This is a genomic window from Brevundimonas sp., assembly GCF_030704825.1.
Classification (GTDB): domain Bacteria; phylum Pseudomonadota; class Alphaproteobacteria; order Caulobacterales; family Caulobacteraceae; genus Brevundimonas.
The window spans coordinates 1-54907 of the sequence record NZ_JAUYNX010000035.1 but is presented as its reverse complement, the minus strand read 5'-3'; the positions used below and the strand labels follow the sequence as shown (position 1 = coordinate 54907).

The 54907-nt window shown below is 69.4% G+C and carries 55 protein-coding genes, 1 tRNA gene and 1 pseudogene (1 of these 57 cut by a window edge); 23 read left to right on the top strand and 34 right to left on the bottom strand.

Translation table 11 applies throughout. The features are described from left to right. Both Q8Q71_RS15450 and Q8Q71_RS15445 read left to right on the top strand, forming a co-directional pair. Window positions 1–59 carry the end of a response regulator gene (locus Q8Q71_RS15450; protein WP_305760489.1) on the top strand. It extends 331 nt beyond the left edge of the window, so 59 of the gene's 390 nt are visible here — the last part of the coding sequence; its start codon lies off the left edge, out of view; it ends in the stop codon at window positions 57–59. Next, a complete protein-coding gene (locus Q8Q71_RS15445) occupies window positions 52–318 on the top strand; it encodes an Hpt domain-containing protein (protein ID WP_305760488.1) in 267 nt (88 codons plus the stop codon). Before Q8Q71_RS15450 ends, Q8Q71_RS15445 begins: the two co-directional genes overlap by 8 nt. A 46-nt stretch (window positions 319–364) precedes the next feature. On the opposite strand, the gene Q8Q71_RS15440 is transcribed toward Q8Q71_RS15445, so the two are convergent. Further along, a complete protein-coding gene (locus Q8Q71_RS15440) occupies window positions 365–2149 on the bottom strand; it encodes an alpha/beta hydrolase (protein ID WP_305760487.1) in 1785 nt (594 codons plus the stop codon). A gap of 13 nt (window positions 2150–2162) precedes the next feature. Next, on the bottom strand, window positions 2163–2351 hold the full coding sequence (locus tag Q8Q71_RS15435; protein WP_305760486.1) for a hypothetical protein: 189 nt from the start codon (window positions 2349–2351) through the stop codon (window positions 2163–2165). Window positions 2352–2464: 113 nt separating this feature from the next. Here Q8Q71_RS15435 and Q8Q71_RS15430 point away from each other — a divergent pair, with 113 nt between their 5' ends. Then, window positions 2465–3364: a LysR family transcriptional regulator gene (locus tag Q8Q71_RS15430; RefSeq protein ID WP_305760485.1), complete on the top strand. Its 900-nt coding sequence runs from the start codon at window positions 2465–2467 to the stop codon at window positions 3362–3364. 1 nt (window position 3365) lies between these two features. Here the strand turns inward: Q8Q71_RS15430 and Q8Q71_RS15425 are convergent, their stop codons facing one another. Next, window positions 3366–4274: an ROK family protein gene (locus Q8Q71_RS15425; protein WP_305760484.1), complete on the bottom strand. Its 909-nt coding sequence runs from the start codon at window positions 4272–4274 to the stop codon at window positions 3366–3368. 86 nt (window positions 4275–4360) lie between these two features. Between Q8Q71_RS15425 and Q8Q71_RS15420 the strand changes: the two genes are divergently transcribed. Genes Q8Q71_RS15420 through cysC form a run of 10 tightly spaced genes read left to right on the top strand, consistent with a single transcriptional unit; the run spans window position 4361 to window position 15113 of the window. Continuing rightward, window positions 4361–6658, top strand: a complete 2298-nt coding sequence (locus Q8Q71_RS15420; protein WP_305760483.1) for a bifunctional salicylyl-CoA 5-hydroxylase/oxidoreductase — start codon at window positions 4361–4363, stop codon at window positions 6656–6658. Then, window positions 6655–7416: an SDR family NAD(P)-dependent oxidoreductase gene (locus Q8Q71_RS15415; protein ID WP_305760482.1), complete on the top strand. Its 762-nt coding sequence runs from the start codon at window positions 6655–6657 to the stop codon at window positions 7414–7416. Before Q8Q71_RS15420 ends, Q8Q71_RS15415 begins: the two co-directional genes overlap by 4 nt. After that, window positions 7413–7931 carry a MarR family winged helix-turn-helix transcriptional regulator gene (locus Q8Q71_RS15410; RefSeq protein WP_305760481.1) on the top strand — a complete coding sequence of 173 codons (519 nt, stop codon included), beginning with the start codon at window positions 7413–7415 and terminating at the stop codon, window positions 7929–7931. The genes Q8Q71_RS15415 and Q8Q71_RS15410 overlap by 4 nt, the downstream gene beginning before the upstream one ends. Next, complete coding sequence (locus Q8Q71_RS15405) at window positions 7928–8740, top strand: enoyl-CoA hydratase family protein (RefSeq protein ID WP_305760480.1); 813 nt, start codon at window positions 7928–7930, stop codon at window positions 8738–8740. The genes Q8Q71_RS15410 and Q8Q71_RS15405 overlap by 4 nt, the downstream gene beginning before the upstream one ends. A 3-nt stretch (window positions 8741–8743) precedes the next feature. Next, complete coding sequence (locus Q8Q71_RS15400) at window positions 8744–9925, top strand: acyl-CoA dehydrogenase family protein (protein WP_305760479.1); 1182 nt, start codon at window positions 8744–8746, stop codon at window positions 9923–9925. Next, window positions 9925–11529, top strand: coding sequence for an AMP-binding protein (locus tag Q8Q71_RS15395; protein WP_305760478.1), 1605 nt, complete (start codon window positions 9925–9927; stop codon window positions 11527–11529). The genes Q8Q71_RS15400 and Q8Q71_RS15395 overlap by 1 nt, the downstream gene beginning before the upstream one ends. Further along, on the top strand, window positions 11526–11948 hold the full coding sequence (locus tag Q8Q71_RS15390; RefSeq protein ID WP_305760477.1) for a thioesterase family protein: 423 nt from the start codon (window positions 11526–11528) through the stop codon (window positions 11946–11948). The genes Q8Q71_RS15395 and Q8Q71_RS15390 overlap by 4 nt, the downstream gene beginning before the upstream one ends. Beyond that, window positions 11945–12340 carry a RidA family protein gene (locus tag Q8Q71_RS15385; protein ID WP_305760476.1) on the top strand — a complete coding sequence of 132 codons (396 nt, stop codon included), beginning with the start codon at window positions 11945–11947 and terminating at the stop codon, window positions 12338–12340. The genes Q8Q71_RS15390 and Q8Q71_RS15385 overlap by 4 nt, the downstream gene beginning before the upstream one ends. Before the next feature lie 38 nt (window positions 12341–12378). Further along, window positions 12379–13284 carry a sulfate adenylyltransferase subunit CysD gene (gene cysD, locus Q8Q71_RS15380; RefSeq protein ID WP_305760475.1) on the top strand — a complete coding sequence of 302 codons (906 nt, stop codon included), beginning with the start codon at window positions 12379–12381 and terminating at the stop codon, window positions 13282–13284. After that, window positions 13284–15113, top strand: a complete 1830-nt coding sequence (cysC, locus tag Q8Q71_RS15375; RefSeq protein WP_305760474.1) for an adenylyl-sulfate kinase — start codon at window positions 13284–13286, stop codon at window positions 15111–15113. Before cysD ends, cysC begins: the two co-directional genes overlap by 1 nt. Window positions 15114–15150: 37 nt before the next feature. On the opposite strand, the gene Q8Q71_RS15370 is transcribed toward cysC, so the two are convergent. The 4 genes from Q8Q71_RS15370 to Q8Q71_RS15355 all read right to left on the bottom strand — a co-directional run bounded on the left by Q8Q71_RS15370 (window position 15151) and on the right by Q8Q71_RS15355 (window position 19939). Further along, window positions 15151–15426, bottom strand: a complete 276-nt coding sequence (locus tag Q8Q71_RS15370; RefSeq protein ID WP_305760473.1) for a SemiSWEET family sugar transporter — start codon at window positions 15424–15426, stop codon at window positions 15151–15153. Then, window positions 15423–15926 carry a low affinity iron permease family protein gene (locus Q8Q71_RS15365; protein ID WP_305760472.1) on the bottom strand — a complete coding sequence of 168 codons (504 nt, stop codon included), beginning with the start codon at window positions 15924–15926 and terminating at the stop codon, window positions 15423–15425. The genes Q8Q71_RS15370 and Q8Q71_RS15365 overlap by 4 nt, the downstream gene beginning before the upstream one ends. 6 nt (window positions 15927–15932) lie before the next feature. Then, entirely contained in the window at window positions 15933–17309 is a 1377-nt protein-coding gene (locus tag Q8Q71_RS15360) for an amidase (RefSeq protein WP_305760519.1), read from the bottom strand. A 266-nt stretch (window positions 17310–17575) separates the two neighbouring features. Beyond that, a complete protein-coding gene (locus tag Q8Q71_RS15355; protein WP_305760471.1) occupies window positions 17576–19939 on the bottom strand; it encodes a S9 family peptidase in 2364 nt (787 codons plus the stop codon). A 104-nt stretch (window positions 19940–20043) separates the two neighbouring features. Between Q8Q71_RS15355 and Q8Q71_RS15350 the strand changes: the two genes are divergently transcribed. Together Q8Q71_RS15350 and Q8Q71_RS15345 are read left to right on the top strand one after the other, a co-directional pair. Beyond that, window positions 20044–20859, top strand: coding sequence for a ferredoxin--NADP reductase (locus tag Q8Q71_RS15350; RefSeq protein ID WP_305760470.1), 816 nt, complete (start codon window positions 20044–20046; stop codon window positions 20857–20859). Beyond that, window positions 20831–21175 (top strand): chorismate mutase, encoded by a 345-nt coding sequence (locus Q8Q71_RS15345; RefSeq protein ID WP_305760469.1) that lies wholly within the window; start codon window positions 20831–20833, stop codon window positions 21173–21175. Before Q8Q71_RS15350 ends, Q8Q71_RS15345 begins: the two co-directional genes overlap by 29 nt. On the opposite strand, the gene Q8Q71_RS15340 is transcribed toward Q8Q71_RS15345, so the two are convergent. After that, entirely contained in the window at window positions 21172–21525 is a 354-nt protein-coding gene (locus tag Q8Q71_RS15340) for an Hpt domain-containing protein (protein ID WP_305760468.1), read from the bottom strand. The two genes, Q8Q71_RS15345 and Q8Q71_RS15340, sit on opposite strands and share 4 nt — an antisense overlap. After that, entirely contained in the window at window positions 21525–22976 is a 1452-nt protein-coding gene (locus Q8Q71_RS15335) for an amino acid permease (protein ID WP_305760467.1), read from the bottom strand. The genes Q8Q71_RS15340 and Q8Q71_RS15335 overlap by 1 nt, the downstream gene beginning before the upstream one ends. Before the next feature lie 140 nt (window positions 22977–23116). On the opposite strand from Q8Q71_RS15335, the gene Q8Q71_RS15330 reads away from it, so the two are divergent. Next, a complete protein-coding gene (locus Q8Q71_RS15330; protein ID WP_305760466.1) occupies window positions 23117–24745 on the top strand; it encodes a pectate lyase in 1629 nt (542 codons plus the stop codon). Between the two features lie 149 nt (window positions 24746–24894). Further along, window positions 24895–24970, top strand: a tRNA-Lys gene (locus tag Q8Q71_RS15325). Here Q8Q71_RS15325 and Q8Q71_RS15320 read toward each other — a convergent pair. From Q8Q71_RS15320 to ccoN, 9 genes are all read right to left on the bottom strand, one after another. Beyond that, window positions 24961–25116, bottom strand: coding sequence for a hypothetical protein (locus Q8Q71_RS15320; RefSeq protein WP_305760465.1), 156 nt, complete (start codon window positions 25114–25116; stop codon window positions 24961–24963). The two genes, Q8Q71_RS15325 and Q8Q71_RS15320, sit on opposite strands and share 10 nt — an antisense overlap. Before the next feature lie 77 nt (window positions 25117–25193). Continuing rightward, a complete protein-coding gene (ccoS, locus tag Q8Q71_RS15315) occupies window positions 25194–25358 on the bottom strand; it encodes a cbb3-type cytochrome oxidase assembly protein CcoS (RefSeq protein WP_305760464.1) in 165 nt (54 codons plus the stop codon). Beyond that, on the bottom strand, window positions 25355–27493 hold the full coding sequence (locus Q8Q71_RS15310; RefSeq protein ID WP_305760518.1) for a heavy metal translocating P-type ATPase: 2139 nt from the start codon (window positions 27491–27493) through the stop codon (window positions 25355–25357). Before Q8Q71_RS15310 ends, ccoS begins: the two co-directional genes overlap by 4 nt. Window positions 27494–27519: 26 nt before the next feature. Further along, window positions 27520–28008, bottom strand: coding sequence for a FixH family protein (locus Q8Q71_RS15305; protein ID WP_305760463.1), 489 nt, complete (start codon window positions 28006–28008; stop codon window positions 27520–27522). Continuing rightward, the gene (gene ccoG / locus Q8Q71_RS15300) at window positions 28005–29495 is read right to left on the bottom strand and encodes a cytochrome c oxidase accessory protein CcoG (RefSeq protein WP_305760462.1); all 1491 of its coding nucleotides are present in this window, start codon (window positions 29493–29495) and stop codon (window positions 28005–28007) included. Before ccoG ends, Q8Q71_RS15305 begins: the two co-directional genes overlap by 4 nt. Next, on the bottom strand, window positions 29492–30457 hold the full coding sequence (gene ccoP, locus Q8Q71_RS15295) for a cytochrome-c oxidase, cbb3-type subunit III (protein WP_305760461.1): 966 nt from the start codon (window positions 30455–30457) through the stop codon (window positions 29492–29494). The genes ccoG and ccoP overlap by 4 nt, the downstream gene beginning before the upstream one ends. Further along, window positions 30450–30623 (bottom strand): cbb3-type cytochrome c oxidase subunit 3, encoded by a 174-nt coding sequence (locus tag Q8Q71_RS15290; RefSeq protein ID WP_305760460.1) that lies wholly within the window; start codon window positions 30621–30623, stop codon window positions 30450–30452. Before Q8Q71_RS15290 ends, ccoP begins: the two co-directional genes overlap by 8 nt. Further along, the gene (gene ccoO / locus Q8Q71_RS15285) at window positions 30620–31357 is read right to left on the bottom strand and encodes a cytochrome-c oxidase, cbb3-type subunit II (protein ID WP_305760459.1); all 738 of its coding nucleotides are present in this window, start codon (window positions 31355–31357) and stop codon (window positions 30620–30622) included. Before ccoO ends, Q8Q71_RS15290 begins: the two co-directional genes overlap by 4 nt. An 11-nt stretch (window positions 31358–31368) precedes the next feature. Further along, the gene (ccoN, locus tag Q8Q71_RS15280; RefSeq protein ID WP_371315975.1) at window positions 31369–32856 is read right to left on the bottom strand and encodes a cytochrome-c oxidase, cbb3-type subunit I; all 1488 of its coding nucleotides are present in this window, start codon (window positions 32854–32856) and stop codon (window positions 31369–31371) included. Between the two features lie 289 nt (window positions 32857–33145). On the opposite strand from ccoN, the gene Q8Q71_RS15275 reads away from it, so the two are divergent. After that, window positions 33146–33415 (top strand): hypothetical protein, encoded by a 270-nt coding sequence (locus Q8Q71_RS15275; RefSeq protein ID WP_305760458.1) that lies wholly within the window; start codon window positions 33146–33148, stop codon window positions 33413–33415. 19 nt (window positions 33416–33434) lie between these two features. Here Q8Q71_RS15275 and Q8Q71_RS15270 read toward each other — a convergent pair whose 3' ends face one another. Together Q8Q71_RS15270 and Q8Q71_RS15265 are read right to left on the bottom strand one after the other, a co-directional pair. Further along, window positions 33435–33824, bottom strand: coding sequence for a response regulator transcription factor (locus Q8Q71_RS15270; protein WP_305760457.1), 390 nt, complete (start codon window positions 33822–33824; stop codon window positions 33435–33437). Continuing rightward, window positions 33821–34507: a helix-turn-helix domain-containing protein gene (locus Q8Q71_RS15265; RefSeq protein WP_305760456.1), complete on the bottom strand. Its 687-nt coding sequence runs from the start codon at window positions 34505–34507 to the stop codon at window positions 33821–33823. The genes Q8Q71_RS15270 and Q8Q71_RS15265 overlap by 4 nt, the downstream gene beginning before the upstream one ends. Window positions 34508–34629: 122 nt before the next feature. On the opposite strand from Q8Q71_RS15265, the gene Q8Q71_RS15260 reads away from it, so the two are divergent. Next, on the top strand, window positions 34630–35367 hold the full coding sequence (locus Q8Q71_RS15260) for a Crp/Fnr family transcriptional regulator (RefSeq protein ID WP_305760455.1): 738 nt from the start codon (window positions 34630–34632) through the stop codon (window positions 35365–35367). Window positions 35368–35441: 74 nt separating this feature from the next. Here the strand turns inward: Q8Q71_RS15260 and Q8Q71_RS15255 are convergent, their stop codons facing one another. Next, complete coding sequence (locus tag Q8Q71_RS15255; RefSeq protein ID WP_305760454.1) at window positions 35442–35867, bottom strand: pseudoazurin; 426 nt, start codon at window positions 35865–35867, stop codon at window positions 35442–35444. 84 nt (window positions 35868–35951) lie between these two features. Next, entirely contained in the window at window positions 35952–36590 is a 639-nt protein-coding gene (locus Q8Q71_RS15250) for a hemerythrin domain-containing protein (protein WP_305760453.1), read from the bottom strand. Between the two features lie 113 nt (window positions 36591–36703). Between Q8Q71_RS15250 and Q8Q71_RS15245 the strand changes: the two genes are divergently transcribed. Further along, window positions 36704–38935, top strand: coding sequence for an adenosylcobalamin-dependent ribonucleoside-diphosphate reductase (locus tag Q8Q71_RS15245; protein ID WP_305760452.1), 2232 nt, complete (start codon window positions 36704–36706; stop codon window positions 38933–38935). Window positions 38936–38971: 36 nt separating this feature from the next. Here Q8Q71_RS15245 and Q8Q71_RS15240 read toward each other — a convergent pair whose 3' ends face one another. The 12 genes from Q8Q71_RS15240 to Q8Q71_RS15185 form a co-directional block, all read right to left on the bottom strand. Beyond that, window positions 38972–40174 carry a hypothetical protein gene (locus Q8Q71_RS15240; protein WP_305760451.1) on the bottom strand — a complete coding sequence of 401 codons (1203 nt, stop codon included), beginning with the start codon at window positions 40172–40174 and terminating at the stop codon, window positions 38972–38974. 73 nt (window positions 40175–40247) lie between these two features. Next, on the bottom strand, window positions 40248–41288 hold the full coding sequence (gene nirK / locus Q8Q71_RS15235) for a copper-containing nitrite reductase (RefSeq protein WP_305760450.1): 1041 nt from the start codon (window positions 41286–41288) through the stop codon (window positions 40248–40250). A gap of 257 nt (window positions 41289–41545) precedes the next feature. Next, the gene (locus Q8Q71_RS15230) at window positions 41546–41896 is read right to left on the bottom strand and encodes a chorismate mutase (protein ID WP_305760449.1); all 351 of its coding nucleotides are present in this window, start codon (window positions 41894–41896) and stop codon (window positions 41546–41548) included. Next, on the bottom strand, window positions 41893–42798 hold the full coding sequence (locus tag Q8Q71_RS15225) for a U32 family peptidase (RefSeq protein ID WP_305760448.1): 906 nt from the start codon (window positions 42796–42798) through the stop codon (window positions 41893–41895). The genes Q8Q71_RS15230 and Q8Q71_RS15225 overlap by 4 nt, the downstream gene beginning before the upstream one ends. After that, complete coding sequence (locus tag Q8Q71_RS15220) at window positions 42795–43787, bottom strand: peptidase U32 family protein (RefSeq protein ID WP_305760447.1); 993 nt, start codon at window positions 43785–43787, stop codon at window positions 42795–42797. Before Q8Q71_RS15220 ends, Q8Q71_RS15225 begins: the two co-directional genes overlap by 4 nt. A 1-nt stretch (window position 43788) precedes the next feature. Then, a complete protein-coding gene (locus Q8Q71_RS15215; RefSeq protein WP_305760446.1) occupies window positions 43789–44256 on the bottom strand; it encodes an SCP2 domain-containing protein in 468 nt (155 codons plus the stop codon). A gap of 80 nt (window positions 44257–44336) precedes the next feature. After that, window positions 44337–46109, bottom strand: a complete 1773-nt coding sequence (locus Q8Q71_RS15210) for a pyridoxal-dependent decarboxylase (protein WP_305760445.1) — start codon at window positions 46107–46109, stop codon at window positions 44337–44339. Window positions 46110–46174: 65 nt separating this feature from the next. Next, window positions 46175–46624 carry a YbaN family protein gene (locus Q8Q71_RS15205; RefSeq protein WP_305760444.1) on the bottom strand — a complete coding sequence of 150 codons (450 nt, stop codon included), beginning with the start codon at window positions 46622–46624 and terminating at the stop codon, window positions 46175–46177. Between the two features lie 50 nt (window positions 46625–46674). Continuing rightward, window positions 46675–47856: an NnrS family protein gene (locus tag Q8Q71_RS15200; RefSeq protein WP_305760443.1), complete on the bottom strand. Its 1182-nt coding sequence runs from the start codon at window positions 47854–47856 to the stop codon at window positions 46675–46677. 73 nt (window positions 47857–47929) lie between these two features. Next, entirely contained in the window at window positions 47930–50212 is a 2283-nt protein-coding gene (locus Q8Q71_RS15195; RefSeq protein WP_305760442.1) for a nitric-oxide reductase large subunit, read from the bottom strand. Between the two features lie 133 nt (window positions 50213–50345). Then, window positions 50346–51710 carry an oxygen-independent coproporphyrinogen III oxidase gene (gene hemN / locus Q8Q71_RS15190; protein ID WP_305760441.1) on the bottom strand — a complete coding sequence of 455 codons (1365 nt, stop codon included), beginning with the start codon at window positions 51708–51710 and terminating at the stop codon, window positions 50346–50348. Window positions 51711–51736: 26 nt separating this feature from the next. After that, window positions 51737–52426: an alternative oxidase gene (locus Q8Q71_RS15185; protein ID WP_305760440.1), complete on the bottom strand. Its 690-nt coding sequence runs from the start codon at window positions 52424–52426 to the stop codon at window positions 51737–51739. Window positions 52427–52541: 115 nt separating this feature from the next. Between Q8Q71_RS15185 and Q8Q71_RS15180 the strand changes: the two genes are divergently transcribed. The 3 genes and pseudogenes from Q8Q71_RS15180 to Q8Q71_RS15170 form a co-directional block, all read left to right on the top strand. Then, entirely contained in the window at window positions 52542–54062 is a 1521-nt protein-coding gene (locus Q8Q71_RS15180) for a sensor histidine kinase (protein WP_305760439.1), read from the top strand. Further along, window positions 54052–54657, top strand: a complete 606-nt coding sequence (gene fixJ / locus Q8Q71_RS15175) for a response regulator FixJ (RefSeq protein ID WP_305760438.1) — start codon at window positions 54052–54054, stop codon at window positions 54655–54657. The genes Q8Q71_RS15180 and fixJ overlap by 11 nt, the downstream gene beginning before the upstream one ends. A 108-nt stretch (window positions 54658–54765) precedes the next feature. Further along, window positions 54766–54907, top strand: a pseudogene (locus tag Q8Q71_RS15170) (5-aminolevulinate synthase); the annotation flags it as partial.

Sequence of the window (54907 nt, the reverse complement as noted above, 5' to 3'; positions counted from 1 at the left end):
ATCCCATGACGCTGGGCCAGCAGGTGCTCGCCCTCCTGGGAAACCAGGCCCGTGACTGATCCGCTCGAGCGCCTGCGCACCATGTTCATCGAGCGGTGTCGGACCGATCTTGAACAGCTCAGGGCCCTGGAGCCCGGCCACCCGGATGTCGGGGCGATCGCCCATCGTCTGGCCGGGGCCGCCGGATCGTTCGGCTATCCCGAGATCAGCGAAGCCGCCTCCCTGGTCGACGACCGGGCGCGGTACGGTCCCCCGCCCTCGACGGAGGAGGTCCGGAACATGACACAGGCCATGGAGAGGGCCATCGTATCCGGGTGATGTTGCAGATCGCGAAACGGCCCGCGCTGCCCGCCGCTGCTCCGCCCTAGTGTCGCACCCTGACATAGGTCCCCGGGGCCGCGGCGCCGGCCTTGAGTTTGCCCGAACCGACCTTGCGGGCCTTGACCTTGTCGTCGGCCGCGGCGGCGTCGAGCCAGCCCTGCCATTCGGGCCACCACGAGCCGGTCTTCTGCTCGGCGCGGGCCAGCCAGGCATCGGCGTCGACAGGCGCCTCGTCATTGGTCCAGTAGCCGTGCTTGTTGGCCGCCGGCGGATTGATCATGCCGGCGTTGTGGCCCGAGCCGCCCAACAGGAAGCGGGTCGGCCCGCCGAAGAAGCGCCGGCCGGCATAGGTGTTCTTCCAGGCCGAGACGTGGTCGTCCTTCAAGGCCACGATCATGACCGGGGTCTCGATGGTCTTCAGGTCCAGCGCCACACCGTCGATCTCGACCCCGCCGTCTTTGAGCCGGTTGCCGCGCAGGATCTGGCGGCCGTATTCCTTGAGCATCCGGGCCGGAATGCGCGAGCCGTCGTCGAACCACCACAGCAGGTCCGAGGCGCGGGCGTCGTCGCCCAGCAGATAGTGGTTCACCACCGAGGACCAGATCAGATCGTTGGCCCGCACCGCCGAGAAAAGTTTGGTCAGGTCGTGGGCCTCGACATAGCCCTTCTCGTCCAGATAGCGGTCGAAGGCCCTGAGGTCGTCCTCGCCCGTGAACACCGACCATTCGCCCATGTCCCCGAAGTCGACGAGGGTGGCGATCAGCGTCGCCGAGGCGATCCGGTCGGCGCCGCCGGTCTTCGCCAGATACGCCAGCGTCATGGCCGAGAGCGTGCCGCCGAGGCAATAGGAGACCAGGTCCGCGTCGGGCTCGCCCGTCGCCAGCTCAACCGCGTCCAGGGCCGCGATCACGCCGTCCTTCACATAGGCGTCCATGCCGTTGTCGGCGTGGCTCTCGTCCGGATTGGCCCAGGAGATGACGAAGACGGTGTGGCCCTGGTCGACCAGCCATTTCAGATAACTGGCCTTAGGGGTCAGGTCGAAGAGGTAGTATTTGTTGACCAGCGGCGGCACGAACAGCAGTGGGCGGCGATAGACCTTGTCGGTCGTCGGCGCATACTGGATCAGCTCCATCAGGTCGTTCCTGAACACAACCGCGCCCGGCGTGGCGGCGACGTTGACGCCGAGTTCGAAGTCATTGGGCGCGCGACGGCCGACCAGCCCCTGCCCCTTGCCGATGTCTTCCAGCAGGTTGGACAGGCCGGTCATCAGGTTCAGGCCTCCGCTCTCGATGGTGCGGCGGGCCACCTGCGGATTGGTGTGCGGGAAGTTGGTCGGCGCCAGGGCGTTCATCATCTGGCGGCTGGCGAAGTCGACCTGGGCGCGGGTCGCGTCATCGACCGGGGCCGAGGCGACGAAATCCTGCAGCTGGCGCGCGGCCAGCAGATAGGCTTGTTTCAGATAGTCGTAGACGGGCTCGTCGCTCCACGCCGGATCGGCGAAGCGGCGGTCACCCCTGGCCGGGGCGGCGGCGGGAGCGGCTTCCTGGCCCAGGGCCCGTTCGCCCATGGTGCGCCACAGGGCGGTCCAGTCGTTCCAATTCCTGGTCTGGGCCTCGAACAGGGCGGCCGGCCGCATCATCACCGCGGTGTTGAAGTCGATCATCGCCCGCGTCAGCGTGGTCGGGTCGTAGGGCAGCGCCTGCGGCGTGGTCGCCTGGACCATGGTGGTGCGCACCGCGGCGGCGGCGTTGTGCATCAGGGCCGTCAGCGTCTCGGCCACGACGGTCGGATCGGGCAGCTGGGGAACCGGCGGCGGGGAAACGGTCATGCAGGCTTTCCGATCAGAGGGAAACGAGGATGTCCACGGCCACGCAGTCGCGCGGGGCCACGAACAGCAACGCCAGCGCCCTGTCGGGGTTCTCGGCCGTCCAGATCGGGCAGGGATCGCCGATTGCGTCGATCAGCGCGGCTGCCGAACGGGCCGGAAAGGTCGAGGTGGCGAGCGAATAGGCCGCGGCGTCGAAAGCCATGACGGGTGTCCTGAGAACGGAGACGTTCGGATGGCGGCGGTATGTCATGGCTTTTATGTTCTGACGATGCCAAGGTTTGCGTAATCGTTGTGCGTTTTTGCACAGGAGCGGATGTGGCGGATTTCAACTGGAATGACCTGCGCGCCTTCCTCGCCGTGGCTCGTACCGGTCGGCTGACGGCCGCGGCGACGCGGACGGCGATGGACCACACCACCGTGGCCCGGCGCATCGCGGCGCTGGAGGACGGGCTCGGCGCCCGTCTGTTCGACCGCAGCCCTCAAGGCTACGCCCTGACCCCGCACGGCGAGCGGCTGATGCCGACGGCCGAACGGATCGAGAGCCTGACCCTGCTGGCCGCCAGCGAACTGGGCGAGGCCGACCAGGCCCTGACCGGCACCGTGCGGATCGGCGCGCCCGAAGGGTTCGGCAGCTATGTCCTGGCGCCGCTGATGGCGAAGCTCGCCGATCGGCACCCGGAACTGGACATCCAGCTGGTGGCCATTTCCGGCGTGCTCAGCCTGTCCAAGCGCGAGGCCGACATCGCCGTGACCCTCAGCGCGCCGCGCGAGGGCCGGCTGATCTCGCGCAAGCTGACCGACTACGGCCTCAGCCTGTACGCCGCGCCGGCCTATCTGGACGCCCGACCGCCGATCCGGACCCGCGCCGACATGGCCGGCCATCGGTTCATCGGCTACATCGGCGACCTGCTCTATGCGCCCGAGCTCGACTATATGCAGGCTCCCGACGTCGACATCCACGTCGCCCTGCAGAGCTCCAACCTGATCGCCCAGCTGCAGGCGGCCCTGGCGGGCGCGGGCCTGTGCGTGCTGCCCGACTTCATCGCCACGCGTGAGGCCGGCCTGCGGCGGGTGCTGCCGGACGCCGTGCATCTGGACCGCAGCCTGTGGCTGGTCACCCACGCCGACCTCAAGCCCCTCGCCCGTATCCGCGCGGTGACGGCGATGATCGTCGAGGCGGTCAAGGCTGACCGGGCCATGTTCACCGGCGGCTGAGCTACCCGGGCAAGGCGTTGCGAGCCAGGGCGATGGCCCCCAGCGGCCCGGCCCGGGCGCCCAGCCCGGGCGGCTGAACGAATGCGTCGAGGCCGGCCGCGATCCGGTCGGCGGTCGCGTAGCCCGCGAGACTGTCGATCAGGGCGGCGCGCAGGCGCGGGAACAGCCAGGCCTGCCCATCCGCCACGCCGCCGCCGATCAGGATGCGCTCGGGCGCGGTGGTCAGGACCAGATTGTGCAAGAGGCCGCCCAGGGCGTGGACGACCATGGTCCAGGCGGGATCGTCGGATTCGAGCGCGCCGCCCGGCCGTCCGGCCCGCGCTGCCACCGCCGGGCCGGAAGCCAGCCCCTCCACGCAGTCGCCGTGGTAGGGGCAGACGCCCGGCCAGTCGTCTCCTTTCAGGCGTCCGACCCGCAGATGCCCCGCCTCGGAATGGCCCAACCCCCGCACCGGACGACCGTCGATGACGGAACCCACCCCGATCCCGGTCCCGACGGTGACATAGGCGTAGCTCCGCAGCCCTCGCGCCGCCCCCCAGCGGCCCTCCGCGAAAGCCGCGCCATTGACGTCGGTGTCGATGACGACCGGCACGCCCATGTTCTCGCCCAGCGCGGTCAGCGCCCACCCGCCCCAGCCCGGCTTCGGGGTGGCGACGATCTGACCGAAACGGGGCGAGCGGTCGTCCAGATCCAGCGGGCCGAAGCTGGCCACGCCGAGGGCCTCGAACCCCGACCCGGCGCGCCACTTTTCCAGCACCGCGGCGATGGCCGGCAGGGTCTCTTCCGGCGTCGTCGTCGGTATCCGCACCTCGTCGCGGACGTCTTCCGGGCCGGCCGCCAGCAGGCAGACGATCTTGGTGCCGCCCAGTTCCACCCCCGCCATCAGCGGTTCGTCAGTCCGATAGGTCATGATCCCACCCTGCCCGGTCGGACAGGTTTCGGCTACCCGTGCAACCAATTGTGGACTATCGCCGGAATATGTTTCAAGCTTAAAACATGTCGTCGGATCACGCCATCAGAAGCATCGCCGTCGTGGGCGCCGGGCCGGGCGGCCTGTACCTCGCGATTTCCCTGAAGCTGCGCGATCCCTCGCTCGATGTCGTCGTGCACGAGCGCAACCAGGCCGATGACACCTTCGGCTGGGGCGTGGTCTTCTCGGACCAGACGCTGGCCAATTTGAAAGCCAATGACCCCGAAACCGCCGCGATCATAGAGGCCGCCTTCGTCCACTGGGACGACATCGACGTGCACATCCACGGCCGAACCATCCGCTCCGGCGGACACGGCTTCGCCGGCATTGGCCGGCAGCGCCTTCTGACGATCCTGCAGGAACGCGCCCGGTCGCTGGGCGTCGACCTGCGGTTCCAGAGCGAGGTCGCCGACATCCTGGCTCTGGACGCCGACGTCGTCGTGGCCGCTGACGGCCTGAACAGCCGCACCCGCAACGACAGCCCCGAGGTGTTCGGCGTCGACATCGACATCCGGACCAACAAATACATCTGGCTGGGCACGAGACAGTCGTTCGACGCCTTCACCTTCGCTTTTGTCGACACTCCGCACGGCTGGATCTGGGCCCACGCCTACCAGTTTGAACCCGGAGCCTCGACCTTCATCGTCGAATGCACCGAGGCGACCTGGCGCGGGCTCGGCTTCGACGGGATGGATCAGGACCAGACCTGCCGCGCGGCGGAGGCCCTGTTCGCCGACTGGCTGGGCGGCCATGCCCTGATGAGCAATGCGAGGCACCTGCGCGGCTCGGCCTGGCTGAATTTCCCGCGCGTGGCCTGTTCCAATTGGCGCGACGGCAAGGTGGTGCTGCTGGGCGACGCCGCCCACACGGCGCATTTCTCCATCGGCTCGGGCACCAAGCTGGCGTTCGAAGACGCGATCCGGTTGGCCGGGGCCCTGACCGGGGGCGGCGATCTGGACGACGCCCTGGCCGCCTACGAGATCGAGCGCCGTGTCGAGGTGCTGAAGCTGCAGAGCGCGGCCCGCAACTCCACGGAATGGTTCGAGACGGTCGACCGTTACGTCGGTCTCGACCCGCTGCAGTTCGCCTACAGTCTGCTGACCCGCAGCCAGCGCGTCAGCCACGAGAACCTGCGACTGCGCGACCGCGACTTCCTCACAGGCGTCGAGCGCTGGTTCGCCGACAACGCAGGCGCTCCCCCTACGGACAATCCCCCCGCGCCGATGTTCGCGCCGCTGCGCCTGCGCGGCCTGACCCTGCCCAACCGCGTCGTCGTCTCGCCCATGTGCATGTACTCGGCCGAGGAGGGGATGGTCGGAGACTTCCATCTGGTCCATCTGGGTGCCCGCGCCCTGGGCGGCGCGGGACTGGTCTTCACCGAGATGACCGACGTCTCGGCCGATGGCCGCATCACCCCCGGCTGCGCCGGTATGTACCGACCGGAACACCGCGACGCCTGGAAACGGATCGTCGACTTCGTTCACGCCCAAGGGTCCCGCATCGCCATCCAGCTGGCCCACGCGGGCCGCAAGGGTTCGGTCGAACGGCCCTGGGGACCGCGCGCCGACCAGCCGCTGGAGAACGGCTGGCCCCTGATCGCTGCCTCCGCCATTCCGTGGTCGGACGAAGACCAGCTTCCGCGGGAGATGACCCGCGCCGACATGGACCGCGTCCGCGACGACTTCGTCCGCGCCACGGTCTGGGCCCACGAGGCCGGATTCGACATGGTCGAGTTGCACGGCGCCCACGGCTACCTGCTGTCATCCTTCCTCACGCCGGTCTCGAACCACCGCACCGACGAGTACGGCGGCTCCGTCGAGAACCGGCTGCGCTTCCCGCTGGAGGTCTTCGCCGCCATGCGCGCCGTCTGGCCGGACGACAAGCCGATGTCGGTGCGCCTGTCCGCCACCGACTGGGTCGACGACGGCCTGACGTCCGCGGACTCAGTCGCCATCGCCCGCGCCTTCGCCGAAGCCGGCTGCGACCTGATCGACGTCTCGGCCGGCCAGACCTCGGAGGAGGCGCGGCCCGTCTACGGCCGCATGTTCCAGACCCCGTTCAGCGATCGCATCCGCAACGAGGCGGGCGTGTCCACCATGGCTGTCGGCAACATCTTTGAGACCGACCACGTGAACAGCATTCTCGCCGCCGGCCGCGCCGACCTGTGCGCCCTCGCCCGCCCGCATCTGGCCGATCCGAACTGGAGCCTGCGCGCGGCCGCCGAGCTGGGCTGGCGCGGTCAGAAGCCGCCGGTCCAGTATCTCGCCGGCTTCGCCCAGCTGGCCCGAAACCTCGAGAAGCAGCAGCAGGCGGGACCGGTATGAGCCTGGCGGGACATCACGCGGTGGTCACAGGCGCCGGCTCCGGCATCGGCCGGGCCACGGCCGACCGCCTGGCCGAGGCCGGATGTCAGGTCACCCTGATCGGCCGCCACCTCGCCCGCCTCAACGAGACGGCCGACCGCATCGGCGACCTCGCCTTCGTCGCACCCGCCGACGTCACCGACCCGGACGCCCTTGCCGCCGCCATCGAGGCCGGCCGCGACCGGTTTGGCCCGATCGACATCCTGGTCAACAACGCGGGCGCCGCCACCTCGGCCCCCTTCCTCAGGACCGACGCCGATGCCTTCCGCGCCATGCTGGCCCTTAACCTCGAGGCCCCCGCCGAGGCCGCCCGGCTGGTCCTGCCCGGCATGCTGACCCGCCGCCGGGGCCGCATCGTCAACGTCGCCTCGACCGCGGGGCTGAAGGGCTACGCCTACGTCTCGGCCTATGTCGCGGCCAAGCACGGCCTCGTCGGCCTGACCCGGGCCCTGGCGCTGGAGGTCGCCAGCAAGGGCGTGACCGTCAACGCCGTCTGCCCCGGTTTTACCGACACGGACCTCGTCGCCCGCTCGGTCGAGGCCATCACCGGCAAGACCGGACGCAGCGAGGAAGAGGCCCGCGCCGCCCTGGCCGCCTCCAACCCGCAGGGCCGGCTGATCACGCCGGACGAGGTGGCCCAGACCATCGTCTGGCTGTGCGGCGACGGGGCCTCGGGCGTCAACGGCGCCGCCGTTCCGGTCGCGGGCGGCGAGCTGTGAGCCCGGCCGCCACCCACCTGCCTGATCGCCCCCTCCCCGACAGATTGGGCGGCGCGCCGGACGGCAAGCGGTCCCTGCGCCTGTGGCTGCGGCTGCTGACCTGCGCCACCACCATCGAACAGACCATCTCCCACCGCCTGCGCGACGAGTTCGGCTCGACCCTGCCCCGTTTCGACATGCTGTCGGCGCTGGACCGCGCCGGCGAGGCCGGCCTGACCATGGGCGAGGTCTCGCGCATGCTGATGGTCTCCAACGGCAACGTTACCGGACTGGCCGCGCGCCTCAAGGTCGACGGCCTGATCGAGGCCATGGCCGGGGCCGACCGCCGGGTTCAGCGCGTGCGCCTGACGCCCCTGGGCCAAACCCGGTTCACCGCCATGGCCCGGGCGCACGAACGCTGGATCGAGGCCCTGTTCGCCGACCTGACCGAGACCGAGGCCGACGAGCTGACCCGCCTGCTGGAGCGCGCCAAGCGATCGCTCCACGCCACCACTCACGAGGAGCTGAACGGATGAAGGCGCGCGACTACAAGGCGGCCCATTTCCTGTGGTCGGTCGACGACGACGGCGTCGCCACCCTGACCCTGAACCGGCCCGAGCGGAAGAACCCCCTGACGTTCGACTCCTACGCCGAGATGCGCGACCTGTTCCGCGCCCTGGTCCACGCCGACGACTGCAAGGTGGTGATCGTCACGGGCGCCGGCGGAAACTTCTCATCGGGCGGGGACGTGCACGAGATCATCGGCCCGCTGACCAGAATGGACATGCCGGCCCTGCTGAACTTCACCCGGATGACCGGCGATCTGGTCAAGGCCATGCGCGGCTGTCCGCAGCCCGTCATCGCCGCGCTGGACGGGGTCTGCGTCGGAGCCGGCGCCATCATGGCCATGGCCTCGGACCTGCGGATCGCCACGCCGCGCACGAAGACCGCCTTCCTGTTCACCCGCGTCGGCCTGGCCGGCTGCGACATGGGCGCGTGCGCCATCCTGCCCCGCCAGATCGGTCAGGGCCGCGCGTCGGAGCTGCTGTTCACCGGTCGGGTCATGACCGCCGACGAGGGCGAGCGCTGGGGCTTCCACAACCGCGTCGTCGAGGGCGAGGCCCTGATGGAGACGACGCTGGATCTGGCCCGCTCGCTGGCCCGGGGGCCGACCTTCGCCCACGGCATAACCAAGAACCAGCTCAACGTCGAATGGGACATGAGCCTGGACGCCGCCATCGAGTCCGAGGCCCAGGCCCAGGCCATCTGCATGAAGACCAACGACTTCCGCCGCGCCTACGAGGCCTTCGCGGCGAAACGCGAGCCGGTGTTCGAGGGGAACTGAGCGATGGCCGCCAAAACCGCCCGTGACACGACCTTCCTCGACTGGCCCTTCTTCGACGACCGCCACCGCGCCTTCGTCGCAGACATCGACGCTTGGGCCGAGGCCAACGGCGATGTGCTTCACCAGCACGGCGACCACGATCTGGACGGCGATTGCAGGACGATCCTGAAGGCGTTGGCCGACGGCGGCTGGCTCAACAACGCCGTCCCGGACGCGAACGGCAAGCTGGACGTGCGCACCCTGTGCCTGACGCGGGAGACCCTGGCCCGCCATTCCGGCTTGGCCGACTTCGTTTTCGCCATGCAGGGCCTGGGCTCCGGCCCCATCAGCCTGTTCGGCACGGACGAGCAGAAGGCGCGCTGGCTGCCCGGCGTGGCGGCGGGTGAAACCATCGCCGCCTTCGCCCTGTCCGAGCCCGACGCGGGCTCCGACGTCGCCGCCCTGTCAACTTCCGCGAGCCGCGAGGGCGACAGCTGGGTCCTCGACGGGACCAAGACCTTCATTTCCAACGGCGGCCTCGCCGATCGCTACACCGTCTTCGCCCGCACCGGCGAAGGGACCGGCGCCAAGGGCATCAGCGCCTTCGTCGTCGACGCCAATACGCCCGGCTTCGAGGTCGTCGAACGCATCCCCCTGATGGCCGCCCATCCGCTGGCCACGATCCGCTTCAACGGCTGCCGCATCGACGGGGACCGCATCCTCGGCGCGCCCGGCGAAGGTTTCCGCATCGCCATGGCCACGCTGGACGTGTTCCGCTCCACGGTCGCCGCCGCCGCCCTCGGCTTCTCGCGCCGCGCCTTCGACGAGGCCGCGTCGCGGACCGTGGCCCGCAAGCTGTTCGGCGCGCCGATGAGCGACCTGCAGCTGGTGCAGGCCTCGCTGGCCGACATGGCCCTGAAGATCGACGCCTCGGCCCTGCTGATCTACCGCGCCGCATGGCTGAAGGATCAGGGCGCGCCGCGCGTCACCCGCGAGGCCGCCATGGCCAAACTCTACGCCACCGACGAGGCCCAGGCCGTGATCGATCAGGCGGTCCAGCTGTTCGGCGGGCTCGGCGTCGTCTCGGGGCATCCGGTCGAGCGGCTGTATCGCGAGATCCGCGCGCTGCGCATCTACGAGGGCGCCTCGGAGGTGCAGAAGATCGTCATCGCCCGACAGGTGCTCGCGGGTCTGGGAGGCGCCTGATGGGGATCAGCGCCCATATCGACCGGTTCGTCCTCGATCATCTGCCGCCGGCGGATCAGCAGCCGGAACTGGTCTTCGACCTGCCGGAACTGGCCTGGCCCGAGCGACTGAACGCGGGGGTCGAACTGCTTCGCCGGGCCATCGAGGCCGGCGGCCCCGACGCCCGCGCCCTGATAGACGTCGATCACGAATTTTCGTGGAGCCGCGTCGACGCCATCTCGGGCCGGATGGCGCGGGTGCTGGTCGAGGAGATGGGGCTGGTCCCGGGCAACCGGGTGCTGCTGCACGGACCGAACTCGTCCTGGACGGTGATGGCGTGGTTCGCGATCCTGAAAGCGGGCGGCGTGGTCGTGGCGACCATGCCCATGCTGCGCGCCGCGGAACTGGCCACCGTCATCGACAAGGCGCAGATCAGCCACGCGCTCGTCTATGAGGCCTTCGCCGAGGTGGTCGCCGAAGCGCGCACGACGACGCCGTCCCTGACGCATGTCATGGGCTCCGCCGCCCTGCAGAGGGCGGCCCGGGCCCTGCCGATGGGTTTCCGCTTCGAGGCCGTCGGCACCGCGGCCGATGATCCGGCCCTGATCGCCTTTACCTCCGGCACCACCGGCAAGCCCAAGGGCTGCGTGCATTTTCATCGCGACATCCTGGCCATGGCCGACACCTTCGCAAAGCACATCGTCGGCCTGACGAAGGACGACATCGTCGTCGGCACCCCGCCGATCGCCTTCACCTTCGGCCTCGGAGGGCTGGTGGTCTTCCCGGCCGCCGCAGGCGCCGCCACCGCCTTCGCCAGCCGCCCCGGCTTCGACGCCCTGGCCGAGACCATCGCTCGTCAGCGCGCCACCGCCCTGTTCACCGCCCCTACCGGCTACCGCGCCCTGCTGAAGCTGGCCGGCGACCATGACCTGTCGAGCCTGCGAACCTGCGTCTCGGCCGGCGAGGCCCTGCCCGCCGCCACCTCTGACGCCTGGCACGAGGCGACCGGGATCCGCATCATCGACGGCATCGGCTCGACCGAGATGATCCACGTCTTCATCTCGGCGCGCGGCGACGACATCCGTCCCGGCTCCACGGGAAAGGCCGTGCCCGGCTATCAGGCCCGGATCGTCGACGACGCCGGCCGGCCCCTGCCCCCCGGCGAGACCGGCCGCCTGGCGGTTCGCGGGCCGACGGGCTGTCGCTATCTCGATGACGAGCGGCAGGCGGCCTATGTGAAGGACGGCTGGAACCTGACCGGCGACGTCTACCGGCTGGATGAGGACGGCTATTTCTGGTTCGTCGCCCGGTCCGACGACATGATTATCTCATCCGGCTACAATATCGGCGCCCCGGAAGTGGAACACGCGCTGCTGCGCCACCCCTCCGTCGCCGAGGCCGCCGTCATCGGCGCCCCCGACCCCGAACGCGGCCAGATCGTCCAGGCCTTCGTGGTGCTGAATGAGGGCCATACCCCGTCCGACGCCCTGCGCGCCGAGCTCCAGACCTTCGTGAAGGGCGTCATCGCCCCCTACAAATACCCGCGCGGCCTCGATTTCGTGGACGCCCTGCCCAGGACCCAGACCGGCAAGCTGCAACGCTTCCGGCTCAAGGAGTCGACATGACGGGCCAGGTCTTCACCGTCGAACGCCGCGTCCGCTTCGCCGACTGCGACGCGGCCGGCATCGTCTTCTTCCCGCGTTATTTCGAGATGCTGAACGGGGTGGTCGAGGACTGGTTCGCCGGCCCGCTCCAGGCCTCGTTCCGTGAACTGCACGTCAACCGACATGTCAGTGTGCCGACCGCCGCCGTCGAAGCCCGGTTCATCGCTCCCTCGCGGCTGGAGGACGAGCTGACCTTCGCCCTGACGGTGACGAAGCTGGGCGGCGCCTCCTGCGGCCTGCGCCACCGCATCAGCTCGGGCGGCGACCTCCGTTTCGAGGCGACCCAGACCATCGTCTACGTCGGCGCCTCGCTGAAGCCCGAACCCTGGCCCGAGCCCCTGCGCGCCCGCATCGCCCCTTTCGTGGAGACCGTCCCATGAACCGCGTCCTGCTGCCGGAAGGCTGGCCCAGGCCCAGGGGTTATTCCAACGGCGTCGAGGCCAGCGGCCGAATGGTCTTTGTCGCCGGCCAGATCGGCTGGACGCCCGAAGGCGTGTTCGCCGAGACGGGTTTCGCCGGTCAGTTCCGCCAGACGATCAACAACACCCTCGCCGTCCTGACGGAAGCGGGCGCCGGTCCCGAACATATCGTCCGCATGACCTGGTACGTGGTCGACAAGCGCGAATACCTGGCCGCCCTGCGCGAGATCGGCGCGATCTGGCGCGAGCTGATCGGGACTCACTACCCCGCCATGGCCGTGGTCGAGGTCAAGGGACTGATCGAGGATGCCGCCCGCATCGAGATCGAGACCACGGCCGTCGTCCCCGCGTGATGCTTGGCGCCGCGCGATTCCGGGGCCAAAGCTGAACCATGCGGCTGCACGACGACGTCCTTGGCGCCCTTGAAGCCGAGGCCATTCACATCTTCCGGGAGGTCGCCGCCGAATGCGAGCGGCCTGTGCTGCTGTTCTCGGGCGGCAAGGACTCGGCCGTCCTGCTGCATCTGGCGAGGAAGGCCTTCTATCCCGCCCCGCCGCCCTTCCCCCTGCTGCACGTCGATACCACCTGGAAATTCCGCGAGATGTACGCCTTCCGCGACCGGGCGGCGGCGGATGCGGGGATGCAGCTTTTCGTCCACCGCAATCCCGAAGCCGAGGCCGAGGAGGTCAATCCGTTCGATCACGGCGCCGGCGTCCACACCGATTTGTGGAAGACGCAGGGGCTGAAACAGGCGCTGGTCCTGCACCGGTTCGACGCGGCCTTCGGCGGCGCCCGCCGCGACGAGGAGAAGAGCCGGGCCAAGGAGCGGATCGTCTCGATCCGCAGCGCCGCCCACGGCTGGGACCCCAAACGCCAGCGGCCCGAGCTCTGGAGCCTTTACAATACCCGCCTGAACGCCGGGGAATCCCTGCGCGTCTTCCCCCTGTCTAACTGGACCGAGATCGACGTCTGGCGCTACGTCCAGCGCGAGGCCGTCGCCCTGCCCTCCCTCTACTTCGCCGCCGAACGGCTCGTCATCGAGCGCGACGGCGCCCTGCTGATGGTCGACGACAACCGTATGGCTCTTCGCCCCGGCGAACAGCCGTGCCTACGCCGCGTACGTTTCCGCACCCTCGGCTGCTGGCCCCTGACCGCCGCCGTCGAGAGCGACGCAGACACCCTGGACGCCGTCGTCCGCGAGGTGCGCCAGGCCTCGATGTCGGAACGTCAGGGCCGCGCCATCGACCATGACCCCGCCGCCTCCATGGAGCGGAAGAAGCGCGAGGGCTATTTTTGATGGCTCCCGACACCGGTCCCCGCGAAATCGTCCGCCTCATCACCTGCGGCTCCGTCGACGACGGCAAGTCGACCCTGATCGGCCGCCTGCTGCACGAGGCCGGCGCCGTGCCCTCGGACCAGACGGCGGCCCTGCCCCTGATCGACGGCGAGCCGGACCTGTCCTTCCTCGTCGACGGCCTGGCCGCCGAGCGCGAGCAGGGCATCACCATCGACGTCGCCTACCGCTTTTTCGACATCGGCGAGCGCCGCTTCATCCTCGCCGACACGCCGGGGCATGAGCAGTACACGCGCAACATGGTCACCGCCGCCTCGACGGCGGACATCGCCGTCGTCCTGATCGACGCGCGCAAGGGCATCCTGACCCAGACCCGGCGGCACAGCCGGCTGCTGGCCCTGCTGGGCGTCCGGCGCGTGGTGCTGGCGGTCAACAAGATGGATCTGGTCGACGGGTCGCGGGACCGGTTCGAGGCCATCGTCGACGACTACCGCGCCTTCGCCGCCTCGATCGGCCTGACCGACGTCACCGCCATTCCCCTCAGCGCGAGGCGAGGCGACAACGTCCTGACGGCCGGCGCGTCCATGCCTTGGTACGCGGGCCCGCCGCTGATGGCGCATCTCGAGACGGTGCGCGTTTCGGAAGTCGCATCCGGTCCGCTGCGCATGGCGGTCCAGGGCGTGACCCGGCACGCGGATTTCCGCGGCTTCACAGGCCGCATCGAGTCCGGCGCCGCCCGTCCCGGCGACGTCATTCGCATCCTGCCGTCGGGCGTCAGCGCGTCGATCGACCGGATCGTCGCTTTGGTCGGAGACCTCGACGAAGCCCGCGCGGGCCAGTCCGTCACCTTGACCCTGACCCCCGATGTCGACGTCTCGCGCGGCGACCTGATCGCATCCGCCGACGCTCCGCCCGAGGTCGCCGATCAATTCGACGCCCATGTCGTCTGGATGTCCGACCGGCCGCTGCTGCCGGGCCGGGCGTACTGGCTCAAACTCGGCGCCGCCACCGTGCCCGCCCGGGTCAGCGACATCCGGCACAAGGTCAATGTCGACACCGGCGAGGACCTGGCCGCCGCGACCCTGACGCTGAATGACATCGGCCGCTGCACCCTGGCGCTCGACGCCCCTGTCGCCTTCGAGCCCTACGCCGTCAACCGCGACCTCGGCGGCTTCATCCTGATCGACCGGATGACCAACGAAACCGCCGGCGCGGGCATGATCCGCTTCGCTCTGCGCCGCTCGGCCAATGTCCGGCCCCAGGCGCTGAGCGTCAGCCGCGCCGACCGCGCCGCCCTGAAGCGCCAGTCGCCGCTGGTGCTCTGGTTCACCGGCCTGTCAGGCGCCGGCAAGTCGACCATCGCCAACCGCGTCGAGCAGCGGTTGAACGCCGAGGGCCTCCACACCGTCCTGCTGGACGGCGACAACGTCCGCCATGGCCTGAACCGCGACCTGGGCTTCACCGACGCCGATCGGGTCGAGAACATCCGCCGCGTCGCCGAGGTTGCCCGGCTGATGACCGACGCGGGGCTGATCGTCCTGGTTTCCTTCATCTCCCCGTTCCGCGACGAACGCCGAATGGCGCGAGAGCGGATGGAGCCGGGCGAGTTCGTGGAAATCTTCGTCGACGCCCCGCTCGAGGTCGCCGAGGCGCGCGACGTCAAGGGCCTGTACGCCAAGGCCCGCGCCGGCCAGCTCGCTAATTTCACCGGCGTCGACAGCGCCTATGAGGCGCCCGAGGCGCCCGAACTCCGCATCGACGCCGCCGCCTGCTCGCCCGGCGAGGCCGCGGATCAGGTTCTGGCGCTCGTCAGGGCGCGCCAGACGGGCTGATCAGACGCCGGGCCGGCGCCCGGCGTCGCGGAACGGGTCAATCCCGACTGCCTTTGCCGAACCGCCACTTCATGACCAGGACTCCCGCCGCCATGACGAGAGCGCAGGCGTTGGCGACGACGATGGGCCAAGCCGTCGTCAGCACGCCATAGGCCGTCCACAGCACGAAACACGCGACCGTCAGGGAATAGGTCTTGAGAGACACCGCCGATGCGTCGCGCGTCTTCCAGATCTTGATCATCTGCGGCGCGAAACTGACGATCGAGCACAGGGCCGCGGCGGACCCGACGACATTGGCGATCAGGCCGCTCACGGCGTCGGCTTGCGGGAGGGTTTCTTGCGAGACCCCGTTCCGGCGGGCTTGGTCTTCGGCCGCGCCCGTTTCGGCTGTACCGCCCCGATCGCCTCGGCCCTGGCGCCCGGAGTGCCGCCGATGGCTCGTGCGGGCTTGCCGGCGTGCACCGCCAACCCCCGTTCCTCCACCTCCTCAAGGATGGCGTCCAGCTCCTTCTCCGTCAGATGCTCGATGCCGATGAAGCGCGCATCCGCCCGCTTCACCGCGAACACCAGCTCATCCAGCTTGGCTTGCATCGCCGCCCCGTCTCGATTCTGGGTGTTCTGGATCAGGAACACCATCAGGAAGGTGACGATGGTGGTGCCGGTGTTGATGACCAGTTGCCAGGACTCGCTGAACTTGAAGATCGGTCCGGATACGGCCCACAACAGAACGATGACGAGGCAGGCGATGAAGGTCCAGGGCTTGCCTGCCACCTTGGCCGTGGCTGTGGCGAATTTGACGAACTGCTTTTCCATTGCGCCTCAACCGCCGGTCGAGGACGAAGGTTGCGCGGGCGCCGGGGGCGGGCGCCGTTCGTGGGTCGCCTGCTCATAGGCGTGGCCCAGCGACAGGATGCGGGCGTCGTCCCACTTGCCGCCGATGAAGCTGAGGCCGACGGGCATGCCGCGGTCGAAGCCCATTGGCACGGTCAGGTGCGGATAGCCCGCCACCGCCGCCAGCCGGCTGGCCGATCCCTGGGCGTTGTCATCGTCCTCGCGGTCGTTGGTCCAGGCCCGCGAGGTAGTCGGGGCGGTCAGGGCCACGACCCCGTGCGTCGCCATCATCCGGTCGATGCCGTCGGGCCCGGCGGCGCGGAACGACCGCTCGCGCGCCTCGACATAGGCCGGATCGTCAAGCCCTCCGGTCGCCTCGGCCCGGTCGAACAGTTCCTGGCCGAACAGCACGGTCTCGCGCGGCTCGGCGGCGTTGAAGGCGATGACCTCGGCCAGGGTCCGCGTCCGCACCTGCTGTGGGTCGGTCGAGGCCAGGTAGAGGTTCAGGTCGTGCTTCAGTTCGGTCAGCAGCACCGTCAGCTCCCAGCCGCCGATCTGGCGGAAATTCTCCGGCGCCTCGGTGATCTCGACGATCTCGGCCCCGGCGGCGCGCAGGTTGGTCAGCGCGCGTTCGAACTCGGCCTGGGTCTCGGTGGAATAGTTGGAGACGAGGAAGCGCATGACCCCGAGGCGGGCGCCCTGCAGCGAATTCGCGTCCAGCGCCGCGCGATAGTCGACCTTGCGGGCATCGGCTTCGATGGTCGCCGGATCCAGCGGGTCCGAGCCGGCGATGGCGGTCAGGACGACGGCCGCGTCCTCGACCGTGGCCGCGATCGGCCCGGCGGTGTCCTGAGAATGCGCGATGGGCACGATATGGGTGCGGCTGACCAGTCCCACCGTGGGCTTGAACCCGACCACGCCGTTCACCGAGGCCGGGCAGGTGATCGAGCCGTCGGTTTCCGTTCCGATCGCCGCCGGCGCCAGGCCGATGGCCACCGCCACGGCGCTGCCGGAGGAAGAGCCGCACGGCGTACGCGCCGGGTCGTACGGATTGCGGGTCTGCCCGCCGACGCCGCTCCAGCCGCTGATGGAATTGTTCGACCGGATGTTGGCCCATTCGGAGAGATTGGTCTTGCCGAGGATGATGGCGCCGGCCTCGCGCAGGCGGGTGACCAGCGGCGCGTCGCGGCCGGGCGCGTTGTCGACCAGGGCCAAGGAGCCGGCCGTGGTCGGCATGTCGGCGGTCTCGATGTTGTCCTTGAGCAGGACCGGGAAGTTCCAGAGCAACGACGCCGGTGCTCCACCGGTCGTACCCAACGCTTCGGGCGCGCTCCATCGAAGGACGCTTTCGGACCGCCCATCCATCGAGTCCAAGGAAGCGAGAACCTCCATGACGCGTCTGACCCGGCGATCTGCTGTTCCCTCGGGAAGGCAGATGTCGGCCGCCCCTCTCGCGGCAGCGCTTCGCCATTCGGACTGAATCATCTGCGGCCAAGCCTGCAATGGTCGGCAGTCCTGCCCGACTTGATGAGGCACAAGCACCGGTTGATCGCCTTCCGGGAGGGTTGGGCGGATGACTACCTCCTGCGCAATGGCTGTTCCGGCCAGTAGTGCCGCGAACGCCCCCGCGATCAGTCCCGCGCGGCGGGCGCCCTTGCACCGATCGTCCGGTCCAGGAAGTCCAGATACGTCCGCCATTGCTGCAGCTGCCTTTCATTGCCCCGGACGCCGTGGCGCTGGCCGGGGTAGAGCATCAGTTCGAAGGGAATGGACGAAGCCTGCAGCGCGTCGATGACCCGCGTGGAGTTCTCCAGGATGACGTTGTCGTCGGCCATGCCGTGCATCAACAGCAGCCGTCCGGTCAGGTTCGGCAGGCGCGGAATGGCGTCCGAGGCCGCGTAGCCCTCGGCATTCGCTTCCGGCGTCGACATGTACCGCTCGGTGTAGTGAGTGTCGTACAGGCTCCACTCCGTCGGCGGCGCCCCCGCGATGGCCGAGGCCAGGCCCATCTCCGGCTCGGTCAGGGCCATCAGGCTCATGAATCCGCCGTAGGACCAGCCCATCATGGCGATGCGGTCGTCGTCAACATAGGGTAGCGAGCGCAGATGGTTCGCCGCCAGCACCTGATCCTCGATCTCGGGCTGGCCCATCTTCAGATACAGGGCCTGTTTGAAGGCCGCCGACCGGTCGCCCTCGCCGCGATTGTCGAGGCGGAAGACGATGTAGCCGGCCTCGGTCAGCAGTTGGCTGGTGGCCGGCTGCCACCCCTGCTTGACCCCGCCGCCCGACGGGCCGCCATAGACCTGCATGACCACCGGATACTGCTTCGACGGATCGAAGCCCGGCGGCGTGGTCATCTGCCAGACCAGCATCTCGCCATGGCTGTCCAGTGTGCCGAAGGTCGGCGTCTGACGGCGGGAAGCGTAAGGCCAGAAGGGATGGGTCTCGTCGAGCCGGTTCTCCTCGATCCAGCGCACGAAGGTCCCGTCGGCCCGATACAGCCCCGACTGCGGCGGCGTGCCGGGATCCGAATAGTTGCCGACGAAGGCCGTGCCGGTCTTGTTCATCGAGGCCGACCACCAGCCGCCGTCGCTCGTCACCGGCGTGGCCTGGCGCAGTTCGTTGAGCGACGCCCGCCACAGCCGCTGGATCGTCGGCCGCTCGCCCTGAACGTCGCACATCGCCACCCGTCCCCCCGGCAGCGGGCAGGCGCTGTGGCCGCCGGTGACGCCCTCGGGCCGTTCGGCATAGCCGAAGGAGGCGGTGAAGAAGACCTCGCCGGTCTGCTGGTTGACCCCGTTAAGGCTCTTCACCGGCCACGGACCGTGGGTGATCGGCCGGATCATCGTCCCGTCGCGGTCGTAGAGATACAGGTGTTTCCAGCCCGTCTCCTCCGACGACCAGATGAAGTTCCCGTCGTCCAGCGCCCGGAAATCGTGGTTCAGAGGCACCCATGCGTCCGAGGTCCGGGTCAGGATCACCCGCGACGCGCCCGTGGCGGGATCGACGCTCAACAGGTCCAGCGTCTTCTGGTCGCGCGACTGGCGCTGGACATACAGGGTGCGGCCATCGACCGACCAGTCGACCCGGGCCAGATAGATGTCGCGGTTCTCGCCCAGGTCGACCTGCGTCCGGCGTCCGCTTTCGCGGTCGTGGACGAACAGCTCGACCACCGCATTGGGCCGGCCGGCGCGCGGGTAGCGCTGCTCGATCACCCTGGCCCCGCCGCCGGTGATGTCCAGTCGCGGGATGACGTCGACGGTCGCCTCGTCGGTCCGCTGCAGGGCGATGTAGCGCTCGTCCGGGCTCCACCAGTAGCCGGTGTCGCGATCCATCTCCTCCTGGGCGATGAATTCGGCGGTGGCCCAGGTGATCAGGCCGTCGCCTTCGGTCGTGACCTCGGTCTCGCGGCCGGCGGCCAGATCCACAACCACCAGATCCTGGTCGCGCACGAAGGAGACGAAATTGCCCTTGGGCGAGACCTTGGCGTCGATCTCGTCGGCTTCGGTTTCGGTCAGACGGCGCACCGCCCCGCCCCCTCCCGCGTTATCCGGGCGCTCGGCCAGGAAGATGTCGCCTTCCAGCGGAGCCAGGATGTAGCGCCCCTGCTCGTCCCACGAATACTCGACCACCCCGCGCTGCGAGATCCGCATCCGCTCGCGCCGCGCCTTCTCGGCCTCGGACAGTTCGCCGGCGTCGGGGACCAGCGCCCGGGCGTCGATCAGCTTGAACGGCTCGCCCTCGCCCGTCGGCGCCGCCCACAGGTCCAGCACGTCGACGTCGTCGTCTCTCGAGCGCAGGAAAGCCACCAGTTCGCCGTCCGGCGACAGGCTGACGCCCCGCGCGACCGGCCCGGTGAGCGAAGGATCGGCGAAGACCCGTTCGGGCGTCAGGACGGCCGGGTCCGGCGCCCTGTCCGAACTTTGCGCCATCGCGGCGGTGAACGGCGAAAGCGCCGCGAGAAACAGGGTGGAGACGAGAAGTTTGTTGCGCATGGCGGCGACGCTAGAGGGAGATTCCGGCGTCGTCATCCCCCTTGCGGCAAGCGCGACATCCGCACGGCTTCCCCCCCGCCCCCTCACCCCCTAATAAGCCCGCAATGACCGACGTCGCCGCCTCTCCGTCACCCGCGAAAGCCTCCGCCTTCCATGAACTGGAAGTGCTGTGGGTGCGCCACTGGACCGACCAGCTGTTCAGCTTCGCCATCGCCCGACCCGACGATTTCCGCTTCCGCTCGGGCGAGTTCGTGATGATCGGCCTGCCCGGCGAAGACGGCGGCAAGCCCATCCTGCGGGCCTATTCCATCGCCAGCCCCGCGTGGGACGAGCAGCTGGAATTCCTGTCGATCAAGGTCCCGGACGGCCCCCTGACCTCGCGCCTCCAGAAGATCCAGCCGGGCGACACGGTCCTGATGGGGAAGAAGCCCACCGGCACCCTGGTGCTGGACGCCCTCACCGGCGGCGAGCGCCTCTGGCTGATCGGGACGGGCACCGGCCTGGCGCCCTGGCTCAGCGTGGTCCGCGATCCCGACACTTACAGCCGTTTCGACCATGTCGTGGTCTGCCACACGGTGCGCCATGTCGCCGACCTGACCTACCGCGAATTCCTGACCTCGGGGATTCACGACGATCCCCTGATCGGCGAGGAGGCGAAGGCCCGGCTGACCTACTATCCCACCGTCACCCGCGAGCCCTTCGAACACCCCGGCCGGATCACCGACCGGATCAGGTCCGGCGCCCTGTTTGACGACCTCGGCCTGCCGCGCGGCTTCTCGCCCGACCGCGACCGGGTCATGCTGTGCGGCTCCATGGCCATGATCAAGGAGACGGGCGAACTGCTCGAGGCCCTCGGCATGAAGGAAGGCTCGAACGCCGAGCCGGGCGACTATGTGCTGGAGCGCGCCTTTGTCGGATAGCGTCACGATCGATCCGCGCACCGCGCCGGAAGCCTGCGCCACCATGGCCGAGGTCCGTCAGGGCGTCGACGCCCTCGACCGCGCCCTCGTCCAGCTGCTGGCCGAGCGTCAGCGCTACATGGACGCCGCAGCCCGCATCAAGCCGGACCGTTCCGTGGTGCACGACGACGCCCGCATCGAGGACGTGGTGAGCAAGGTGCTGGCCGCCGCCGGCCCCGCCGGCCTGTCGCCCGCCATCGCCGAGCCGGTCTGGCGCACCCTGATCGACCGCTGCATCGCCTACGAGTTCGAGGCCTGGGACCGCAGACGCGCCTAGCCTCGGAGAGACCTCAGCATCAGCGCGTGCCGATAGGCCGCGACGTCGGCCAGGGCCGTCTCCAGCGCATCCCGAACCCGTTCCAGCAGCGGCGGAGCCTCGGCCTTCTCCGCCGCCTCGGCGGTCTGGCAGGCCTCCGCAAGTTCGCCCGCGCCGATGCCCGCCGCCGCGCCGCGGAGAGTGTGGACCCCGTCGCGCCAGCCATCCTCGCGCACGTCCAGCATCGGCGACCACATCGCCGCCTGCTGTGCGAACAGGCCCAGCACCTCCTCGGTGATGGCGTCGTCGCCCCCGGTCATCCGCTCCAGCACGGCGAAATCGACCGCCCCGGACAGGTCGCGCAGGGCCATCAGCCCTCGGCCTCCTCGCCCCTGGCCAGCCGCGAATTCCACGCCGACCAGGCGAAATAGACGATCAGGCCGACGCCGTTCCAGGCGAAGAACCACTGCTGCGTCGAGCCCCGCAGGCTGAAGAAGAAGATGATGCAGCCGACGATGGTGATCGTCCCCACCAGCCACCACAACGGCGCCTTGAACAGCCGCTTGCGGTTCGGTTCGCGGATGCGCAGCACCATCAGGCAAACCCCCACCGCCGCGAAGGCCGCCAGCGTCCCGGCGTTGGCCAGCGACGCCAGTTCGTCCAGCCGCATGACCCCGGCGAGGGCGGCCACCACAATGGCGGTGAAGATGGTCACCACCGCCGGCACGCCACGCACCGAGACCTTGGCGAGCTTGCGGGGCAACAGGCCGTCGCGCGCCATGCCGAGGAATATCCGGCTCTGGCCGAACAGGAAGGCCAGCAGCACGGTCGGCAGGGCGATCACGGCGCTGGCCGCGATCCACTGCGCCGCTGTGCCCTGCCCCATCTCGCGCAGGATCAGGGCCAGGGGCTCGGGGCTTTCGGCGAAGCTGGCCACTGGCCGGGCGCCGATCGCCGCGGCCGCCACGACCAGGTACAAGGCCGTGCAGACGACCATGGAGCCGACGATGCCGATGGCCAGATCGCGCTCGGGCCGCTTGGTCTCCTCGGCCGCCGTCGAGATGGCGTCGAAGCCGTAGAAGGCGAAAAAGATGATCGCCGCGGCCGCCATGACCCCGGTCTGGACCACGGGCTGACCCGTGATCTGCTCCATGAAGGGCAGGCTGGGGGCGCCGAAGCCGTTGGGCATGAAGGGGGTGAAGTTGGCGCCGTCGAAGGCCGGCAGGGCGATAGCCACGAAGGCGATCAGGGCGGCGATCTTGATCGCCACCAGAACCGCGTTGACCGTGGCGCTTTCCCGCGTGCCCAGAAGCAGCAGGCCCGTGACCACGGCGATGATGAACACCGCCGGCAGGTTGATGAAGCCGCCCGGTACGTGCGGCCCCGCCGTCAGCATGGTGGGCAGGTCAATCCCCATCCCGGTCAGGAAGCCGGTGGCGTAGCCCGACCAGCCCACCGCCACCGCCGAAACCACCAGGGAGTATTCGAGGATCAGGCTCCAGCCCACGATCCAGGCGATCAGCTCGCCCAGCACGGCGTAGGAATAGGTATAGGCGCTGCCCGCCGCCGGCATCATGGTCGACAGTTCGGCATAGGCCAGGGCGGCGCAGGCGCAGACCAGGCCCGCCAGGGCGAAGCTGATCATCACCGCCGGACCCGCCAACCCGGCCCCGACCCCGATCAGGGTCAGGATGCCGGTGCCGACGATGGCCCCGACGCCCAGCGCCATCAGGTGGGGCCAGCCCAGCGTCTTCTTCAGCGCGGGCCCTTCGTGCGGGGCCAGCATGGCGTCGATCGAGCGCCGGCGGTTCCAGAAGGCCATGATGTCGCGTCTCCCCTGCGCCGCTCCCCGGCGGCTGATTTGCGCGGAGCCTAGCCCGCCCGCCGGCAAACCGGAATGGCCCGCTTGCACGCGCCGGGCTTCCTGCAATGATACCGGTGTCAGGCTGCAGGAGGTGTCCAATGTCGATCCGGTTTTCCCGTCGCGGCCTGATGGCGGCGGCGGCCGCGGCCGCGCTCGCCGGCCCGGTGTTCGCGCAGACGGCCGGGGCCGACCGCACGGCCGTACTGGAGACCATGAAGCGGGCGACCCGCTTCATGGTCGAGGAGGCCGCGGTGGGCGGCGGCTACGTCTGGTCGGCCCTGCCCGACTTCTCGCGCCGCTGGGGCGAGCTGGAGGCCTCGCCGACCATGATCTGGGTCCAGCCCCCGGGCACGGCGACCATGGGCCACCTGTTCCTCGACGCGTACCACGCCACCGGCGACGAGGCCTATTACGCCGCCGCGAAGAGCGCCGCCGACGCCCTGGTCAGGGGTCAGCATCCCTCGGGCGGCTGGAACTACGTCATCGACACGGCGGGCGAGGAGTCCCTGCGCCGCTGGTACGACACCTATGGCAAGAACGCCTGGCGGATGGAGGAATTCCAGCACTACTACGGCAACGCCACCTTCGACGACGCGGGCACCTCCGAGGCGTCCCAATTCCTGCTTCGGCTCTATCTGGAGAAGCGCGAGCGGGCGTACCGCGTCCCGCTGGACCGGGCCATCCGCTTCGTCCTCGACAGCCAGTATGCCAACGGCGGCTGGCCCCAGCGCTACCCGCTCAGCCAGGACCCCGGCCTGCACGGACGGCCCGACTACACCGGCTACATCACGTTCAACGACGACGTGGCCGGCGAGAACATCAAGTTTCTGATCTTCTGCTACCAGACGCTTGGCGACCGCCGTCTGCTCGACCCGATCCGCCGGTCGATGGACTGCTTCCTCGCCTGCCAGCAGCCCGCGCCCCAGGCCGGCTGGGGCCTCCAGCACGACGCCGCCACCCTCAGGCCCGTAGCGGCCCGCACCTACGAGCCCGAGGCCTACGCCACCCACACCACGGCGGCCAACATCGGCCAGCTGTTCAGCTTCTATCGCCTGACGGGCGACCGGAAATACATCGCCCGCGTGCCCGAGGCCCTGGACTGGCTGGAGTCCGTCCGCCTGCCCCAGCGGCTCCAGCGCGACGGCCGCACCCATCCGACCTTCATACAGCCGGGCACGAACAGGCCGCTGTACGTCCACCGCCGCGGTTCGAACGTCGTCAACGGCGCCTACTATGTCGACGGGAACCCCGAGGACACGGTCATCCACTACAGTTCGTTCCGGGCGGTCGACGTCGCGGGGCTGCGCGCCGAGTATGACCGTCTGGCCGCGATGACGCCCGAAGCCGCGCGCGAGGGCTCGCCCCTGCTGGCGCGCCAGGGCTCGGTCGCCCTGCCCCGCTATTTCACCCTGCAGGACATTTCGGTCTCGGACATGACCAGCAGCGGCGCCCGCCCACCGGCCGAGCCCGCGGTGATCGCCGCCCTGATCGCCGGACTGAACCCGCGCGGCTACTGGCCCACGCCGCTGAGGGCGGTCAGCAATCCCTACATCGGCGACGGTTCGCCCGAGGTCGCCCCCGGCGAGTTCCGCCTCACCCGCGTCGGCGACGCCAGCGACACCTCGCCGTACATCACCGACTTCCCGGTGATGGGCGTCTCGACCGGCGAGTACATCAAGAACATGGGCGTGCTGATCCAGGCGCTTGAGGCCGCCGCCCCGGCCTGACCGCGCCTGCGACAAACCGGAACGCCGGGCCAAATCCCCTTGCGCGCGCGCGGCATTCCCATTAGGTACGCCCCCTCGCCGCAGCCGGTCCCCAACCGGCCCGGTCGGGACGGCGCGAGCCTTGAAAGGCTCCGCCCGACGCATGGTCCGGGTGATTAGCTCAGTTGGTAGAGCAGCTGACTCTTAATCAGCGGGTCGTAGGTTCGAACCCTACATCACCCACCATCGTCCCCGCCGGCCGACCGGCGCATCGGCGTCCCCTGCGGAACCAGGCGGGGACGGCCAAGGATCGACACGCCTCCGACCGGCATGAGGAAGGTCAGGAAGAAGGCGACGATCATGAGCAGGATCGGGAGAGTGTCTTCGGACATGGCCGGGCTCCTTTGCGGCCTCACAGGACCGCGCCCGGCGCGGGAACGCATTGATCGGCGTCAAACGCGGAACGGCCTCAGGGCGCGGGCGCGTCGGACCCGGGGTCGTCCTCGATCAGGATGCGGGCCGCCGACCCTTCGATGTCGTCGTACTGGCCGGAGCGCAGGGTCCAGACAAAGGCCCCCACGGCGATCAGGCCGAGGGCCACCGAGAACGGCGCCAGCAGGAAGATGATGTTCATCGCCCGCCCCTGACCCTGAGCGCATTGAGGGTGACCACCAGCGACGAACCGGACATCGCCAGGGCGGCGACGAACGGATTGACGAGGCCGAGCATGGCCGCCGGCGCGGCGACCAGATTGTAGAGGGCGGCGAAACCGAAATTCTCCAGCGCCCGGCGCCGGGCCGAACGGGCCACGTCGATCGCCTCGACGATGGTCGTCAACGCGCCCCGGGTGAGCACCAGATCGGCGGCGTTCTGGCTGGCCTCGAGCGCCGACCCCGGCGCGATGGCCGCGTGGGCCCGCGCCAGGGCGGCGGCGTCGTTGAGCCCGTCCCCGACCATCAATACCTTGCGGCCGTCGGCGGCGAGGCGGTCGATGGCCTCGGCCTTCTCCTGCGGCATCAGTCCGGCCCTCCAGGCCGCCACGCCCACCGTATCGGCCGCCGCCCGGACCGCGCCGACCTGATCGCCGGACAGGATTTCCACCGTGATCCCGCGCGCCGTCAGGGCGGCGATGGTCGCGGCCGCATCCGGCCTGACGATGTCCGAGAATTGCAGCCGGACCTTGGTCTCGCCCTCGAAGCCGAACCAGAGTTCCGTTTCACCCGATCGCAGGGTCGGGGCGCCGACGAAGACCGCCCGGCCGAGGCGGGCGCGCCGCCCGTCGATCAGCCCCTCGACCCCCAGACCGGCGTGTTCGACGACGTCGGCGGCGACAGGTCCGTCCCCCGCGGCCCGGGCCACGGCGCGGGCCATCGGATGACCGGAGGCGCGGGCCAGCGGGGCCGCCATGGCGATAACGGCCTGAGACGCGCCCACCAGCGCCGGACGGCCCTCGGTCAGCACGCCGGTCTTGTCGAAGACCACATGGTCGATCTCGGCCAGACGCTCCAGCGCCGCCCCCGACTTGACCAGCACGCCCCGGCGGAACAGCCGGGCCGAGGCGACGACCTGTACGGCCGGAACGGCCAGGCCCAGGGCGCAGGGGCAGGTGACGATCAGGACGGCCACGGCCCGGATCAGGGCTTCCCGGGGGTCCAGGCCCAGGGCCCAGCCGCCGGCGAAGGTCGCCAGGGCCGCCGCATGCACCACCGGCACATAGAGGGCGGCGGCGCGATCGGCGAGCCGGACATAGCGCGAGCGCGACTGGGCCCCCGCCTCGACCAGCCGGGCGATGGCCGCCAGCGTCGAGTCCTCCGACCGGGCGCTGGCCCGCAAGGTCAGCAGGCCGGCGGTGTTGACGGCGCCGGCGCGGCACAGCTGTCCCGGGCGAACCCGTTCCGGGACGCTCTCGCCGGTCAGCAGGCTGTTGTCGAGGAGCGCCTCGCCCTGCTCCAGGGTTGCGTCGACCGGAATGCGGTCGCCAGGCCGCACGCGAAGGAGGTCGCCCGGCCGGATGTCGCCGAGCGGCACCGATCGTTCGACGCCCCGCGCGTCGACGACGCAGGCGGCGGGGGCCTGAAGTGCCAGCAGATCGCCGGCCGCGCTCCGCGCCTTGGCCCGCAGCACATGGTCGAGCCACCGCCCGATCAGCAGCAGGAACAGCAGGGAGACGGCGGCGTCGAAATAGGCGTCGCGCCCGTTCAGGATGGTCTCGGAGAAGCTGATCGCCAGGGTCAGGATCACCCCGACCGAGATCGGCACGTCCATATTGGCCCGGCCGGCCCTCAACGACCGCCAGGCCGACTGGAAGAAGGGCATGCCGGCGAAGATGGCGCAGGGCGCTCCGACGGCGGCCGACATCCACATCATCATGGAGCGGGTCGCCGGGCCCAGCTCCTGATCGAACAGCCCGGCCCAGATCGGCACCGAGAACATCATGGCGTTCATGGCGCCGAAGCCGGCCACGGCGAGGGCGAGGATCAGCCGCCGCCCCTCGCGGTCGCGCTGGACCATGGCGGCGCCGGGATCGAACGGCGTCGCCGGATAGCCCAGCCGGTCCAGCGCAGAGATGATCCGGCCCGGGTCGACGCTGGCGCTGGCCAGGCCGATGGCGAGGCGGCCGGTCGACAGGTTCAGGCGGACCGACTCGACCCCCGGCAGACGCGACACCTCCCGTTCGATCTTCGAGATGCAGCCGGCGCAGCGGGCCCCCGTCACCAGCAGATCGAGGCGGGCGCGGCCATCCTCCTGCCGGCGCAGGAAGGCCGACATGTCCGGTCCGGTCGCCGCCTCGAAGGTCACGGCCACGTCAGCCTCCGCTCGGCGATGAAGGTGCGGCCCGCGTCGTCCGCGGCCTCGATCCGGGCGTCCCAGGCGCCGGAGAGGGCGCGGTCGACGGCGTACCGGCCGGGGGCCGTTTCCCCGAGGACGACCTCGGCGCGGCCTTGTTCGGTCGCGGGGCGCTGGAGCGTGGCCGACACCCTGAGTCCCGTGAGCGGACGGCCCTCGCGGTCCTGCATCAACACGTCCAGTCCGTTCGCCCGGGCCTCGGCCCCCGCCCGCCAGCCCAACGCATCCTGGACCCGGAGGCGCTCCAGTTCGGCGTTGTAGATCAACCCCGCCTCATAGGGCCGCGCGGCGACCTGGCCGGGATGGGTGCGGTAGGCCATCACCAGAAAGGCGGCGTCGACGCCGACCACCAGGGCGAAGAAGGCCACGACGCCCGCGGCGACGTGCCATCCCTTGACGACGAACGGCGGCTTCACGGACTTCGTCGCGGCGTTCATTGCGGCTGGCTCCCATAGTCGAAGGCGGTGGGGACAATCTTCGTCTTCCCGCCCGAGAGGACCTCGAAGGCGGCGTCCCGGCTGCCGTCTCCGACGTGATCCGCCGGGGCGGTGACGAAGATGCGCAGCGGGGTGACGCGGTTCGGCTCGACCTCGACACGGAGTGGATCGGCGCCCGGCTGGCCGGGGATCCTCAGTTCCGCCCCGGGAACCCCGGCGTAGCGAATCTCGACGGTGGCGGTTTCGAACCCGTGGTTGGCGATCTTCAACGTGTAGCCATTGCGGACGGCGCCGTCGTGCAGCCGGACATAGGCCGGGTTGCGGTCCCGCAGGGCATGGACGCCCAGCTGCTCGCGCGTGCTGAAGCCCCAGATCATCAGGCCCCCGACCAGCATCAGCGCCAGGCCGTAATAGAGGGTGCGCGGCCGGATCAGCCGATGCTCCGGTTTCTGACCGCAGTTCCGGGCCGCGACGGCCGCGTCGGTGTCATAGGCGATCAGGCCGCGCGGCCGGCCGACCTTGTCCATGACCTCGTTGCAGGCGTCGATGCACAGGCCGCAGTTGATGCACTCCAGCTGCGCCCCGTCGCGGATGTCGATCCCCATCGGGCAGACCACGACGCACTGGTTGCAGTCGATGCAGTCGCCCCGGCCCTCCCAGGATTCGGCCTTCTTGTGCGGGCCGCGGGGCTCGCCGCGGTCGTAGCGATAGGTGACCTGGAACGACTGGTCGTCCAGCATGGCCCCCTGGATCCGCGGCCACGGGCACATATAGGTGCAGACCTGCTCGCGCATGTGGCCGGCGAAGACATAGGTGGTGAAGGTCAGGACCGCGCACGACACATAGGCCGTCATCGGAGCCGTTCCGACCCAGAAGGTGCGGATCAGGTCGGGCGCGTCGTGAAAATAGAAGATCCACGCCCCGCCCGTGCCGAAGGCGATGCCGATCCAGACGAGGTGCTTGCCGGCCTTGCGCCACAGCTTGTTGAAGGACGTCGGGGCCGCGTCGAGCCGCATGCGGGCGTTACGGTCGCCCTCGAACATCCGCTCGATATGGATGTAGAGGTCGGTCCAGACCGTCTGCGGGCAGGCGTAGCCGCACCACAGCCGTCCGAACAGGGCCGTGACGAGGAACAGGGCGAGCGCCGAGATCACCAGCAGGCCGGTGATGAAATACACCTCCTGCGGCCACAGCTGGATCATAAAGAAGTAGAAGCGTCCGCCGTCGAAATCGACCAGCACGGCCTGGTCCGGCAGGGCGCCCGGGCGCTCCCAGCGGATCCACGGGGTGATGTAGTAGATCGCCAGCATGACGATCAGCAGCGCCCATTTGAGCCACCGCCACCGGCCGTGAACCAGCTTGGGGTAGATCGGTGTACGCGGCTTGTAGAGACCCTTGGGACGGGCCTTCTCGCGCTGCTTCTCGGCGACGGAAACCGGACCCGTGGTCGCCGGGCGTTCGCGGGTCCGGTCGATGATGAGGGTCATCGCACGGCGGCTTCAACCGCGCCGGAGGAGACTTCATCGCCGCCTGCGGAGGCTTCGCCGCTGCCTGTGGAAACCTCATCGCCGCCTGCGGAGGCTTCGCCGCCGCCGGCGTTGACGTGGACGTAAACGGCCAGGGCCTTGATCACACCGGGCGAGAAACGGCCCTCCCAGGTGGGCATGACCCCGTTGCGGCCGTTGTGGATCTGGCCGCGGATGGTTTCGCGGTCCGAGCCGAACAACCATTCGCGGTCGGTCAGGTTGGGCGCGCCCTGCGCGCGGTCTCCGACGCCGGTGGGCGTATGGCAGGCCGCGCAGTTGTCGGCGAACAGCTGCCGGGCCCGCCCCACGGCCGCGGCGTCCGCCTGTCGGCCCGACAGGGCGACGACATATTCGGTCAGATCGGCGGTCTGGCCGGCGTCGAGCATGCCGTCGCGTCCGAACGCCGGCATCTGCGAGATGCGGGTCTCGGCGTGGCCGGACCGGACGCCGACGCGGATCGTGTGTTCGATCTCTTCCAGCGAGCCGCCCCACAGCCACACGTCATCGCGCAGGTTGGGATAGCCCTTGGCTCCGCCGCCGCCCACGCCGTGGCAGCTCGCGCAGTTGTCGCCGAAGACCGACTGCCCGACCGCGAGCGCGTGCGCCTGCAGGTCCGGATCCGCCTCGATCTGTTGCAGGGAGGCCGTCACCAGCATCGCCTCGCCCCGGCCGCGCTGGGCCTGCAGGGCGTTCAACTCTTTGACCACATTGGCCCGGTCGGACTGCTTCAACAGGCCGGGCGTGTAGCCGTTGGCGCCGGGCCAGGCCGGCATCAGGACCCAGTAGATCACGGAGAAGGCGATGCAGCCGTAGAAAATCCACAGCCACCAGCGCGGCAGCGGATTGTCCAGCTCCTTGAGGCCGTCCCATTCGTGTCCGGTCGTCTCGACGCCGGAGTGTTCGTCGCGCTCGCGTTCAGACATGCTCGTCCTCGTCCTTTTCGAGCGGCAGGTGAGAGAGGCGGCGGAAGGCTTCGCCGTGTTTGGGCCACAGGGCGTAGACCAGCCCCGCGATGAAGATGGCCCCGAAATAGAGGGTGCCGCCTTGCTGGGCGAACCGCGCCACGGCTTCGTAATCGAGCCCGCTCATCGCATGTTGTCCGGGTCTTCGGCCTGGTAGGTGCGGAAATCCACCATCGTGCCGAGTTGCTGAAGATAGGCGATCAGGGCGTCCATCTTGGTCAGACGCGCAGGGTCGCCGTCGAAATCGCCCTGGGCGACCCTCGGGCCGTAGCGGCTCCGCAACTCGGAGGTCTCGCTCGCATACGGATCGACCTGGGCGTTCAGGTCCGCCTCAGCGTTCGCGATCTGCTCGGCCGTATAGGGCACCCCGACCGCCAGCATGGTCCGCAGCTTCGCCCGGATGGCGTGCTGGTCCAGGTCCTGGTCGGCCAGGAACCGGTAGGGCGGCATGTTGGACTCCGGCACCACGGCGCGCGGATCGCCCAGGTGTTCGCGATGCCACTCGTTCGAATACTTGCCGCCCACCCGGGCCAGATCCGGCCCCGTGCGCTTGGAGCCCCACTGGAACGGATGGTCGTACATGCTCTCGGCGGCGAGGCTGTAGTGGCCGTAGCGTTCGACCTCGTCGCGCAGCGGACGGATCATCTGCGAGTGGCAGCTGTAGCAGCCCTCGGCGATGTAGATGTCCCGACCGGCCAGCTCGAGCGGGGTGTAGGGGCGGACGCCCTCCACCTCCTCAATCGTGCTCTCGACCCAGAACAGCGGGGCGATCTCCACGATGCCGCCGATCGACACCACGATGGTGATTCCGATCACCAGCCAGAACGAGTGGCGCTCGAATTTCGCGTGCTTCTTCCACATGGGGCTGATCCTCACCCGACCGGCTGTTGGTGGGGTTCGATCAGGGTCGCGGGCACGTTCTCGGCGGAGCGCGAGGACGGCATGCGGATCGTACGCCACAGGTTGTAGGACATGATGAGCGTGCCGCTCAGGAACATCAGGCCGCCGACGGTGCGGATGACGTTCTCGATATGCTTGGCGGCGACGGTCTCGATGAAGCTGTTGGCCAGGAAGCCGTCGGGCGTGTACTCGCGCCACATCAGGCCCTCCATGATGCCGGAGACCCACATCGCGGTGATGTAGAGAACGATGCCGGTCGTCGCGATCCAGAAATGCCACTCGACGAGGGCGTTGGAGTACAGGCGGTCCTTCTTCCACAGCCAGGGCACGAGGCAGTAGATGGCGCCGAAGCTGATGAAGCCGACCCAGCCCAGCGCGCCGGAGTGAACGTGGCCGATGGTCCAGTCAGTGTAGTGCGACAGGGCGTTGACCGTCCGGATGGACATCAGCGGCCCCTCGAAGGTCGACATGCCGTAGAAGGCGATGGCCACAACCATCATGCGGACGACGGGGTCGGTGCGCAGCTTGTCCCAGGCCCCCGACAGGGTCATCAGGCCGTTGATCATCCCGCCCCAGGACGGCATCCAGAGCATGATCGAGAAGGTCATGCCCAGGGTCTGCGCCCACTGCGGCAGGGCCGTGTAGTGCAGGTGGTGCGGACCCGCCCAGATGTAGATGAAGATCAGCGACCAGAAGTGGACGATCGACAGGCGGTAGGAATAGACCGGCCGCTCGACCCGCTTGGGCACGAAATAATACATCATCGCCAGGAAGCCGGCGGTCAGGAAGAAGCCCACGGCGTTGTGGCCGTACCACCACTGGACCAAGGCGTCCTGGACCCCGCCAAAGGCCGAATAGCTGCGCGCCTCGAGCAGACCGACGGGCACGGCGGCGTTGTTGACCAGGTGCAGCAGGGCGACTGTGACGATGAAGGCCAGGTAGAACCAGTTGGCCACGTAGATATGGGGTTCCTTGCGCTTCCAGATCGTGCCCAGGAAGACCAGCAGATAGGCGACCCAGACGATGGTCAGCCAGATGTCGACGTACCATTCCGGCTCGGCGTATTCGCGCGACTGGGTGATGCCCGAGACATAGCCCGTGGCGGCCAGGACGATGAACAGCTGGTAGCCCCAGAACACGAACCACGGCCAGACCCCGCCCGCCAGGCGCGCCTTGCAGGTGCGCTGCACGACCCAGAAGGAGGTGCAGATCAGGGCGTTGCCGCCGAAGGCGAAGATCACGCCGGAGGTATGCAGGGGCCGCAGGCGGCCGAAATTCAGCCAGCCATGCTCCGGAAAATAGAAGATGTCCGGCCACGACAGCTGGGCGGCGATGAAGACACCGACGGTCATGCCGATGACGCCCCAGAACATGGTGGCGATCACGCCGGCGCGGATCACCCCGTCCTCATACCGGCCCGGATCCGACCGGAACCGTCCGTTGGCGACGCCGATGGTCATGGCGGCCAACGCCACGACCGAAGCAGCCATCAGGATATAGCCATGGAAGCGAAAGGCCGCGTCGTCGGTGAGGGCGGTGGCGAGCAGGGCCACGATCGCCGCTACCCCCAGGAACAGGAACAGGGCGGCCACGTCGCCCGGCGTATTGGTATCCTTTGAGACGGTCGTCGGCATTCGGCTGGACCCCGGTGAGTAGAGTTCCCTCCGTGCTCCGACTCGCCGCCCCCTGCTTTGCGCCAACGCAAAGCCGCCGCCGGAAAATCGTGGCTCAAACGACCCGGAGGTTCAAATGCCACACAGCGACACCCAGGATTCACGAAAGCTCGGCGTCGGCCTGATCATGATCGGCGCGACACTGTTCATCGCGGCGGCGGCCTGCGCCGTCGCGGCCGTCGGTCACATGGCCGGCGCCGCGGCTCTCTGCGGACCCGCCGCCAGCCACTGCATTCTGTGCATCGCCTCGGCGGGAAGCCTGCTGGCGTCAGCCGGCGTCATCGCCGCTGGCATGATGTTGCTTGGAGATCGTTCCGCGCTGGAGCAGGCCCGGCCGCACGGCTGACCGCGGCGCGGCTCGCGGCCTAGTCGATGTGGGCGAGCGCGCTGCGCACGGCGGTCAACAGGGCGTCTGTAAGCAGGGGCTTCTCGATGATCGGAACGCCCGCCGCGGCGGCGCGCGCCCTCAGATGAGGGCGCGGATTGGTGGTGATCAGGACCGCCGGCATGCGGACGTCGTTCGCCCGAAGCCGGTCCAGCAGCTCCAGCCCGTTCGCGCCCGGCAGGTGGTAGTCGAGAACCAGGCAGCCCTTTTTCGGCAGCGCTCCGGACGCCAGCAGGCTTTCCGCGTCCCTGAAGCTGCTCACCTCCAGCCCTTCCAGGTCGAAGGAGAATTGCACGGCGTGCGCGACCGCCGGGTCGTCGTCCACGAGGAAGACGGCCGGGCGCGGCAGACTGGAAGAAGCAGAGGTCACGCGCAGATGCCGTCCAGGCGGCCGCGTTGCAGCAGACGCACGTGCCGGGTCGAGCGGGCCTCGATCAGTCCGGCGGTCTGAAGCTGGGACAGGGTCCTGGACACGGTGTGGATCGTCAGACCGACATGGTCGGCGATGTCCTGCCTTGTCATCGGCAGGTCGATGGATTCCGGGTGTCCCTGGCGCGCCGCGAAATCAAGCAGAAAGGCGACGACGCGTTCGGTCGCGCCCTGCCGGGCCAGGATCAGGGCGTGGTCCTCGCTGCGCTGGACGGCGCGGACGGTGATCTGCCACAGGGCGCGCGCCAGGCCCATGTCCGTGACGGCCCGCTCCGCCAGCTCCGCGCGCTCGATGGCCGAGGCGTGGACGGCGCCCAGGGCTTCGGCGGTGGTGGCGTGCTCGACGCCGGCTTCGAGGCCGACGAAGTCTCCTGGCAGATGAAAGCCGGAGACCTGGCGACGACCGTCGCTGAGGAGCCGGTAGCTCACAGCCGCGCCCTTCAACACGCGATAGACCAGACGGACCGGATCGCCTTGCCGGAACAGCTGCTCGCCCGGCGCGAACGGCGACCGCGGGGCCGCCGAGGCGTTGGCGAAGACGGCGCACAGATGGCAATCCGGCGTCTCCTCACGCGCGGTGGGGATCGGCTTGTCCGTGATTTCGCAGATGCGGAGGGCGGGCATTGAGGCGGTCCGGTGAACTTGTAGCCGCACACTAGAGCCCGGCCCCTCTCCGCCGATATTCGGGAGTGCCCCCTAGGGAGTTTACCGGAGTCGACGGCGCCGTGGTCGGCCGCTCTGGTGGGATGGCCGTCACTCTTGTCGGCTCGCAGAATCACGCCATGCCCATCGCCTTCGACATCGACATCCTGAGGCGCTCGGAGATGTTCGCCGGCCTGGGCGCCGAAGCGCTCCAGGCCGTCGCCGCCGCGGGTTCGGTCCGGCGGCTCCCGGCCGGAACCCGCATCTTTGTACAGGGCGATCCGGGCGTCAGCGGTCACAGCCTGCTGGAGGGGCGGGTCAAGATCGTCCAGACCCGGGCCGACGGCGGTCAGGCGGTGCTGCGCTTCATCGGCCCGGGCGAGATGTACGGCACCGTCGCCGCCCTGATGAACCAGGCCTTCCCCGCGGACGCCGTCGCGGTGGTCGACAGCGTCGAGATATGGTGGACCATCCCCGCCTTCCGGCAACTCATCCGCCAATTCCCCGAAATCGGGCTGCGTTCGACGGCGGCGGCCGGAACGCGCCTGATGGACCTGCAGAGCCGGATGGGAGAAATGACCGGCGAACGGGTGGAGCAACGTATCGCGCGCACCCTCCTGCGTCTGATGGAAAAGGCCGGGCGGCCGACCAGCGAAGGCATAGAGATCGACTTTCCGATCACCCGCCAGGAGCTGGCCGAGATGGCCGGTTCGACCCTGCATACGGTCAGCCGGACCTTGGCGGCCCTGGATCAGCGAGGCGTCACGGGCAGCGCCCGCCGCCGGATCATCGTGCGCGACCCTCGCGCCTTGGGCCAACTGGCTGAACACGGCGTCGGCTGATCCATCGTTCTTTCAAGCGGATGGCGAAAGGCCGGCCCCTGCGGGCCGGCCTTCCCCGGATTCCCCGGGCAGGGTCAGCGGACCCGGGTCAGCATCTCGGTGAAGCGCCGACGCGCCAGCGGCGGCGTGCGCGCCACGGCCGTCCGCACGGATTCCAGATTCGAACTCGCCGGGCCCACCTGGATCAGTGCGACCATGCCCATGCTGTAATGCGGCGCGCATTTCACGCCATAGACGCCCGGCTGGGTCACGCGCAGGACGAACTCCCGTCCCATCGGGCCCCGCTGGACGGTCGCGCCCGCCGGAATCATCCCGGCGATGGTTTCGGCATTGTGGCCTGGATCGGTGGGCACGAAGCGGATCGTGTCGCCGGGCCGCGCCTGAACCACGGCGGGCGAGAAGACCATGGCGCCGCCGGCGCCGCGGTTCAGCATCTGAACGACATGTTCGCCCGCGACGGCCGGCGTGGCGGCGATCAGCGCGGCGGCCGCACAGACCATGGGAAGAAATTTCGGGAACATGACCTGGACCTTGAAGTGACTGCGCGAGATGTTCGCGCCATAGCTCTGTTCTAGTCTTTGCCGTCACCTAAACATTGCGTCCGAACAAACAGAGGCCTCCGTAGATTCCCGGATGCGAGGAGAAAACAGCTCGCGCTCCTCCAGTCGCATTTGTTCACGGACGTCGACGTTGATCTTGCAGCACAGGACATAGAGCACGCGCCACTTGGCGCAGGCTTGCGCGGGGACCTCGAACCCTTGCGTGAGGGCGAGCACGACGTCGAGCTGGTTCCGGATCCGGGCGTGCTCGGCTTCCATGATCCTCGCCGCCTCGGCCGCTTGCGGCTTTTCGGCCAGCAGCATGGGGAAGACGACGGCGTCCTCGCGCTGTTGATGGTGCTCGAGCGATTCGAGGATCCCCATCAGCCGGTCGGACAGGCCATGCGGCCAGAGCTCCTGGCCGCCATGCGCAGCCTCGCAGGCGGTCGCCAGCGCGACGGCGTCCTCGATGACCCCGACAAGGGCGCGATGATAGCGATCGCGGATGTGGCGGATAAGACGGGTCGTGTCCGCCGGAGGCGCGACCTCGTCGTCCTGCAGAAGCGTGAGGCTGCGGGTCAGGGCACGGCGGTCGACCCGGCCGCAATCCGTGACGCCCCAGCGCCGCAGAACGCTCGGATCCGCTTCCGGAATCAGGTCGAGACGCGGGGATTGCGGTCGCATGGACTCATCTCCTTGAGCCGCCCCGATGGCAGGGGCGGATCGTCGCGTCGTTGCGCCCGAACAATCCCGCGCTGGAGGGAATCGGTCAGCCTTCCGGGGAAGGAGACTCCCCCATGGCGTTCGACAATCCGCTCGCGGCCGACATCTGGTCCAGCAAATACCGCTTCAAGCCGGCGGAGGGCGTCGGCGACGACACGGTCGAGCAGACCTGGGCGCGGGTGGCGGCGGCCATCGCCGAGGCCGAGCCGCCGAAGCTGAGGCGCCACTGGCGCGAGCGGTTCGCCGAGGCCCTGTCCGACTTCCAGTTCCTGCCCGCGGGCCGGATCATGGCCGGGGCCGGCACCGGCCGCGCCGTGACCCTGTTCAACTGTTTCGTCATGGGCACGGTGCCCGACGACCTGAACGGCATCTTCGAAGCGGTGCGCGAGGCCGCGGTGACCATGCAGCAGGGGGGCGGCGTGGGCATGGATTTCTCCACCATCCGCCCGTCGGGCGCGCCGGTGAAGGGCGTCGGCGCCGACGCCTCCGGGCCGCTCAGCTTCATGGACGTGTGGGACTCCATGTGCCGCACCATCCTGTCGGCGGGCCAGCGGCGGGGCGCCATGATGGGCTGCCTGCGCATCGACCACCCGGACATCGAGGCCTTCATCGACGCCAAGCGCGACCCGGTCCGGCTGAGGAATTTCAACGTCTCGGTGTTGGTCACCGACGCTTTCATGCGGGCGCTGGAAGCCGGGGCCGACTGGCCGCTCGTGTTCGGCGGGGAGACGTATCGCACCGTCCCGGCGCGCGACCTCTGGGCCCGTCTCATGCAGGCTACCTACGACGTCGCCGAGCCGGGGGTGATCTTCATCGATCGCGTCAACGAGCGGAACAATCTCGCCGACGTCGAGACCATTTCGGCCAGCAACCCGTGCGGCGAACAGATGCTGCCGCCCTACGGCGCCTGTCTACTGGGCTCGATCAATCTGGCGCGGCTGGTCAACAACCCGTTCGAAGCCGGGGCGACGCTGGACGAGGAACGGCTCGGCGAACTGACGCGCACGGCGATCCGCTTCCTCGACGACGTCATCGACGTCTCGCGCTTTCCGCTGGAGGCCCAGGCCGAGGAGGCGCGCGCCAAGCGCCGCCTCGGGCTCGGCGTCACCGGCCTGGCCGACGCCCTGGTGTTCTGCGGCATTCCTTACGGCGGCGAGACGGCGGCGGAGACGACCCGTCGCTGGCTCGGCGTCATCAAGCGCGAGGCCTATCGCGCCTCGGCCGAGCTGGCCGCCGAAAAGGGTCCCTACCCGCTCTACGATTCCTCGGTGCTGGACCGCCCCAACCTGCTGGAGCTCGATGAGGAGACCCGCGTCCTGATCGCGCGGCACGGGCTGCGCAACGGCTGCCTGACGTCGATCGCCCCGACCGGGACCACCTCGCTGATGGCCGGCAATGTCTCGTCCGGCGTCGAGCCGGTGTTCGCCTTCGCCTACACCCGCAAGGTGCTTCAGCCCGACGGTTCGAAGCGCGAGGAGGCGGTCGAGGACTATGCCCTGGCCGTTTGGAAACGGCTGCACGGCGACGCGCCGCCGCCCGCCGGGTCCTTCGTCACCGCCCAGACCCTGACGCCCGCCCAGCACCTGCGCATGCAGGCCGCCGCCCAGCAGATGATCGACAGCTCGATCTCCAAGACCGTCAACTGCCCCGAGAACATCGCCTTCGACGACTTCGCCGACGTCTATGTCGAAGGCTGGAAACTGGGCTGCAAGGGCCTGACCACCTACCGGCCCAACGCCGTCACCGGCTCGGTGCTGTCGGCCACGCCGGCCGCCGCGCCCCCGCCGACGCCGCCCGCCGAAATCCGCCTGAGCCCGCGGCCCGAGGCTCTGACCGGCTCGACCTACAAGATCAAATGGCCCGACAGTCCGCACGCGGTCTACGTCACCCTCAACGACGTCGAGGGCCCCGACGGCCCGCGTCCGTTCGAGATCTTCGTCAACTCCAAGAACATGGAGCACTACGCTTGGACCCTGGGCCTGACCCGGATGATCTCGGCGGTGTTCCGGCGCGGCGGGGACGTGTCCTTCGTGGCGGACGAATTGAAAGCGGTGTTCGACCCGCGTGGCGGCGGCTGGCTGAACGGCCGCTATGTGCCGTCGCTGCTGGCGGCGATCGGCGGGGTGATCGAGCGCCACCTGGCCCGGGACGCGGCCATCTGCGAACACGACGATCACACGGCGTTAGCGCCGGCCGAAGCCGCCGCCCGCCCCACGGCGTGCTGCCCCCGTTGCGGCGCCGGCGGTCTGGTCCGCAAGGAAGGCTGCGACACCTGTTTCGAGTGCGGTTATTCGAAATGCGGCTAGGCGGAACCGGAGGGGGCGGTCGCCGCCCCCTCCCCGTCAGTAGCGGTATTCCAGAATCAGCCAGCCCTTGTCGGCGTCGCCGAAGGCCGGGTGCTCGCCCTCGAAATGCGCCGCCTTCAGCTCGGCCGACCAGTGACGGTCGATCGGCAGGGCGACCGACAGATCCAGCTCCCGGCCCAGGTCGAAATCGCCATCGGCGTCGTGGAAGAAGTGCGCCTCGGCCGAGAGGCGAAGCGTGCGGCCCCAAGCCGGGACCCCCAGATGGCCGCGCAGGAACAGGTCGCGGACGCCGAAGGCCGGCGTGGTGGTGATCACGTCTGACCAGCCGAGGAAACCGTGGCCCGTGCCGAGCGGCGTCTGGAAGCCCGAGATTCCGTCCCCGTCGAACCGTTCATGGCCCAGGCCCGCCGACCAGAGCGGCGTCTGCAGCCCGACCGCCGCGGCCTGGAAGTCCAGCGAATAGTCGGCCGGATTGGCCCCGTTGTCGGACTGCACCGCATACTCGCCGGCCCAGGTCAGCGACAGGTCGTCAGCCACCGTCCGCGACCCGGCCAGCCGCGCGCCGATCGTGGTCGACGACTGCGCCGCGGCGTTGTCCAGATCGATGGCCAGGCCGAACGCGCTCAACCGGCCGACCGGCGTATCCGCCTCGGCCTGCAGCAGGTGGATATCGCCCCGCCAGACGCCCTGGGCGTGCTCATGTCCCAACGGGCGCTGGACCCGGTCGGCGAATACCCAGGTCAGGGTGAGGGGCTTCAGCGCCGTCGTGGTCATCCGGACCGCGTCGAATGTCTGTTCGTTCTGGCGCCAGCCGACATTGCCGACGAACCGGCTGTTGCCGACGACCAGCCGCTGGCGGCCGACGGTGAGCTCGGTGTCCGGCAAGCCGGTCCATCGCAGCTGGGCCCGGTTCAGCTCCACCGTCTCGCCGTCGGCCACCGCCGGACGGCCGGGGACCGGGTCGACCGGGGCCGTGTAGCGGTCGTCCAGCACGGCGACTCCCTCCCCCTCGATCAACAGCTGCAGGCCGTGCCTGGTTGACGACCGCCAGCCCAGACGGGCCCGGAGGGTGAGGGCGTGGGCCTGGTCGAGGAACCCCTGCTGATCCACCGTCTCGCTGCGCAGCCGCGTCTCGAACAGGATACGGGCGCCCGTGTCGTCCGCCGCCGTCTGGGCCGTGGCCGCCGCCGGAACCGCCGCGAGCGCGAGGGCCAGGGCCGCGATGCGTCTCATCGTCATGGTGTCTCTCCGGCAAAAAAGACGGCCGCCGGGGACATCCCCGACGGCCGCGAGTCGCACGCCATGCAGGCGGCTAGTGTTCCATGTGGTTGTGGGCCTCGGGCGCGCCCCGGAAGATCTCCGGGTTCTGCGGTCCAGTGACCTGGATGATGCCGGCGGCGCCGCGGTCGACGCGGCTCAGGGCATGGTCGACCATGATGTAGCTGCCGGGCACCTCGAAGGTCAGGTCCACCACCGTGGCGCCGCCCGGGGGCACCAGAACGGTCTGCACGTCGGTGATCGGCGCGCTGGTCAGCGAGGCGTCGCGGTACACCGTGTCGAAAATCTCGCCGATGACGTGGAAGCTGGAGATCTTGTTCGGGCCGCCGACGCCGAAATAGATGCGGGCGCTGTCTCCGACCTCGACCTGGAGGGCGTTGTCGCCGGTCAGGGCCTTGAAGGCGCCGTTCATGACGTAATAGGTCGGCCGTTCGTCAAGCAGGTTCCCGACGCTCTCGGTCAGCAGGCCCGGCGTGCCCTGCTCTTCCTCGGTGTAGATCTCGCCCTGCATCACGTAGAACTCATGGTCGACCGTCGGCAGGCCGCCCTCGGGCTCGACCAGGATCAGGCCGTACATGCCGTTGGCGATGTGCTGGGCGACCATCGGCGTGGCGCAGTGATAGACATAGAGGCCGGGCTGCAGGGCCTTGAAGGTGAAGGATTTGGTCTCGCCCGGGTTGGCGTTGGTCGCCGCCGCCCCGCCGCCGGGACCAGTCACGGCGTGGAAGTCGACGTTGTGCATCATGACGCTGTCGGCGGCGTTGGTCATATTGACCTCGACCGTGTCGCCGACGCGCACGCGAATGAAGGGCCCGGGCACGCGGTTGTTGTAGGTCCAGTAGGTGTAGCTGGTCCCGTCTTCGAGCTGGCCGATGACCTCGGTGGTCTCCAGCCCCACCACATGGTGGCGCGGGCTGTTGGCGTTCAGCGGCCCCGGCAGGTCCGTGGCGCGGCGGATGATGTCCGCGGCCGGAGCCGGCGGAGCGGCGCCGGCCTCCTGGGCGGAGGCGAGGCCGGGGATCGCGACGGCCATGGCCAGGACGGCGGCGCTGGTAAGGAGGGCGACGAGTTTCATGATCAATCTCCGGAGCTCTGTGCGGCCCCAATGGGAGTGATCTAGGAGTCGCCTCGGCGCCGGACTTTGCGCGGGAACAACGTTCCGGCGAGGCCGGCCGACGGCCGCGGCGGTTCCGTGCCGGACCGGATTTTTGAAGAATAAAGTTCTTATAAAACAACTTGTTGGCGGACGAGATAAACGTGTCGACGGGCTCCTCGCAGCATTCCCTAGGGGTTCATACGGAGGCGCGAAACCCCCACATCGACGCCCCGGGATCATGAGCCGGCGTCGGCGGAGTCCTTCTGACAGCCGCAGCAGCTGTCGCCGGGAATGTCGGCCCGGGCCTGCAGCCAGGCCGCTTCATGGTCGGCGCAACGCTCGACCAGCAGCCGCCAGACAGGCTCGGCGATGGCCGCGGACAGTCCGGAAACGCCGGCCGCCTGCAGCACATTGGCCAGAACCGCCTCGACCCGCTCGGGATCGCGAACCCTGGCGGGATCGCCCTTCAGCCGGGCGATGGCTTCGACGATCCGCTGCCGCCGGGCCAGGGCCTCGACGGTATGGCGGTCGAGCGCGTCCAGCTCGGCGCGGAGGTCGGCGAGTTCCCGCCGGGCGAACTCCGTCATGACGGCATGCCCACGGGCTGGAGTCCCGCTTCGCCGCGGAGATAGCCGCCGACCAGCGCCCCGGGCAGGCCCGAGGCAACCGCCCGGGCGGCAAGCTCTGCGCCGCCGATCCCGCCGTCCGCCCGGTCGCGGAACGCCCTGGCCACGGCGACCATGTCGGCGGTGTGCGGCGACAGGCGCAGGGCGGTGACGCCGGCCGCCCTCAACGCCTCCGGCGCCGCGTCGACCAACTGCACGCCATGCGACAGCGTCTGGACGCCGTTGACGGCCAGGAAGTCGCGCCCGTCCAGCGTCTTCAGCGCCAGCCCGTCGGGGTCGCGGTCGCAGATGAACTGGCAGGCGTCCTTGTGCAGGCCGTGGTGGCGGGCATGGTAGCATCGCCCCGACAACGCCAGCGGCAGTCGGCCGAAGGCGAACAGCTCGATCTCCAGCCCCGGGCAGGCGGCGGCGATCGCGGACACGGCTTCCAGCGACAGCTCGACATTGGCGCACAGCCGGACGCAACCGCGCGTCATCAGTTCGCGCGCCGCCCCCTCGTTGTAGACGTTGAGCAGGGGCCCGGCCACGAACGGCTCGGTCCGGCCCCGCAGGCCCGAGACGTCGTTGATCTCGATCAGCATCTCCTGTTCGGCCGTCAGGGCGGCGATGGCCTTGCGATCACGCTTGAGCGCCGGAAGCCCGAGCGTCGACCAGACCACCGTCTTGCCCGCTTCGGTCAGCCGATCGGCGGCGTCGGCCAGGGCCGCGTCGATCAGCGGCGCGCGCTTGCCGCACACCACCTCCCCCAGATAGACGCGGTCGACCGGCGCCTCGTCGGCGATCCGCGCGTAGAAGTCGCGGATGCGGTCGGGCGCCCAGTGAAACAGCAGGGGGCCCAGGGTCAGCTGGATCGGATCGGTCATCGCCAGGTCTTCCGGTAGGCGCCGGCGGTCTCGCGGCCGCCCTCGGCGAGATCGGTCAGCAGGCTTTCAAACGGCGCGGGGTCGGCGCCCTGGTCCAGCGCATCGATGGCCCCCCGGAAGGCAGAGGCCACCCGCGCCACATAGGCCTTGCCCCGCTGCCGACCTTCGATCTTGACCGCCGTGACGCCGGCGCGGCGCAGCGCCGCCAGCAGGCTCATGGCGTTCAGGCTGACCGGATCCTCGAACAGGTAGGACAGGCCGCCCCCGACATCGAACCGGCCCTTGCACAGGGTCGGATAGCCGGCCGGCTCGCCCGGCGCGTAGCGGTCCAACGCCAGTCCGCCGAGGCGCGATACGAGCGCCCCCTCCTCCTCGGTGTAGGTCACCGACTCGGGCGGCGAGCAGACGCCGCTGAGGTTGGGCGACCGGCCGGTGACGTAGGACGACAGGGCGCAGCGGCCCTCGGCCATGACGCACAGGCCGCCGAACACGAAGGCTTCGGTCTCCACCGCGATCTCGCGCATCAGGGCGGCGATCTCCTCGACGCTGAGGACGCGCGGCAGCACCACCCGCTTCACCCCATAGGCCTCGGCGTAGAAGGCGATGGCCTCGGGCGAACCCGCGGCCGCCTGGACCGACAGGTGCAGGCGCAGGTCCGGGTGGGCCTCCCGGGCGTGCGCCAGCACGCCGAGGTCGGCGACGATGACCGCGTCCACGCCGGTTCCCGCCGCCGCGTCGACCGAGGCGCGCCAGCGGTCGCCGGCTCCGGCCCGGGCGAAGGTGTTGACCGCCAGCAGCACCTTGGCTCCGTGGTCATGGGCCCAGGCCACGCTGTCCGTCAGCTCGGCCGGCGAGAAGTTCAGGCCCGGGAAGTTGCGGGCGTTGGTGTCGTCCCGCAGGCCGCAATAGACGCTGTCGGCGCCCGCCTCGACCGCCGCCCTCAGCATGGCGGGAGACCCCGCCGGGCACACCAGTTCGATCGACCCCATCTCAGGCCTCCGCCCCGGCCGGATGCAGCCGGTCCAGCGCCCGGGCGAGGCCCGCGTTCAGCCGGTCGCGGAAGGGCGGCCCGACGCCCAGCAGGTCGGCGAGGGTCAGTTCGGCGGCCTCCAGCGTATTGTGCAGGGCGACCACCGCCCGCGTGTCGCCATCGACGCGGATGCGTCTGGAGAAGAAGGCCGAGTCGGCGTCGCAACGACCGTCGAACAGCGCCACAAGGGTCAGCAGCGGACCGGATATCCGGGCGGCGTGGGGCGCCGCGTCGTCGTCCCGCACCACCTGGACATCGCCATATCCGCGACCGGGCCGCAGACGGAAGGCCACCGGAAAATCGGTCGGCGCGACGATGAAGATCACGTCGCCGGCCTCGCCGAGGCGGTCGAACACATCGGGCCGCCGCCGCGCCACCCGGCGCAGGGCGAGGGTCAGGAGACGCTCCACCGGATCGCGCAGGGCCATCAGGACGCCGGCGGCGGCCTTGCTCCGCGCGAATGCGGCGCGCCTTGTCCCTCCGGACCGCCAGCCCGCTCCCGAGCCGGTCACGCCGCCGCCTCCAGGCCGTCCCCGAGGCACTGGCGCACCAGGGCGATGAACGGCGGGAACAGGGCGGCGCGGAACGCCGGGGCCGCCCAGTAGGGGTTCATGAATACGCAGCGGACCAGCACCATCCCGGGAGCGTCGACGACGCCGCCGAAGCCATCGACATGGCGGGCGATCGCCGCCGCATAGTCGGGGCCGAGGGTCGTCTTCGAAACCGAGAATTCCGGCGAGTGGTGGATCCGGTCGAACAGCGCCGTGGTGCGGCGGTTGGCGCCGGCCAGGGACTCGCCCGGCAAGGCCACGGAGAAGCAGACGATGTTGGCGTCCGCGGGCTCGAGGAAGCGGACGTTCGGCACGGCGGCGCCGAGGGCGGCCTCGAACGCCTGCCGCGCCCGCACCGTCTCGGCGAGCAGCGCCCCCAGTCCCGGCGGGCCGAAACCCATGGTGCGGCCGCTCAGCCAGACCGCCGCCGCGCCGGCCGCCGACCGCGACCCCTCCAGGGTCGACGACCATTTGCCGTCGCCGAGCTCCGGCCGGTCCAGATAGGGGGCGTCGAAGGCCGAAACCGCGTAGCGGACGGTGTCCCGGGTCAGGAAGGCCCCGCAGGCGTAGGGGACGTAGCCCAGCTTGTGCGGGTCGATGGTCACGGAGTCCGCGCGGCCGATGGCCCGCAGCGCGGCGACGCTGGCGGGGGTGAGCACACCCTCGTCCGGCCCGCCCAGAATGGCGCACAGGAAGCCGCCATAGGCCGCGTCCACATGCCGCCAGATGTGCATGCCTCGCTCGGCTTCCCAGCGCTCCAGCCGGTCGTGCAGGACGTCGATCGGGTCAATCTCGCCCGTCTCGGTGGTCCCGGCCACGCCGACCGCCATCAGCACGGGGCGGCCCGCGGCCTCCGCCCGCCGGATCAGCCGCTCCAGATCGTCGACGTCGAGCCGACCTTCAGCGTCGAGATCGACCGCCCACAGCGACTCCTCGCCGAGGCCGAACAGATTGGCGGCCTTGGACCACGAATAGTGTTTGTTGCCCGGGACAAGCAGCACCGGGCCCAGGTAGTCCCGGCCGGACGCCCGGCCGATCCGCAGCCAGATGGCGGCCGGCACGCCGACGGCGCCGCTGTAGCGGCGCAGCACGGCGTCGGTCAGCCCATGCTCGTCCCAGAGCTGGCGGAACCGGTCCCAGCCCATATGCGCCGAGGCGAAGACGTCGAGGGGTTCGCCGGTCTTTTCGGCGATGTAGAGACCGAGGCTGAGCCAGTGGTCGAGCCGGTAGCGGGCCCGCCAGACGGCTTCGAAATTTGCGACCGTGCCGCCGGAGGTGAAATGGCCCTCGGCCTGAGCCGGGTCATAGCCGACCATGGCGGCCAGCATGGCGATGGCCTCGGTCTCGATCACCGTGCCGACCTTGCTGGCCTCGCGCGAGGTGTTGTTGGGATTGTGCAGCATGGCGGCCAGCCAGCCCAGCAGGGCGGGCAGGGACACCTCGGCCTTCATATGGCCGATGTAGCGGGGGGTGTAGGTGGGGGTCTCGGCCGTCAGCGCCTCGCACAATTCGGCCAGTTCGCGGGACAGGACCTCGCGCCGCTCGAGCCGCTCGGGCGACAGCCGGTCCGCGGGCCCGACCAGACACGGGTCGTCGGCGAACAGGCCCTTGCGCCAGTCGAACCATTGATCCAGCACCGCCTGGAACTCGCCCCGCACCCAGGTCTCGTTTTCCGAACGGGGGCCGGGGAAGTAGGCGCCGGCGACGACGGCGGCGTGGGATGAGTTCATGGGATCTCCTGCGGGATGGATGGCGCGGCTCCGTCGGGTCGTCGTTGTCGGCGCGCAAGCCCCGCTCAGGACGGTCGGGTCAGGATCCAGCCGCCCACGCAGGCCAGCGCGACCCCCACCGCCGCGGTGACGGCCAGGCCGGCCCCTGACGCGTGAACCAGCAGGCCGCTGAGCGGCAGGCTGGCCACGGCTACGGCCTTGGCCCCGCGCGGGATGGCGCGACGCTCCTCCCAGGCCTTCAACGGCGGACCGAGCCGGGGGTGATCCCGCAGCCATGCCTCGAGGCGCGGCGACGACCGCGCGAACGCCCAGGCCGACAGGAGAACGAAGGGCGTCGTCGGCAGAAGCGGCAGGGCCACGCCGGCGACGGCCAGGGCCGCGGCCCCCAGCCCGAGCGCCTGCAGCATCAGCCGGTCGCCGCGAGGCGCGGAGGGGGAGCAATGACACTCCCCGTGACAGGACAGGTCGGTCGGACACATCGCCGGGTCACAGCCGTTGGTGGCGAAACGGATCATGCCGGATTGGTCGCACGACTCGGCCGCCGCCGCCTTGCGCGGGCGCAAAGTCACAGCGACCGCCGCCACAGCATCGGCCCGTAGGCGGCGACGAAGCCCGCGAAGGCCAGGGCCCAGAGCGTCGCCGAAACCGCCAGCAGGACTGCGGTCCATTCGGTCAGGAAGGGAGCCGACACCCGCACCACGGCTGCTGACAGGATCAGCAGATAGATGGCCGTCGTCGAACGGTCTGCGACTCGCGGCCGGCCGGTATGACCCCGCGTGGCCCGGGTCATGATGGCCAGGGTCTCGACGCCCATCGCCCCGGTGGTCAGGGCGTGGACGCCGGCAGTGAACGGGACGGCGTCCGGAACCAGGGCGGCTAGTCCCAGCAGGATCAGCCCGAGGCCCAGCCACGCATAGCCGAGGTGCAGGATCCAGACGAGCGCCTCCCGCCGCGCCAGCCAGCCGCGCCAGCGCGCCAGCCGGACCAGATTGGCGGCGCCGGCGATGACCAGGGCCGCGCCGGTGAACGGCGACAGCGGAGCCGCGACCCAGGCGATCAGCGCCATGCCGGTCACGGCCAGCACGCCGGCGTCGAACCGGTTGAAAGCGGTCGGCCCCTTCGGGAGCCCCTGGGTCTGGGTCCAGTTCTGGGTGAAGCTGGGGGTCACCCGGCCGCCGATCAGGGCGATCAGGCCTGTGACCACGGCGACGGCGGCCCGCTCGCCGCCCGGACCGAACAGCGGGATCTGGTCCCGCAGGTGGAAGGCGATGTTGGCGGCGGCCAGCACGGACACCAGCAGGCAGACCGGCAGATTGCGCCGGTTCTTCGCCGCCAGCACCTCGCGCCAGATCAGGCCGGCGAAGACGACCAGAAAGGCGCTGTCGATCACGGCCCCGGGAACGGCCATCGACGCCGGAAGGAAGCCCGCCGCACGGCCCGCTGCCCAGAGGGCGAACAGGCCCGCCAGCTTCAGGCCCGTGACCGGCAGGCGACCGGTCCAATTGGGCACGGCCGTCAGCAGAAAGCCGGCGATGACCCCGGCCAGGTAGCCGAACAGCATCTCGTGGATATGCCAGAGACGGCCGTCCATGCCGCCGACCGTCCCGTCGCCCAGGGTCATCGACGCCACCCAGACGGGGACAGCGAGGGCGGCCCACGCCGCCGAGAACAGGAAGAAGGGCCGGAAGCCGAAACTGAACAGGGATGGGCCGGAATACCGCCGGATGGACTGGGCTGTCGTGGCCACGGGAAAAGCATCCTCTGGAAAAGAAAGGGCGGGGAGAGGCGAGCCCCTCCCCGCCCGACACGCTGGCGGCCCGTTACTCGGCCGGCAGCGCCGCCGGACTGGCCATGGGCTCGGAGACCGATTTCGGCTTGAGCCCCCCGATCACCAGCCGCGCGGCGAAGATCGCCAGGGTGACGGCCCCCGCCCCGAACACCACGTCGCCAGGAACGCGCATCCACACCAGGGTCTGGACCAGCGGCGAATGAAGCACCGCCGGAGAGCGCGCGTACCACATGCCGTGCTCGATGCTGGCGAAGGCCTGCACCACCCCGATGGGCAGCAGCGACAGGAACAGCATCATCGCCAGGCCGATGTTCAGCAGCCAGAAGGTCCAGGCCAGCAGCGTGTCGCTCCACGCCTCGCGCCGGGCCAGGCTGCGGAAGCAGAACAGCAGCAGGCCGATGCCCAGCATCCCGTAGACCCCGAACAGGGCCGCGTGGGCGTGGGTCGCCGTCGTGTTGAGCCCCTGGATGTAATAGAGGGCCAGCGGCGGGTTGATCATGAAGCCGAAGACGCCGGCGCCGAGCAGGTTCCAGAAGCCGACGGCCACGAAGAACAGGATCGGCCACTTGTAGGCCTTGACCCACGGCGCGGCCTTGGTGTGCCGCCAGTTCTCAAAGGCCTCGAAGCCGACCAGGGCCAGCGGCACGACTTCAAGGGCCGAGAACACCGAGCCGATGGCCATCACCGAGGTGGGCGTGCCGGCGAAATACCAGTGGTGGGCGGTGCCCAGCACGCCGCCGGTCATGAAGACGATGGTGCCGAACACGACCGCGACATTGGCGACCATCGGCCGGACCAGGCCGAGGCGGACGAACAGCAGGCTGATCACCGCCGTGGCGAACACTTCGAAGAAGCCCTCGACCCACAGGTGGACCACCCACCAGCGCCAGTATTCGACCATGCTGATGTGGGTGTGTTTGCCCCACATGAATCCGGCCGCGTAGAACAGGGCGATCGCCACCGTCGACAGGAACAGGATCACCAGAACGGGTTTGGCCTGGGACTTCTCCTTCAGGGCGGGCCACAGGGCGCGGGTGACCAGCAGCAGCCAGAGCAGCAGGCCGACGAACAGCAGGCTCTGCCAGAAGCGGCCCAGGTCGATGTATTCCCAGCCCTGGTGGCCGAACCACCAGTTGGTGTCGAGGTCGAAGATCTGCTGCACGCCGAACCATTCGCCGGCCATCGAGCCGAGGACGACGAAGACGAGCGCGGCCCAGAGGATATTGACCCCGAGGGCCTGGAACCGGGGCTCCTTGCCCGAGACGATGGGGGCGATGTAGAGGCCCGTGCCCAGCCAGGCCGTGGCGATCCAGAACACCGCCAGCTGGGTGTGCCAGGTGCGGGTCACGGCGTAGGGAATCCATTCCGAGATCGGAATGCCGTAGAAGTCGTGGCCCTCGACCGCATAGTGGGCGGTGATGGCGCCGAGCCCGACCTGCAGCAGGAACAGGGCGATCACGGTCAGGAAATACTTGCCCGCCGCCTTCATCGAGGGCGTCGGCTTCATGCCCAACAGCGGATCGGCCGTGGGCGGTTCGAGATGCTCGTCCTTCGGCTGTCGCGCGTGCCAGAAAACCAGGGCGGCGACGCCGAGGATCAGCAGCAGGACGCTGGCCACCGACCAGACGATGTTGGCCGGGGTCGGCACATTGTCGATCAGCGGCTCGTGCGGCCAGTTGGAGGTGTAGGTGATGACGTCGTTCGGACGCTGCGTGCCGGCGCCCCAGCTGGCCCACCAGTAGAAGGCGGCGATCTGGTTGCGGCGGCTGATGTCCGGCACGGCGTTGTTGGCGACGGCGTACTGCTCGCGCAGCGATTCCAGCGCGGGGTCGTCGCTGAACAGGGCGACATAGTGCGCCTTGACCTCGCGCATGGCCGCGGCCCGGTCGGCCGAGACCGTGATGGTGTCGGTGGCCGGATCATAGGTATTGGTGCGCATCTCGCGCTTGACCCGGGCCTTCAAGGCCGCCTGCCGCTCCTCGTCGAGGCTGACCCACGACTGGCCGAAGTCGCGCTGCGACCACATCTCCAGCAGGGCCATCGTCTCGCGGTGCAGCTGGTCGGCCGACCAGTCCGGCGCCACATAGCCGCCGTGGCCCCAGACCGAGCCGACCTGCTGGCCGCCCATGGACTGCCAGGCCAGTTGACCGGTCTGGATGTCCTCGCGGGTGAGCAGAACGCGTCCCGAGGTGTCCACGACCTGCGCCGGTATGGGCGGCGCCTGCCGGTTGATCTCCCGCCCCATCATCCCCAGCACGGCGAACGAAGTCGCCATGATCAGGGCGAGGACGATCCAAAGTCTCTTGGTTGTCATCTCGCGGTATCCTTGCGGCCGTGCGGGATGCCCCGGGTCCGGCCAGTTGAAGCTTCCATTCCGTCGAACAGGGTGCCGGGACGTTGTCGGCCGACAAACTCCGGGCTTCCCCCAGTGCGGGATGTCCCGGAGGTCACACGGCCCGCGCGTGCCGGCTCGCGGCGGCCGGCAGACGGGCGTCGAAACAGGCCGCGACCACGCGCATGACGCGGTGGGCTTCGGCGGGGATTCCGATGGTCCGGCCGGAGACCACGCACAGGCCGTCGGCCTGCAACCGGCCCGCGGCCACGATCGAGCCGTCCAGCGTCGCGTCGGCGAAGCCGTGCGCCCGGCAGACCTCCGCGACATCGACGGTCAGATCGCACATGAGGCGCTCGATCACGCTGGCTCGCAGTTCGTCCTCGGCGCCGACGGCCAGCCGGCGCGCGACGGGCAGACGGCCCGCCTCGACCTCCCGGCCCCAGACGTCGGTCGCCGCGGCGTTCTGCACGAAGCCCTCGGCGAACCGCCCGATCGAGGATGGTCCGATCGGGACCAGCACGGGAGCCGGATCGTCGGTGTAGCCCTGGAAATTGCGGCGCAATCTCCCCGATGCCGCCGCGACGGCCAGCGGATCGTCGGGCAGGGCGTAGTGATCAAGGCCGATGCGGACATAGCCCGCCGCGCGCAGCGTCTCGTCGGCGGCCTCGGCCTGGGCCCAGCGGCCGTCGCCGTCCGCGAGGTCGGCCTCCCGGATCATCACCTGATGCTTCTTCATCCACGGCACATGGGCGTAGCCGAACACGGCCACCCGGTCCGGGCGCAGGGCGACGGCCGCCACGGTGGACGTCGCGACATTCTCCGGTGTCTGGCCCGGCAGGCCGTACATCAGGTCGAAATTGATCGCGGAAACCCCGGCCTTGCGCAGCCGGTCGTTGGCGGCGGCGACCATATCGAACGGCTGGATGCGGTTGACCTTCGCCTGGACGTCGGGATCGAAGGTCTGGACGCCGAGGCTGACCCGGGTCACCCCGGCCTCCCCGCAGGCGTCGATGAAGGCCTCAGTCAGCATGCCGGGATCGAGTTCGGCCGCGACTTCGGCGCCGGGGCGCAGGGCGAAGCGGTCCGCCATGTGCCGGACCAGGGCCAGGAAGTCGTCGGGCGACAGGGCGTTCGGACTGCCGCCGCCGAAATGCAGGTGGGCGGCGCCGGCGTGCGGACCGATGGCGCCGGCCCACAGATCCACTTCCAGCATCAGCGTCTGGAAGAAGGCCCGGACCCGGTCGTACTCGTGGAAGACGCTGGTGTGGCAGCCGCAATACCAGCAGAGCCGCCGGCAGAAGGGCACATGGACATAGGCCGAGATGGTCTGGTCCGCGCGGGTGTTTCCCAGCCACTCCCGCGCCTCCGCCTCCCCGGCGGCGGTCTCGAAGGCGACCGCCGTCGGATAGCTGGTGTAACGCGGCAGGTTGCGCTCGGCGTGGGGGCGCCAGGCGGGCGGAAGGGTGCGGAGCGTCATGCGGGAACCTGGTCTGTCGTTCGTCGCTAGGCCGCCGCCTTCCATGCGGGCTGCAGTTCGACGTGCGGCGGGCAGGGCGCGATGGCGATCGGCGCGGCGCCGGCCAGTTCGTTGGCGAAGCCGTGGTTGACGTCGCGGTGGTGAGCTTCGTCGGCGCGGACCACCAGCACCACATCGCGCAGGGTGGCGTCGGCCGGCAGGTTCCAGTAGTGGCGGGCGATCGTCGGCGCGGCCACGTTCGGGCTGCGGCCCTCGTCGATTTCGGCGAGGTAGTGGGTATAGCTGATGACGGCCTCTTCCTCGAAATAGCCGACCACCCGGTGCGCCGTCTTCGCGGACACCAGATAGAGGCCGAAGAAGAACAGGTAGAAGACCCACTGCACGGCGATAACCATGAAGCGCTCGAACAGCGACGGCCGCGCCACCTCGATGAAGGTCATCAGGTGCATCCGCTCGTTCTCGGCCTCGTCCATCAGGGTGCGGATCCAGCCGTTGTCGTCCTGCATCCGGCGCAGCGCCTTCAGGTGGTTCAGGGTCGCGCCGACCATGCCGGGCACGGCGGCGACGGTTTCCAGCACCACGGCGCGGTGGCCGTAGCGCTTGGCGAAGAAGGTGTCGGCGAAGAAGCGCAACGCCTTGACAAAGCCCCAGGCGGTGCGGTCGGACAGGCCCCTGGGCGCGTGGTGGACGGACAGGTCGACGAGGGGAGCGATCATGGCGGCTTCCGTAAGCTGGAGAACTGGGGCCCGCGGCCCGATGCCGGTGAAGTAGCCGCCGCCCGCGACTGGCGAAATTCGGGTGTTTCACCTACGGGGTGTTGCGGAGGCGACGATGATCACGACCCCCACGAACACGCTTGATGTCCGCACGGCCTGGAACTGGATGCTGGCCAGCCGACACACCGGCGCGGGCCTGACGGCCGCAATCCTCGGCGCGGCGGGAGGCCTGACGCTGCGCCTGGCCCTGATCCCGTGGCTCGAACACCGGCTGACGCTTCTCTTCTTCGTCCCCGCCGTCGTCGTGGCCGCGGCCCTGGGAGGCGTGATGCCGGGCGCGCTGGCGACGGTGCTCGGCCTCGCCTGCGGCATGTACGTCACCTGGTCGGTCGGCGCGCTGAACGCTGGCGACTTCGCCAGTATCGCCGTCTTCCTTTTTCTGGGCCTGGTGATCGCCGCCGGAGGCGAGGCGTTCCAGAACATGCGGTCGCGGGCCGTAACGGTGAACCGCGACCTGAGGGCGCGCGAGGCGCACCTGCAGTCGATTCTGGCCACGATTCCGGACGCGATGATCGTCATCACCGAACGCGGGATCATGCAGTCCTTCAGCGACGCCGCCGAACGGCTGTTCGGCTGGACCCCCGAGGAGGTGATCGGGCAGAACGTCAGGATGCTGATGCCCGAACCCTATCGCGAACAGCACGACGGCTACCTCGACCGCTATCTGACCACCGGCGAGCGGCGGATCATCGGCGTCGGCCGCGTGGTGGTCGGCGAGCGCAAGGACGGATCCACCTTCCCGATGGAGCTGGCGGTCGGAGAGATGATCTCCGGGGACCAGCGCTTCTTCACCGGCTTCGTCCGCGACCTCAGTGAGCGTCAGCAGACCGAACAGCGGCTTCAGGAGTTGCAATCCGAACTGGTCCACATCTCCCGCCTCACCGCCATGGGCGAGATGGCCTCCGCCCTGGCGCACGAGTTGAACCAGCCGCTGTCGGCCATGGCCAACTATCTCAAGGGTTCGCTGCGCCTGCTTGACGCCGAAACCATCGCCCGGGAGCGCTTGCGGGACGCCATCCAGAAGGCCGGCGACCAGGCGCTGAGGGCTGGCGACATCATCCGGCGCCTGCGCGATTTCGTCGCCCGCGGCGAGGCTGAACGGCGGGTGGAAAGCCTGCCCAAGCTGATTGAGGAGGCCAGCGCCCTGGCCCTGGTCGGGGCCAAGGAACACGGCATCCGCGTGTTGTTCCGCTTTTCACCCGAGATCGATCTGGTGCTGGCGGACAAGGTCCAGGTCCAGCAAGTGGTGCTGAACCTGATCCGCAATGCGATCGAGGCGATGGAGGAGGCGAAGCGGAAGGTGCTCGAAATCCGTCTCGACCCCGCTGCGGACGAATACGCCCTGGTCACCGTGGCCGACACCGGTTCTGGCATCAGTCCGGACATCGCCGATCAGCTGTTCCAGCCGTTCGTCACCACCAAGCGAACGGGCATGGGCGTCGGCCTGTCGATTTCGCGCACCATCATCGAGGCCCACGGCGGCCGGATCTGGGTGGAGCCGAATCCGGGCGGCGGCACCCGATTCTGCTTTACGCTGCGTTCTGTAGGCGAGGAGGAACTCTACGATGGCGAATGAGCCGATCGTCCACGTGGTCGACGACGATCCCGCGATCCGGGATTCCCTGGCCTTCCTGCTGGATACGGCGGATCTGGTGTCCAGGACCTACGAATCGGCCGCGGCCCTGCTGGCCCAGGCCGACACCCTGGCCCCGGGCTGCATCGTCACCGACGTCCGCATGCCGGATATGAACGGGCTGGAGATGGTCCGACGGCTGTCCGAAATGGGGGTACGGCACCCGGTCATCGTCATGACCGGCCATGCCGACGTGCCGCTGGCGATCGAGGCCGTCCGGGCCGGGGTCAAGGACTTCATCGAAAAACCCTTCGACGACGAGGCCCTGCTGTCCTCGATCCGCTCGGCTCTCGCCGACCTTGCCGGAACCGCCGAGCGCGAGGGACAGGACGCCGAGGTCCGCGACCGCCTCGCCTCCCTGTCTACCCGCGAGCGTCAGGTGCTCGAGGGTCTGGTCGCTGGCCGCGCCAACAAGGTGATCGCCTACGACCTGGAGATCAGTCCCCGCACGGTCGAGGTCTATCGCGCCAATGTCATGACCAAGATGCAGGCGCGCAGCCTGTCGGAGTTGGTCCGGATGACCATCCTGGCCCAGTAGGCCGCGGACGGACGACCCTGTCGCAGCCCGGCGTCAGGGGTTTACCGGAGGTGACGCGGACGGTCGGCGGTGGGAGGAGAAGGTTCGACCGCCACGGGATCCATCCTGATGTACGACTACAAGGCCGCATTCCGGACCGCCGTGGAGCAGGTCAAGGGCGAGGGGCGCTATCGCGTCTTCGCCGATCTGAAGCGCGTGCGCGGCCAGTTTCCGAAGGCGATCCGCCGGCGCGAGGACGGGTCCGAGCAGG

Excerpts from the sequence above, each read along its gene's own strand:
- Q8Q71_RS15440 (WP_305760487.1), bottom strand. The coding sequence starts at position 2,149 with ATGACCGTTTCCCCGCCGCCGGTTCCCCAGCTGCCCGATCCGACCGTC.
- Q8Q71_RS15435 (WP_305760486.1), bottom strand. The coding sequence starts at position 2,351 with ATGGCTTTCGACGCCGCGGCCTATTCGCTCGCCACCTCGACCTTTCCG.
- Q8Q71_RS15425 (WP_305760484.1), bottom strand. The coding sequence starts at position 4,274 with ATGACCTATCGGACTGACGAACCGCTGATGGCGGGGGTGGAACTGGGC.
- Q8Q71_RS15420 (WP_305760483.1), top strand. The coding sequence starts at position 4,361 with ATGTCGTCGGATCACGCCATCAGAAGCATCGCCGTCGTGGGCGCCGGG.
- Q8Q71_RS15415 (WP_305760482.1), top strand. The coding sequence starts at position 6,655 with ATGAGCCTGGCGGGACATCACGCGGTGGTCACAGGCGCCGGCTCCGGC.
- Q8Q71_RS15405 (WP_305760480.1), top strand. The coding sequence starts at position 7,928 with ATGAAGGCGCGCGACTACAAGGCGGCCCATTTCCTGTGGTCGGTCGAC.
- Q8Q71_RS15400 (WP_305760479.1), top strand. The coding sequence starts at position 8,744 with ATGGCCGCCAAAACCGCCCGTGACACGACCTTCCTCGACTGGCCCTTC.
- Q8Q71_RS15395 (WP_305760478.1), top strand. The coding sequence starts at position 9,925 with ATGGGGATCAGCGCCCATATCGACCGGTTCGTCCTCGATCATCTGCCG.
- Q8Q71_RS15390 (WP_305760477.1), top strand. The coding sequence starts at position 11,526 with ATGACGGGCCAGGTCTTCACCGTCGAACGCCGCGTCCGCTTCGCCGAC.
- Q8Q71_RS15385 (WP_305760476.1), top strand. The coding sequence starts at position 11,945 with ATGAACCGCGTCCTGCTGCCGGAAGGCTGGCCCAGGCCCAGGGGTTAT.
- cysD (WP_305760475.1), top strand. The coding sequence starts at position 12,379 with ATGCGGCTGCACGACGACGTCCTTGGCGCCCTTGAAGCCGAGGCCATT.
- cysC (WP_305760474.1), top strand. The coding sequence starts at position 13,284 with ATGGCTCCCGACACCGGTCCCCGCGAAATCGTCCGCCTCATCACCTGC.
- Q8Q71_RS15365 (WP_305760472.1), bottom strand. The coding sequence starts at position 15,926 with ATGGAAAAGCAGTTCGTCAAATTCGCCACAGCCACGGCCAAGGTGGCA.
- Q8Q71_RS15360 (WP_305760519.1), bottom strand. The coding sequence starts at position 17,309 with ATGGATGGGCGGTCCGAAAGCGTCCTTCGATGGAGCGCGCCCGAAGCG.
- Q8Q71_RS15355 (WP_305760471.1), bottom strand. The coding sequence starts at position 19,939 with ATGCGCAACAAACTTCTCGTCTCCACCCTGTTTCTCGCGGCGCTTTCG.
- Q8Q71_RS15350 (WP_305760470.1), top strand. The coding sequence starts at position 20,044 with ATGACCGACGTCGCCGCCTCTCCGTCACCCGCGAAAGCCTCCGCCTTC.
- Q8Q71_RS15345 (WP_305760469.1), top strand. The coding sequence starts at position 20,831 with ATGTGCTGGAGCGCGCCTTTGTCGGATAGCGTCACGATCGATCCGCGC.
- Q8Q71_RS15340 (WP_305760468.1), bottom strand. The coding sequence starts at position 21,525 with ATGGCCCTGCGCGACCTGTCCGGGGCGGTCGATTTCGCCGTGCTGGAG.
- Q8Q71_RS15335 (WP_305760467.1), bottom strand. The coding sequence starts at position 22,976 with ATGGCCTTCTGGAACCGCCGGCGCTCGATCGACGCCATGCTGGCCCCG.
- Q8Q71_RS15330 (WP_305760466.1), top strand. The coding sequence starts at position 23,117 with ATGTCGATCCGGTTTTCCCGTCGCGGCCTGATGGCGGCGGCGGCCGCG.
- Q8Q71_RS15320 (WP_305760465.1), bottom strand. The coding sequence starts at position 25,116 with ATGTCCGAAGACACTCTCCCGATCCTGCTCATGATCGTCGCCTTCTTC.
- ccoS (WP_305760464.1), bottom strand. The coding sequence starts at position 25,358 with ATGAACATCATCTTCCTGCTGGCGCCGTTCTCGGTGGCCCTCGGCCTG.
- Q8Q71_RS15310 (WP_305760518.1), bottom strand. The coding sequence starts at position 27,493 with ATGTCGGCCTTCCTGCGCCGGCAGGAGGATGGCCGCGCCCGCCTCGAT.
- Q8Q71_RS15305 (WP_305760463.1), bottom strand. The coding sequence starts at position 28,008 with ATGAACGCCGCGACGAAGTCCGTGAAGCCGCCGTTCGTCGTCAAGGGA.
- ccoG (WP_305760462.1), bottom strand. The coding sequence starts at position 29,495 with ATGACCCTCATCATCGACCGGACCCGCGAACGCCCGGCGACCACGGGT.
- ccoP (WP_305760461.1), bottom strand. The coding sequence starts at position 30,457 with ATGTCTGAACGCGAGCGCGACGAACACTCCGGCGTCGAGACGACCGGA.
- Q8Q71_RS15290 (WP_305760460.1), bottom strand. The coding sequence starts at position 30,623 with ATGAGCGGGCTCGATTACGAAGCCGTGGCGCGGTTCGCCCAGCAAGGC.
- ccoO (WP_305760459.1), bottom strand. The coding sequence starts at position 31,357 with ATGTGGAAGAAGCACGCGAAATTCGAGCGCCACTCGTTCTGGCTGGTG.
- ccoN (WP_371315975.1), bottom strand. The coding sequence starts at position 32,856 with ATGACCATCGGCGTCGCCAACGGACGGTTCCGGTCGGATCCGGGCCGG.
- Q8Q71_RS15275 (WP_305760458.1), top strand. The coding sequence starts at position 33,146 with ATGCCACACAGCGACACCCAGGATTCACGAAAGCTCGGCGTCGGCCTG.
- Q8Q71_RS15265 (WP_305760456.1), bottom strand. The coding sequence starts at position 34,507 with ATGCCCGCCCTCCGCATCTGCGAAATCACGGACAAGCCGATCCCCACC.
- Q8Q71_RS15260 (WP_305760455.1), top strand. The coding sequence starts at position 34,630 with ATGGCCGTCACTCTTGTCGGCTCGCAGAATCACGCCATGCCCATCGCC.
- Q8Q71_RS15255 (WP_305760454.1), bottom strand. The coding sequence starts at position 35,867 with ATGGTCTGTGCGGCCGCCGCGCTGATCGCCGCCACGCCGGCCGTCGCG.
- Q8Q71_RS15250 (WP_305760453.1), bottom strand. The coding sequence starts at position 36,590 with ATGCGACCGCAATCCCCGCGTCTCGACCTGATTCCGGAAGCGGATCCG.
- Q8Q71_RS15245 (WP_305760452.1), top strand. The coding sequence starts at position 36,704 with ATGGCGTTCGACAATCCGCTCGCGGCCGACATCTGGTCCAGCAAATAC.
- Q8Q71_RS15240 (WP_305760451.1), bottom strand. The coding sequence starts at position 40,174 with ATGACGATGAGACGCATCGCGGCCCTGGCCCTCGCGCTCGCGGCGGTT.
- nirK (WP_305760450.1), bottom strand. The coding sequence starts at position 41,288 with ATGAAACTCGTCGCCCTCCTTACCAGCGCCGCCGTCCTGGCCATGGCC.
- Q8Q71_RS15230 (WP_305760449.1), bottom strand. The coding sequence starts at position 41,896 with ATGACGGAGTTCGCCCGGCGGGAACTCGCCGACCTCCGCGCCGAGCTG.
- Q8Q71_RS15225 (WP_305760448.1), bottom strand. The coding sequence starts at position 42,798 with ATGACCGATCCGATCCAGCTGACCCTGGGCCCCCTGCTGTTTCACTGG.
- Q8Q71_RS15220 (WP_305760447.1), bottom strand. The coding sequence starts at position 43,787 with ATGGGGTCGATCGAACTGGTGTGCCCGGCGGGGTCTCCCGCCATGCTG.
- Q8Q71_RS15215 (WP_305760446.1), bottom strand. The coding sequence starts at position 44,256 with ATGGCCCTGCGCGATCCGGTGGAGCGTCTCCTGACCCTCGCCCTGCGC.
- Q8Q71_RS15210 (WP_305760445.1), bottom strand. The coding sequence starts at position 46,109 with ATGAACTCATCCCACGCCGCCGTCGTCGCCGGCGCCTACTTCCCCGGC.
- Q8Q71_RS15205 (WP_305760444.1), bottom strand. The coding sequence starts at position 46,624 with ATGATCCGTTTCGCCACCAACGGCTGTGACCCGGCGATGTGTCCGACC.
- Q8Q71_RS15195 (WP_305760442.1), bottom strand. The coding sequence starts at position 50,212 with ATGACAACCAAGAGACTTTGGATCGTCCTCGCCCTGATCATGGCGACT.
- hemN (WP_305760441.1), bottom strand. The coding sequence starts at position 51,710 with ATGACGCTCCGCACCCTTCCGCCCGCCTGGCGCCCCCACGCCGAGCGC.
- Q8Q71_RS15185 (WP_305760440.1), bottom strand. The coding sequence starts at position 52,426 with ATGATCGCTCCCCTCGTCGACCTGTCCGTCCACCACGCGCCCAGGGGC.
- Q8Q71_RS15180 (WP_305760439.1), top strand. The coding sequence starts at position 52,542 with ATGATCACGACCCCCACGAACACGCTTGATGTCCGCACGGCCTGGAAC.
- fixJ (WP_305760438.1), top strand. The coding sequence starts at position 54,052 with ATGGCGAATGAGCCGATCGTCCACGTGGTCGACGACGATCCCGCGATC.